The organism is Streptomyces sp. NPDC102258 (assembly GCF_055584685.1).
This window is the reverse complement of the sequence record NZ_JBVJLO010000010.1, coordinates 136,686-193,346: the sequence shown is the minus strand read 5'-3', so window position 1 is coordinate 193,346 and position 56,661 is coordinate 136,686. Positions and strand designations below refer to the sequence as shown.

Here is a 56,661-nt window from a genome sequence, read left to right as displayed (position 1 = left end):
AGGTTGTAGTACTCGCTGCCGCCGATACCGACGGTGTCCCCGCGCATCTGGACGAAGTACTGCTTGCCCAGCACCACCTTGACCCCGTTGCGGGTGGAGAAGCCGGGCTTCCCGGTGGTCACCGGAATGGTGTTGATCACTTCTCCGTTGCGCTCGAACGTGAGGTAGTGCGAGGAGGCGTCCGTGGTGACCTCCACCCGGTCCCCGATCTCCAGGGTGAGCGGCTTGGAGGCCGCGCCGTGGAGTTCGTCGGAGATCCGCACGCCCTCCAGGTTGCTCCGTACGGAGACGGTGGAGTGGGCCGGCCAGTAGTCCTTGGGCCGGAAGTGGAGGTTCTTGTCGTCCACCCAGTACCAGGCGCCCTCGACGTGGTCGGGGGTGTCGACGACCAGGGACCGTTCCACGATCGCCCGGGCGGCCTTGTCCTTGACCGGCTCGTTGAGTTCGGCCGTGATGGGCTGTCCGACGCCGTACTTGCCCTCGTCCGGGCCGAAATCGACCTTGAGGACCTTCTTGGCCGGGGTGGTGTCGAACGTCAGCGTGCGCTGCCCTGGAGCGCCCCGCTCGTCCTCCGTGCTCACGGTGACCGTGTAGCGCACGCCGGCGGCCAGGGGAGCGGTGCTGTGCCAGCGGTCCCCCTTGGCGGAGAGTTCGCCCGCCAGGCGCCGTCCGTGGGTGTCCACGGCCGTCACGTCGGTGATGCGCGCCGTCGTGCCCTTGACGGTGACTTCGAGCGGCTTGTCCGGGTCGGCGGGGCGGCCGCCGGTGGCCTCGTTGAAGGAGACGTGCTCACCCGCGTCGTACGGGCGGGCTGACAGCGGGTTCTTCTCGCCGGACCCGCATGCGGTGGCGCCGGCCCCGAGGGACGCGACCAGCAGGGAGCAGCTGAGTACCGTCCAAAGACGCGGTGAGTGCTTCATGGAGCCAACGCTATGAAGGTATGACAATTACGGCGCGCTGGTGACTGCAAACGAGGGGCCCGGACTCCTCCGAAAAGGTGTCCGGGCCCCTCAGGTCACACGGTCAGGCTGTCACGCGGGTGCGGCGAACGGCTACTGGTTCGCGTTCTCGCCGCGGTAGTACTCGTACACCCAGCCCCACAGGCCGATCAGGATCAGCGGCGCCGAGAAGTACATCAGCCACCAGCCGAAGATGACGCCCATGAAGGCGAAGGCGCCACCGATCGCCAGCGAGAGCGGCTGCCAGCTGTGCGGGGAGAAGAATCCCAGCTCGCCCGCCTCGTCGGCGACGTCGGCCTCCAGGTTGTCCTGGGCCATCTGGTCCACGCGCCGGGCCGTGAAGGCCAGGTAGTAGCCGATCATGGCGCTCAGGCCGAAGGCCAGCGCGAGCGCGGTGGTGCCGACCGGCTCCCTGGACCACACGCCGTACACGACGGTCATGATCAGGATGAAGGCGGCGAGCCAGAGGAACATCTTGCCCTGGATCTTCACTTGCCGGCCTCCTTGCCACCGGTGACGGCCTTGGTGCCGGCGCTGTGGTCCGCGAGGTGGTCGAGGGCGGCGATCTCCGGGTGGTGCAGGTCGAACGCCGGGGATTCGCTGCGGATGCGCGGCAGGGTGAGGAAGTTGTGCCGCGGCGGCGGGCAGGACGTCGCCCACTCCAGCGAGCGGCCGTAGCCCCACGGGTCGTCGACCTCGACCTTCTTGCCGTACTTCGCCGTCTTCCAGACGTTGTACATGAAGGGCAGCATCGACAGGCCCAGCAGGAACGAGCTGATCGTGGAGATCGTGTTCAGCGTCGTGAACCCGTCGGCCGCGAGGTAGTCCGCGTAACGGCGCGGCATGCCCTCGACACCCAGCCAGTGCTGCACCAGGAAGGTGCCGTGGAAGCCCACGAACAGCGTCCAGAAGGTGATCTTGCCGAGGCGCTCGTCCAGCATCTTGCCCGTGAACTTCGGCCACCAGAAGTGGAAGCCGGAGAACATCGCGAAGACCACGGTGCCGAAGATGACGTAGTGGAAGTGCGCGACGACGAAGTACGAGTCGGAGACGTGGAAGTCCATCGGGGGCGAGGCCAGGATGACGCCGGTCAGACCACCGAAGGTGAAGGTGATCAGGAAGCCGACGGCCCAGAGCATCGGGGTCTCGAAGGACAGCGAGCCCTTCCACATGGTGCCGATCCAGTTGAAGAACTTCACACCGGTCGGGACCGCGATCAGGAAGGTCATGAACGAGAAGAACGGCAGCAGCACACCACCGGTGACGTACATGTGGTGGGCCCACACGGTGACCGACAGGCCGGCGATCGAGATCGTCGCCGCGATCAGGCCGATGTAACCGAACATCGGCTTGCGCGAGAAGACCGGGATCACTTCGGAGATGATTCCGAAGAACGGCAACGCGATGATGTACACCTCTGGGTGTCCGAAGAACCAGAAGAGGTGTTGCCATAGCAAGGCGCCGCCGTTGGCCGCGTCGAAGACGTGCGCACCGAACTTCCTGTCGGCCTCCAGCGCGAAGAGCGCGGCGGCGAGCACCGGGAAGGCGAGCAGGACCAGGACACCGGTCAGCAGCACGTTCCAGGTGAAGATCGGCATGCGGAACATCGTCATGCCGGGAGCGCGCATGCAGATGATCGTGGTGATGAAGTTGACCGAGCCGAGGATCGTGCCGAAGCCGGAGAAGGCCAGACCCATGATCCACATGTCGGCGCCGATGCCCGGCGAGCGGACGGCGTCCGACAGCGGGGAGTAGGCGAACCAGCCGAAGTCGGCGGCACCCGAGGGGGTGACGAAGCCGGCCACCGCGATGGACGAGCCGAAGAGGTACAGCCAGTACGCGAACATGTTCAGCCGCGGGAACGCCACGTCGGGCGCGCCGATCTGCAGCGGCATGATCCAGTTGGCGAAACCGGCGAACAGCGGGGTCGCGAACATCAGCAGCATGATCGTGCCATGCATGGTGAACGCCTGGTTGAACTGTTCGTTCGACATGATCTGCGTGCCCGGACGGGCCAGCTCGGCGCGCATGAAGAGCGCCATGATGCCGCCGATGATGAAGAACACGAACGACGTGACCAGGTACATCGTGCCGATGGTCTTGTGGTCGGTCGTGGTCATCCACTTCACGACCACATTGCCCGGCTGCTTGCGCCGTACCGGCAGCTCGTTCTCATACGAGTCGGCGGCGGCACCCTGGGATTCGTTGAGGATGCTCACAGTTTGTTCAGCTCCGCATTCCGGGCCGGGTCAGTCTGCTTGATGCCGGCGGGGAGGAAGCCGGTCTGCCCCTTCTCCGCCAGTTCCTTCAGGTGCGCCCGGTACTTCTCCGGCGAGACGACCTTCACGTTGAAGAGCATCCGGGAGTGGTCGACACCACAGAGTTCGGCGCACTTGCCCTTGAAGGTGCCTTCCTGGGTCGGGGTGACCTCGAAGACATTGGTGTGACCGGGGATGACGTCCTGCTTGAACAGGAAGGGCACCACCCAGAAGGAGTGGATGACGTCGTTCGACGACAGGATGAAGCGGACCTTCTCGCCCTTGGGCAGGTAGAGGGTCGGCCCCGGGTTGTTGGTGTCCGGGTTCCGGTCGCCGGGAACGCCCTTCTCGTAGACGCCTTCGGCGCCCGCGGGGAATTCCTTGGTGAAGCGGTCCGGAATGGTCGCGATCTCCTTCGGGACCTCGCCGGCCTTCGGAGTCGCGGCATCGCCGTCGACGTTCTCGACGTAGTTGAAGCCCCAGCTCCACTGGAAGCCGACCACGTTGATCGTGTGGGCCGGCTTGGCGGAGAGGGAGAGCAGCTTCGACTCGTCGCGCGCGGTGAAGTAGAAGAGCACCGAGACGATGATGAGCGGGACCACGGTGTACAGCGCCTCGATGGGCATGTTGTACCGGGTCTGCGCGGGGACCTCGATCTTCGTCCGGCTACGCCGGTGGAAGATGACGCTCCACATGATCAGGCCCCACACCAGGATGCCCGTAAGGAGAGCGGCCGCCCAGGATCCCTGCCACAGGGAGAGGATGCGAGGCGCCTCCTCCGTGACCGGGGTGGGCATTCCGAGGCGGGGGAAGTCTTTCCAGGTGTACGAGCAACCAGTGGCGGTCGCCAGGACCACGCCCGCAGTCAGCGCCTGCAGCAGCTTCCGCCGCATCGGGCGCCGCGGCGAGCGGTCGGAGCCGTAGGGACTCACGTAGCGCCTTCCCGAGAGTCTCGGCCCGCGCGGCCGGCCGCGGCCGTGTTCGGGTCGGTCGCCGGCCCTGACGCAGGCAGGGGTTTGGATGTTTATGCGGACCAAACCCTACTGGACGCTATTTGGGGTCGCGCGGGGAGGGTGCCCAACGCGCCGCTACTGCCCCCGAAGGGATGGATCCGCCGTACGGGGGACGGTCCATCCGGCCCTGAACGGCCGCCTCCGGACGACATCTGACGGCCCCTGACCACGGCCGCGCGGGGCCTGCGGCTAGCGTGGCCGGATGCCCTACTTCGACACCGCGTCAGCGGCCCCGCTGCACCCCGTGGCGCGTCAGGCGCTCCAGGCCGCCCTCGACGAGGGCTGGGCGGACCCGGCCCGGCTCTACCGGGAGGGGCGGCGCGCACGGCTGCTGCTGGACGCGGCGCGGGAGGCGGCGGCGGAGGCGGTGGGGTGCCGGGCGGACGAGCTCTCGTTCACTCCTTCGGGGACGCACGCGGTTCACACCGGGGTCGCGGGGGCGCTGGCGGGGCGCCGGCGGGTCGGCGGGCAGCTGGTCGTATCGGCGGTCGAACACAGTTCTGTCCTGCACGCCGCCGACGCGCACGCGGCGTCCGGCGGCACGGTGACGCAGGTCCCGGTGAACCGGCTCGGCGCGGTCTCGGCCGACGGATACGCCGACGCGCTGGGCCCCGGGACCGCCCTGGCCTGCCTCCAGTCGGCCAACCACGAGGTGGGCACGGTCCAGCCGGTGGCGGAGGTGGCCGGGGTCTGCGCGGCGGCGGGGGTGCCGCTGCTGGTGGACGCGGCGCAGTCGCTGGGCTGGGGGCCGGTGCCGGAGGGCTGGTCGGTGCTGACCGCGAGCGCCCGCAAGTGGGGCGGGCCGCCGGGGATCGGGCTCCTCGCCGTCCGCAAGGGGGTCCGCTTCGCCCCGCAACACCCCGCCGACGAACGGGAGTCGGGCCGCTCCCCCGGCTTCGTGGACCTGCCCGCCGCCGTCGCGGCGGCGGCCTCCCTGCGGGCGGTACGGGCGGAGGCCGACGCGGAGGCGGCGCGGCTGCGGGTGCTGGTGGACCGGATCCGGCGGCGAGTGGCCCGGCTGGTGCCGGACGTGGAGGTGGTGGGCGACCCGGACCGGCGGCTGCCGCACCTGGTGACCTTCTCCTGCCTGTACGTCGACGGCGAGACCCTGCTCCACGAGCTGGACCGGGCGGGGTACTCGGTCTCCTCGGGCTCCTCCTGCACCAGCTCCACGCTGACCCCCAGTCATGTGCTGCGGGCGATGGGGGTGCTGTCGGAGGGGAACGTACGGGTGTCGCTGCCGCGGGGCACCTCCGCGGACGAGGTGAACGGCTTCCTGGAGGTGCTGCCGGTGGCGGTGGCCGGGGTCCGGGAGAAGCTCGGCGTTTCGGAGCCGCCGCCGGTGGCGCCGGTGGCGGAGTCCCTGGAGCTCGACACCCTGGGGCTGCGGTGCCCCCAGCCGGTGATCGAGCTGGCCCGCGCCATCGGCCGGGTGCCGGTCGGCGGCACCGTCACCGTCCTGTCGGACGACGAGGTGGCCCGCCTGGACATCCCGGCCTGGTGCGCCCTGCGTGGCCACGCCTACCTGGGCGAATCCCCCCGCCCCACCGGCACGGCCTACACCACCCGCCGCCTCCACTGACCCGGCCGGCCAGAACCCCCCTGGGGCTCAAACGCCGGCGGGGCTGGATATGTGACCGGGCGGCTCGCTCACGTTGCGCGCCGTTGCCGGGGGCCAGCCCCCGGACCCCCGCGCCTCAAACGCCGGCGAGGCTGATTTTTGCCGGTCGGCGCTGCAACGTCCTGGCGGGGCTGGCTTATGCCGGCGGAGACGGGTTGCGCCGAGGAGCCGGGTCGCGCCGCGGCGGCTGGATTGCCCACAGGGCAATCCAGCCCCGCTGGCGTTTGAGGCGCGGAGGCGAAGCGCCGTGTAGTAAGCCGCGCGGCACCCCCCAGCCCCGCCGGCCACTTCCAGCCCCGCCGGCGCTTGAGGCGCGGGCGCGAAGCGCCGTGTAGTGACCCGCGCGGCCACCTCCAGCCTCGCCGGCGTTTGAGGCGCGGGCGCGGAGCGGCGTGTGGTGAGCCGCGCCGGCACCCTCCAGCCCCGCCGGCGTTTGAGGCGCGGGCGCGGAGCGGCGTGTAGTGAGCCGCGCCGGCGACTGAGGGGGGAACGGTGGAAGGGCGGGTAGGGGACAGCCCCGCGCAGCGGCGACCACCCGCAGACGACCACCGGCCCCGGCCACGGGCAGCGGCCCCGCGCGCCCGAAAGACAGCCGGGCGGGTGGGGGGTTACGCGGCCGGCGGAGCGTTCAGGTGGGTGCGGACCTCCGCGGCGGCGGTGTCGCCGTACGCCTTGGTGAAGCGTTCCATGAAGTGTGCCCGCGCCAGGGTGTACTCCTGCGTGCCCAGGGTCTCGATGACGAGCGTGGCCAGCATGCAGCCCACCTGCGCGGCCCGCTCCAGCCCGACGCCCCACCCCAGCCCCGTCAGGAACCCGGCACGGAACGCGTCGCCGACCCCCGTCGGGTCGACCTTCGCCGTCTCCTCCGGGCAGCCCACCACGATCGGCTCCTGCCCGGCCCGCTCGATCCGCACGCCCCGCGCCCCCAGCGTGGTGACCCGGGTGCCGACCTTCGCGAGGATCTCCGCGTCGCTCCAGCCGGACTTCGACTCGATGAGGCCCTTCTCGTACTCGTTCGAGAAGAGGTACGTCGCCCCCTCCATCAGGGTCCGGATGTTCTCGCCGTCCATCCGCGCGATCTGCTGCGAGAAGTCGGCGGCGAAGGGGATCCCGCGCGTGCGGCACTCCTCCGTGTGGCGGAGCATCGCCTCGGGGTCGTCGGCGCCGATCAGGACGAGGTCCAGCCCGCCCACCCGGTCGGCGACGGCCTTCAGCTCGATCTGCCGGGCCTCGCTCATCGCGCCGGTGTAGAAGGAGCCGATCTGGTTGTGGTCGGCGTCCGTGGTGCACACGAAGCGCGCGGTGTGCAGCACCTCGGAGATCCGCACGGAGGCGGTGTCGACGCCGTGCCGCTCCAGCCAGGCGCGGTACTCGTCGAAGTCCGAGCCGGCCGCGCCGACCAGGATCGGGCGGCTGCCGAGCTGACCCATGCCGAAGCAGATGTTCGGGCCGACACCGCCCCGCCGGACGTCGAGGTTGTCGACGAGGAAGGAGAGGGAGACCGTGTGGAGCTGGTCGGCGACCAGCTGGTCGGCGAAGCGGCCCGGGAAGGTCATGAGGTGGTCGGTGGCGATGGAGCCGGTGACTGCGATGCGCACGGCGTGGACGCTCCTGCGGAGGACGGCAAGGGGACAGTCAAAACTACCCGGTCCGCGGCCGTCGGCCGACCCGGCGAAACTACCCCGTAGTAGGACTTCCTTCGCCCGCTCCAGCGTGCCTACGGTTCCCCATGACCTCTACCGATGGCTTCGGATACGCCGAGTACCCCGCCGGCCCCCGCCCCGGCCTCGCCCGGCTGCTCGGTGACTGCGCCCGGATGGCCCCGCACTGGCCGGCCCCCCGGGAACCCCGCCCGGCCCGCGTGACCGCCTCCCAGATCCACGGCATCAGCGTCCCGCCCGCCTCGGCCCGCCTGATCGCCGCCACGGCGGTGTACGGGGACTGACGGAGGACCGGAAAGGGAACCGGTTCCGCGACCGCCGCGTCACACCCGCATCACGTACGGCGGGACCACGCGAAGGAGCGAAGCGGTGACCAGCGAACAACCCGACACCGAAACAGCACGCGCCACACGGCGGCGGCCGTCCTGGGCCATCGGCTCGATCGCGGCCGCCGTCCTGCTGGCCGGCGGCGGGACGGCCTACTGGGCGTCGGCGGCCAGCGGCAATGCCCCGGGCGGCGGCGGCCGTACGAGTGACAGCGCGGCCGCCGCCCCGCGCGAGGCGGGGTCCCCCTCGGGGCCGGGCATCGCCCCCGGCGAGCCGGATCCCTCCGGCGGCCCGGTGACCTACCGGGCCGAGGGCCCCCTCCCCCAGGCCCCGGCGGGCGGCGCGCCCTCCTTCGCCGCGACCGGCGAGGTCACCTCGGAGGAGGTGGCGAAGCTCGCGCGGGCCCTCGGGATCTCCGGCGCGCCCCGGCTGACCGGCGAGGAGTGGCAGGCCGCAGACGGCGCCGACGGTTCGGGGCCCCGGCTCACGGTGACCCGTAAGGCGCCCGGCTCCTGGAGCTTCTCCCGCTTCCAGGGCAGCGCCCCGGGCGGCGGCGGCGCCGGGGACGACTGCGTGCGCGGCAAGGACACCTGCGGCCCGGCCACCCTGCCCCAGGGCGGCGCGGCGGTCGCCGGTTCGGGCGCCTCGGCCAAGCCCGTCACCGAGGAGGTGGCGAAGGCGGCCGCGGCCCCGGTGCTCGCGGCGGCCGGTCAGGGCGACGCCAAGGCGGACGCCCGCCTCACCCAGGGCGCGCTGCGGGTGGTGAGCGCCGACCCGGTGGTGGGCGGCCTGCCGACCACGGGCTGGTCCAGCAAGCTCAGCGTGGGCTCCGACGCCCAGGTGGTGGCGGGCAGCGGCGAGCTGAAGGCCCCGGTCCGGACGGCCGAGCAGCCGGTGGTGGGCGCCGACGAGGCGCTGGCCCGGCTGAACGCGGCGGCGAAGGGCGGCGACGGCACCGGCCCCGGCCCGAGCGGCTGCGCGACCTCGGTCCCGCTGACCCCGGACACCCCGGCCGGCGCCACGGACACGCCGCCCTGCAACCCGGAGCCGCGGCCGATGAAGCCGCCGCGGACCGAGACCGTACGGGGGGCCGTGCTCGGTCTCGCCCCGGGGACGGTCGACGGCGGGCGGGGCCTGGTCCCGGCCTGGCTGTTCGAGGTGGCCGGCAAGGACGGCGGGGCGGCCCGGACGGTGGCCGGTCCGGCGGGCGAGGACGACGGCGGCGGCGCCCCGGTGCCTCCGCAGGGCCGTACCGTGCCCGGGTTCTCGTACGCCCAGGCCGACCGGACCCTGACGGTGAACTTCTGGGGCAGCGTGTGCAGCACCTACGCCCTGGAGGCGCGCGAGGAGGGCGGCTCGGTCCTGGTGAAGATCACCGACACCCCGAAGCAGCCGGGCCAGGCCTGCATCATGCTGGCCCAGGAGACGTCCGTGACGGCGCGGCTCGGGCAGCCGCTGGGCGACCGCAAGGTGGTCGACGCGACGACGGGCAAGGAACTCCCCCGCCAGTAGGGGACCCGGCGACAAGGAGCGGGTACGCGCGAGGGCCCGGGTGCCGGACGGAAATCGTCCGGCACCCGGGCCCTCGGCCGTACGGGGTCAGCCCGGTTTAGCTGAACGAGTCGCCGCAGGCGCAGGAGCCGGTGGCGTTCGGGTTGTCGATGGTGAAGCCCTGCTTCTCGATGGTGTCGACGAAGTCGATCGAGGCGCCGTGCAGGTACGGCGAGCTCATGCGGTCGGTCACGACCTTGACGCCGTCGAAGTCCTTGACGACGTCGCCGTCGAGGGAGCGCTCGTCGAAGAAGAGCTGGTAGCGCAGGCCGGAGCAGCCACCGGGCTGGACGGCGACGCGGAGCGCCAGGTCATCGCGGCCTTCCTGCTCCAGGAGGGTCCTGACCTTCTCGGCGGCGGCGTCGGACAGGAGGATGCCGTCGCTCACGGTGGTCTTGTCGTCCTGTACGGACATCTGCATTCACTCCCGAAGTGGGCGGCTCCCCGGCGGAGGCTGGGGAAACGTCGGACTCTTGCCGTCGGTGGCAACCAGCGGGCCCGCGGATTCATTCCGGGCCCGGCGCCTTGTTTCAGATATTCATGCTCGCACACCCGGGCGGAGCGGTGGACCCCGTGCGGAGGACCGGTGGAGTGGCGCGTCCGGGGCCGGGCGAATGCGTCACATCGACACTATCGGCATCGTCAAAGTGACGTGAAGCGGCTATGATAGATAGCGTCAAATAGACGAGAAGTCGCCCGATGTCTCTCCCGAAGTCCCTTGTCGCAGAACAGAAAGGGTGCGTGTCGTGACCACCGCCCAGCCTTTGGACGTCCAGCCGACGCCCCTCGCCCTGCTGCTGCTCGGCCGTGAGGCCGACCCCAAGAGCGAGCGCGGGGTGGAGTGCCCCGGCGGCCTGCCCTCGCCGTCCGACCCGGACCTGGTGGCCCGCGCCCGCGCGGCCAAGGAGAAGCTCGGGGACAAGGTCTTCATCCTCGGCCACCACTACCAGCGCGACGAGGTCATCGAGTTCGCCGATGTCACCGGCGACTCCTTCAAGCTGGCCAAGGACGCCGCCGCCAGGCCGGAGGCGGAGTACATCGTCTTCTGCGGCGTGCACTTCATGGCCGAGTCGGCGGACATCCTGACCTCGGACGACCAGAAGGTCGTCCTGCCCGACCTCGCGGCCGGCTGCTCGATGGCCGACATGGCCACCGCCGAGCAGGTCGCGGAGTGCTGGGACGTGCTGACCGAGGCCGGCGTCGCCGGTGCGACGGTCCCCGTCTCGTACATGAACTCCTCCGCCGACATCAAGGCCTTCACCGGCAAGCACGGCGGCACGATCTGTACGTCGTCCAACGCGAAGAAGGCCCTGGAGTGGGCGTTCGAGCAGGGCGAGAAGGTGCTGTTCCTCCCCGACCAGCACCTGGGCCGCAACACCGCCGTCCGCGACATGGGCATGTCCCTGGACGACTGCGTGCTCTACAACCCGCACAAGCCGAACGGCGGCCTGACCGCCGAGCAGCTGCGGAACGCGAAGATGATCCTGTGGCGCGGCCACTGCTCGGTGCACGGCCGCTTCTCGGTCGAGTCGGTCGAGGACGTACGGGCCCGGATCCCCGGCGTGAACGTCCTGGTCCACCCCGAGTGCCGGCACGAGGTCGTCGCGGCCGCGGACTACGTCGGCTCGACGGAGTACATCATCAAGGCGCTGGAGGCGGCCCCGGCCGGCTCCAAGTGGGCGATCGGCACCGAGCTGAACCTGGTCCGGCGCCTGGCGAACCGTTTCGCCGCCGAGGACAAGGAAGTCGTCTTCCTCGACAAGACGGTCTGCTTCTGCTCGACCATGAACCGCATCGACCTCCCCCACCTGGTCTGGACCCTGGAGTCGCTGGCCGAGGGCAACCTGGTCAACCAGATCCAGGTCGACCGCGAGACGGAGAGCTTCGCGAAGCTCGCCCTGGAGCGGATGCTGGCCCTCCCGTAGGACGTACGCACGTAAAGGGGCGCCCGGCAAGCCGCCGGGCGCCCCTTCGCGTGTCCGCGTCCGCGATCAGACCGTGACCGGGGTGTCCTCGTCCGCCGACGGGGCCGGGGCCGGGGCCAGGCGGGCGTGCTTCTTCGCGCGGCGGCGTTCCTTGCGGAGTTCGACCATCGTGTAGAGGGTCGGCACCAGCAGCAGGGTCAGGAGCGTGGAGCTGACCAGGCCGCCGATCACGACCACCGCGAGCGGCTGGGAGATGAAGCCGCCCTCGCCGGTGACGCCGAGCGCCATCGGGAGCAGGGCGAAGATCGTCGCCAGGGCCGTCATCAGGATCGGGCGGAGCCGGTGGCGGCCGCCCTCGACGACCGCCTCGACGACGCCGAGGCCCTGCGCCCGGTACTGGTTGACCAGGTCGATCAGGACGATCGCGTTGGTCACCACGATGCCGATGAGCATCAGCATGCCGATCATCGCCGGGACGCCCATCGGGGTGCCGGTGACGAGCAGCAGGCCCAGCGCGCCGGTGGCCGCGAAGGGGATGGAGACCAGCAGGATCAGCGGCTGGACGAGCGAGCGGAACGTCGCGACCAGCAGCATGAACACGATCGCGATGGCGGCGAGCATGGCCAGGCCCAGCGAGCCGAAGGCGTCGCTCTGGTCCTGCGAGACGCCGCCGATCGCGGCGGTGGCGCCGGCGGGCAGGTGCAGGGCCTTGATCTTGCTCTGGAGCGTGGTGCTGACCGCTCCGGTGTTGTCGCCGACCGGCTTGGCGGTGATGGTCGCGGCGCGGGCGCCGTCGATCCGGGTCATCGCGACCGGCCCCGGGACCACCTTGACCTCGGCGATGTCGCCGAGCTTCAGCGGGCCGACCGGGAGGGCCTGGAGTTCGGCCAGGGTGGCGGCCGGGTGGGAGGAGCGGACGACGACGTCCCGCTCGGTGTCGTCCAGTACGGCCTTGGCCACCGGGTTGCCCCGGACGGACTGGGCGACGAGCGCGCCCAGCGCGGCCTGGTTCAGGCCCGCCTCGGCGGTCTTGGGGGTGGCGGTGACCGAGATGCGCGGCACCGACTGGGCCAGGTCGCTCTGGACGTCGGTGACGTCCTTGATGGTGGCCACCTCGGCGCGCACCTGCTCGGCGGCCTTCGCGAGCGCGTCCGCGTCGCCCGCCTTGACGACCACGCTCAGGTTCTGGCTGCCGAAGCCGCCGCCCGCCGAGAGGGAGGTGGTGCCGATGCCGTCCAGCGTGGCCAGGGTGTCCTGGATGCGCCGCTTGACGGCCTCGGAGTCCTTGGCGTCGTCCAGGGTGACCTGGAAGGAGGCCTGGTTGGTGCCCGTACCGCCGCCGAAGGCCGCGAGGAAGCCGGACGAGCCGACGGTGACCTGGTAGTCCTTGACGCCCTCGACGGTTTCCAGGGCCTTCTCCACCTTGCGGCTCGCCTCGTCGGAGGCGGCCAGCGAGGTGCCGGCGGGCAGTTCCTGCTTGAGGGTCAGGACGTCCTGGTCGCCCTGGTCGAAGAAGTTCGTCTTGAGCAGCGGGGTCATGGCGAAGGTGGCGACCAGGACCACGGCCGCGAGGGCCACGCTGGTCAGGCGGCGGCGAGTGGCGAAGCCGAGGACCCGTACGTAGACCTTCTGCAGGCGGCTGCGGGCCTCCTTCTCCTCCGCTTCGCGGCGGGCCCTCTCCGGGTCCTCCGAGGTGCCCTTGGGGGCGCGCAGGAACCAGAACGACAGGACCGGGACGACCGTCAGCGACACCAGCAGCGAGGCCAGCAGGGCCGCGGTCACGGTGAGCGAGAAGGAGCCGAACAGTTCGCCGATCATGCCGCCGACCAGGCCGATCGGCAGGAAGACGGCCACGGTGGTCAGCGTCGAGGAGGTGACGGCGCCCGCGACCTCGCGTACGGCGGCGATGATCGCGGCCTCGCGCTCCTCGCCGTAGCCGAGGTGGCGCTTGATGTTCTCCAGGACCACGATCGAGTCGTCGACGACGCGGCCGATGGCGATGGTGAGCGCGCCCAGCGTCAGCATGTTCAGCGACAGGTCGCGGGTCCACAGCACGATCAGCGCGAGGACCACGGACAGCGGGATGGAGACCGCGGTGACCAGCGTCGAGCGGATCGAGGCCAGGAAGACCAGGATCACGATCACCGCGAAGGCGAGGCCGAGCAGGCCCTCGGTGGTGAGGCCGGAGATGGACTTGGCGACGGCCGGGCCCTGGTCGCTGACCACGGTCAGCGCGGCGCCGGAGCCGAGGGTGGAGCGCAGCCCGGGGAGCTTGTCCTTGACGGCGTCGGAGATGGCGACGGCGCTGCCGTCCTTGTCCATGGTGAGGACGAGCGCGAGGCTGGGCTTGCCGTTGGTGCGGGTGAGGGAGTCGGCCTTGGACGGCTCCTGCGTGACCGCGGCCACGTCACCGAGGCGGACGGCGGGCTTGCCGGGGCCCGGGGACAGCCGGAGGTCCTCCACCTGGGCCAGGGAGGTGTAGCCCGAGCCGACGCGGACGGTGCGGTTCTTGCCCTCCTCGTCGAAGGAGCCGGCCGGGACGGCCGCGCCGCCCGCCTTGAGGCCCTCGCCGAGCCTGGCGGCGTCGAGGCCGGCCGCGGCGAGCTTCGCGTCGTCGGGGGTGACGGTGACCTGGAGGTCGCGGACGCCGTTCACGCTGACCTGGCCGACGCCCGGGATGTCCTCCAGGACGGGGACGACGGACTTGTTCAGCTGGTCGGCGAGGGCCTGCTGGTCCTTGTCGGAGGTGACGGCGAGGACGACGGTGGGGATGTCGTCGGTGGAGCCGGCGACCACCTGCGGGTCGACCTCGGAGGGCAGCCGCACGCGGGCCCGGTTGACGGCCTGCTGGACGTCGGCGACGAGCTGCTTGGTGCCGCTGTCGCCGTAGTCGAAGGTGGCCCGGATGAGGGCGTTGCCCTCGCTGGCGGTGGACGTGATGCCGGTGATGCCGTCGACGCCCTTGAGGGTGGCTTCGATCGGCTCGATGACCTGCTTCTCCACCACGTCGGGCGAGGCGCCCTGGTACGGCGCGAGCACGGACACCATGGGCAGTTCGATGGAGGGCAGCAGTTGCTGCTTGAGCTGCGGGATGGCTATGGCGCCGAAGAGCAGCGCGACGATCGACACGAGGCCGATCAGCGCTCTCTGGGCCAGGCTGAAGCGGGACAGCCACGACATGGGTGAGGGATTCTCTCTGCAGTACGTAGGCGAGGGCTCCTCAGCCTCTCGTACCGCACGGCGCGATCGCGTCGCTCCCAGGTGCCGTCCTTATGTCCGGCATACCGCGTCCGCAGTACTCCGTGGGACGCGTGGGGGCACTCGCCGCGGCGCCCGGGCCGCGGCGGGTCAGTCGGCGCGCGGGCGGACCAGGCCCGATTCGTACGCGATGACCACCAATTGCGCCCGGTCACGGGCGCCGAGCTTGGCCATGGCCCGGTTGACGTGGGTCTTGACGGTGAGCGGGCTGACCTCCAGCCGGGTGGCGATGCCGTCGTTGGACAGGCCCGCGGCGACCAGGACGAGGACCTCGCGCTCGCGGACGGTCAGCGCGGCCAGGCGCTCGGCGTGGGCCGAGCCGGCGGCGGGGGTCTCGGCGTGGCCGCCCTGGGCGAGGAAGCTGGCGATCAGGCCCTTGGTCGCGGCCGGGGAGAGCAGCGCCTCGCCGGCCGCCGCGACGCGGATGGCGTTCAGCAGCTCGTCGGGCTCGGCGCCCTTGCCGAGGAAGCCGGAGGCTCCGGCGCGCAGGGCCTGGACCACGTACTCGTCCACCTCGAAGGTGGTCAGCATGACGACGCGGACCGCGGCCAGTTCGGGGTCGGCGCTGATCAGACGGGTGGCGGCGAGTCCGTCGGTGCCGGGCATCCGGATGTCCATGAGGACGACGTCGGCGCCCCGTTCGCGCGCGAGGGCGTAGGCCTGGGCGCCGTCGCAGGCCTCCCCGACGACCCGCATGTCGGGCTCGGAGTCGACCAGCACCTTGAACGCGCTGCGCAGCAGCGCCTGGTCGTCGGCGAGCAGCACCCTGATGGGCCGGCCCTCCCGCGTCGTCTGGGTCCCCGTCTCGTCCACCCCCCGAGGGTACGCGGGGCGCCGGCGCCGGTTCAGCCGAGGGCGAGGACCAGCAGGGCCGCGGTCGCCGCCACCTCGCACAGGGCGCCGAAGACGTCCCCGGTGACCCCCTCGAAGCGGCGTACGCAGCGGCGCAGCAGGAGTTCGGCGGCCAGCAGCCCCGCCACGACGGCCGCCGCGCACTGGAGCACGGCAACGGGACCGGCCGGGAGGGCGGCCAGGGCCGCGGCCACGACGACGGCGGCGGCCACGGCGGCCGCCGCGCGGCGCGGGACCACGCCCGCGACCGCCGCGCCCAGGCCTCCGGGGCGGGCGGCGGGCACCCCGGCGCGGGAGGCCAGGGTCATCGCGAGGCGGGCGGTGACGGCGGCGAGCACGGCGGCGAGCGCGCCGGGCGCCCAGCCGCCGGCGTAGACGTCGGCGAGGGCGGCCACCTGCACCAGGAACACGACGAGCAGGGAGATGACTCCGAACGGCCCGATGTCGGACTGCTTCATGATCCGCAGGGCGTCCTCGGCGGGCTTGGCGCTGCCCAGTCCGTCGGCGGTGTCGGCGAGCCCGTCGAGGTGGAGCCCTCGGGTCAGCGCGGCGGGGACGGCGACGGTGACGGCCGCGGCGAGCAGCGGGCCGCCGCCCAGCACCAGCAGGAGGCCGCCGGCGACGGCGGCGAGCAGGCCGAGGACCAGGCCGACGAGCGGGGCGCAGACCATTCCGCTGCGGGCGGCCGGCCGGTCCCAGCGGGTGATCCGGGCGGGCAGCACGCTGAGCGTGCCGAACGCGAAGCGCAGGCCGTCGGCGAGGGAGGCGCGCTCGGAGGGCGGCACCGGTGGTGGATCATCGAACGAATCTGTCATCGGCGCGAACGCTACCCGCTGCGACGGGCCGGTAAATTGCTCAATACGCGCCAAAACGGGAGCAGGTGTCGTGGGTCACTGGTGGTACCGGAACATCGTCGAGCCGGGCAAGCTCCCGCTGCTGCTCGCCCTGCTGTCCTTCGTGCTGTCGTTCCTGGTCACCCGGGTGATCACGCGGCTGATCCGGGCCGGGCGGGGCCCCTTCAAGAACATCACCCCGGGCGGGCTGCACGTCCACCACGTGGTGCCGGGGGTGGTCCTGGTGATCATCGGCGGGTTCGGGGCGGTCGGCAGCGGACAGCACAGTTTCGGCTCGGCCCTCTCCGCCGTGCTCTTCGGGCTGGGCGCGGGGCTGGTGCTGGACGAGTTCGCGCTGCTCCTGCACCTCGACGACGTCTACTGGAGCGAGCAGGGCCGCAAGAGCGTGGAGATCGTGGTGCTGACGGCCGCGGTGGTCGCGCTGGTGCTGGGCGGGTTCCTGCCCTTCGGGGTCAACGAACTGACCGTCGACGAGCGGCACAGCCGGGGCCTGGTGGTCATCAACACCGCCACCAACTTCTTCCTGGCGCTGGTCGCCCTGTGGAAGGGGAAGCCGCGCACGGCGGTGTTCGGGACGGTGATCCCCTTCGTGGCGCTGATCGGCGCGGTGCGGCTGGCGCGGCCGGGGTCGCCGTACGCGAAGAGGTTCTACGCGAACCGCCCGCGCGCCCGGGCCAGGGCGGGGCTGCGGGCCTTCCACCACGACCGGCGCTGGGCGCGGCCCCGCCGCAAGTTCGAGGAGTTCATCGGCGGCGCCCCGGACCCGGAGCGCGCCGCCGGCCGCCATGACGGCGGGGCCGGGGCCGGGGGCGGGCCCGGCTGACGGGCGCCGGCCCGGCGGGCCGAGGTCGGGATCAGGCTTGGCCGAACGGGCGCGCCGGCCCGGCCGGACCGCGCCGGACGGGCGCCGGTCCGGTCAGCCCGGGATCAGGCCGTCGTCGCTGAGCATCTCCCTGACCTCGGCCAGCGAGGCTTCGGGGGCGGGCAGGATCAGCTCGGACGGCTCCAGCGCGTCGTCGGGCAACGGCCGGCCGAGGCGGCGCACGGCGTCGAGCAGCGACCCCAGCGTGCGCCGGAAGCCCTCCTCGTCGCCCGCTTCCATCTCCGCGAGCAGGTCGTCGTCCAGCCTGTTGAGCTCGGCGAGGTGGCCGTCGGCCAGCTCGACCTGCCCCTCCCCCATGATGCGGACAATCATGACGGGCCCCTGTCCTACTGCTTGTCGAACCGGTGCGGGGTCTGCGACGGCTGGGCGGTGCCGGGTGCGCCGGGGGCGCCGCCCTCGATGGCCTGCTGCTGCGGGCCGCCCGCCAGCTCGGCCTTCATCCGCTGGAGCTCCAGCTCCACGTCGGTGCCGCCGGAGAGGCGGTCCAGCTCGGCCTGGATGTCGTCCTTGGAGCCGAGGCCGCTCTGGTCGTCCAGGGCGCCGGAGGCCAGCAGCTCGTCGATCGCGCCGGCGCGGGCCTGGAGCTGGGCGGTCTTGTCCTCGGCCCGCTGGATGGCCAGGCCGACGTCGCTCATCTCCTCGGAGATGCCGGAGAAGGACTCCGCGATCCGGGTCTGGGCCTGGGCGGCGGTGTAGGTGGCCTTGATGGTCTCCTTCTTCGTACGGAAGGCGTCCACCTTGGCCTGGAGGCGCTGGGCGGCCAGCGTGAGCTTCTCCTCCTCGCCCTGGAGGGTCTGGTGCTGCACCTCCAGGTCGCTGACCTGCTGCTGGAGCGAGGCGCGGCGGGAGAGGGCCTCACGGGCCAGGTCCTCGCGGCCCAGGGCGAGGGCCTTGCGGCCCTGGTCCTCCAGTTTGACGGACTGGCCCTGGAGCTGGTTCAGCTGCAGTTCCAGGCGCTTGCGGGAGGTCGCCACGTCGGCGACGCCGCGGCGCACCTTCTGCAGCAGCTCCAACTGCTTCTGGTACGAGTAGTCGAGGGTCTCGCGCGGGTCCTCGGCCCGGTCCAGGGCCTTGTTCGCCTTCGCGCGGAAGATCATCCCCATACGCTTCATGACACCGCTCATGGGCTTCGCGCGCCCCCTTCTAGACGGACTGTGCTCCAGGTCACCGACAGGACCCACAGTACGGGCCCTGTCTCCATTACCGCACTGTTCGCGTACGGATGCGCTCCTCCTCCAGGACGAGTGTCCCCGCGCCGTATCAGGCGCGAGGAGGAGGTGATCCCCGAGACCGGGGGGTTCCCCCCGCACCGGTAAGACGCCCGCCGTTGCCGGATCGTTCCCCGGCGCGGTGGGGTGGGTGCGCCCGACCACGTAGGCTTGGGTTTTGTGTTTGGTAGCCGCTCCTCCAAGGAAGAGAAGGCCGCCGCCACCGACAAGGTGAGCGCCGACCTCTCGCAGCCCCGTGACCCGCAGGCCCCGAAGGGCCGCCCGACGCCGAAGCGTGCTGTGGCCCAGTCGCAGCGCAAGGCCGTGGTGGCCTCGACCGGCAACCGCAAGGAGGACGCCAAGCGAGCCCGTGAACGCCGTCGCGAAGAGATGGCCCGGCAGCGCGAGGCGCTGGCCAACGGCGACCAGCGTTATCTGCCCGCCCGGGACAAGGGTCCCGTCCGCAAGTTCGTCCGTGACTTCGTGGACTCCCGTTTCTCCGTCGCCGAGATGTTCCTGCCGCTCGCGGTGATCATCCTGGTGCTGAGCATGGTGCGGGTCTCCTCGATCCAGAACATCGCGCTGATGCTGTGGCTCGGCGTGATCGTCCTGATCATCCTCGACTCCATCGGCCTGGCCTTCCGCCTGCGCAAGGCGCTGAACGAGCGCTTCGCCGACGAGCCGCGCCGCGGCGCGGTCGCGTACGGCCTGATGCGCACGCTCCAGATGCGCCGGCTCCGCCTGCCGAAGCCGCAGGTCAAGCGCGGGGAACGGCCCTGAACGAGGGCTTCGGGCAGGGCGCGCGGCTCTGGCTGGAGGGCCTCGGCGGACTGCGCAACGCCGTCCGGCAGGAACTCGTGGGCCGGCAGGTCGAGGAACAGATCGCGCACCGCTTCCCGGTCGGGCAGCGGCTGCGCGTCCTCGATGTCGGCATGGGCCAGGGCACGCAGGCGCTGCGCCTGGCCCGCGCCGGGCACATGGTCACCGGCCTGGAACAGGACCCGGCGATGCTGGACGCGGCCCGCGAGGCGCTGGCCGCCGAACCGGCCGGGATCCGCGACCGGGTCCGGCTGCTGGAGGGCGACGGCCGCGAGACGGGCGTGCACTTCGGGCCGGGCAGCTTCGACGTGGTGCTGTGCCACGGCGTGCTGATGTACGTCCCCGAGGCGGACGCCATGCTCGCCGGGCTGGCCCGGGTGCTGGCGCCCGGCGGCCTGCTGTCCCTGCTGGTGCGCAACGGTGACGCGCTCGCGCTGCGCCCGGGGCTGGCCGGGGACTGGGACGGGGCGCTGGCCGCCTTCGACTCCGTCGACTACACGAACCGGCTCGGCATGGACGTACGGGCCGACCGGCTGGCCGACCTGACCGCCACCCTCTCCGGGATCGGCGCCCCGCTCGCCGCCTGGTACGGGGTACGGATCTTCACCGACGGCACCGAGGCCGGTACGGAGCTCCCGCCGGAGGCGGAGCTCGACGCCCTGCTCGCCGCCGAGGAGCGCGCCGGCCGCACCGACCCCTACCGCGCGGTGGCGGCGCTGCTGCACCTGTGCGGGGTCCGGGGCTAGCCCGACCCTTCGGGCCGCAGGCCCTTGAGCACCACGTCCAGGGCGAGTTCCGTGAGGGCGGGCAGCGGGGAGTCCTCCAGGAGCGAGGCGACCGCGAGGGTCGCGAGGCCGTGGACGGTGGAGAAGGCGACCTGCGCCAGCAGGACGGGATCACCCGCGCGCACGGCGCCGGCCCGCTGCCCGTGCGCCATCAGCCCGGCGACGATCCGCAGGCTCTCGTGGCCGAGCTCGCGCAGCTCCGGGCTGGAGCCGTCGGCGTGCTTCGCCGTGAACATGAGGTCCAGCAGCGCGGTGTGGCCGAGCGCGAAGCCCACGTACGCCTGTCCCAGGGCGGCCAGCCGTGTCTCGACCGGTCCGCCGCCCTCGTCGGCCGCCGCCCGCAGGCGGGCGTTGAGCGTGCTGAAGCCGCTGACGGCCAGGGCGTCCAGCAGGGCCCGCCGGTCGCGGAAGTGCCGCGCGGGCGCCGCGTGGCTGACGCCGAGGTCGCGGGCCAGGCCGCGCAGGGTCAGGCCGTCCGCCCCCGCTTCGGCGAGGACCGCTTCCGCCCGCTCCAGCAGGGCGGCCCGCAGATTGCCGTGGTGGTAGGACTCGTCGGCGGCCAAGGCCGTCCCCTCTCCCTATGTTGTCGTTGACAACAATGATGTCGCTGCCTACATTGAGTATGACCCCCAGCCCCACGGATACGGAGCAGCGCCATGTCGATCACGTACCGGGGCACGGTGGCCCTGATCACCGGAGCGAGCGCCGGCCTCGGCGTCGAATTCGCCCGCCAGTGGGCCGCGCGCGGAGCCGACCTGGTCCTGGTCGCCCGGCGCCTCGACCGGCTGGAGGACCTGGCGGCGGACCTGGAGAAGCGGTACGGGATCACCGCCACCCCGATCGCGGCCGACCTCTCCCTGCCCGGGGCGGGCGCGGCGCTGCGCGCCGAGCTGGAGGCCCGCGGGATACGGATCCAGACGCTCGTCAACAACGCGGGCTTCGGCAGCCACGGCCCCTTCCTGGAGCAGGACCCGGCGCAGATCGACCGGATGATCCAGCTCAACGTCACGGCGGTGGCCGGCCTGACCCGCGCCTTCCTGCCCGACCTGGTGGCCGACGGCCGGGGCGCCCTGGTCACCCTCGCCAGCGCGGCGGCCTACCAGCCCACCCCCGCCATGGCGGTGTACGGCGCGACCAAGGCCTTCGTCCTGAGCCTGACCGAGGCCATCGCCTACGAGACCCGGCGCTCCCCGCTGCGCGTCCTCGCCGTCTCCCCCGGGGCGACCCGCACCGAGTTCTTCGACGTCGTGGGCAGCCGGGCCGCCGCCGTGGGCCGGATGGCCACACCCGAGCAGGTCGTCACCACCGCCCGGCGGGCCCTGGAGCGCTCCTCGACCCCGCCGAGCGTGATCACCGGCCTCGGCAACCGGCTGTCGGCCCTCGCCTCCGGGCTGGCCCCGCGCCGCCTCACCCTGGCCGTCGCGGGCCGCGCCCTCAAGGCCTGACCGGCCCGGGGCCGGCCGGTCGGGTGCCCCGGCCGGCCGGGGCGGGCTACGCCTCCTGGGCCGCGCGCAGGCTCATCACGTAGATCTGCGTGCCGTCCTCGAAGAGGGTGACCTTCTCCGCGCCGCCGTCGAGGAGTTCCTTCCAGACCTCGCCGATCCAGGATTCCGCGTCGCCCTGGGTCGTGAACTCCTCCGGTTCCACCGCCGGGCTCGTCTCCGTGCCGTCGGCCGTCTCGAACCGCCACGTCCACACCATGTCCGCCTCCGTTGCTCGCACGCGTTCTCACACTTCTCGGCATGAGTGTGCCCGCAGAGTAACCGGGCGCGCACCAGTACCGGCGACGCGGGAGGATCTCCGTGTGGAACTCACTCTGCTCGGTACCGGTACCCCTGAAGGACTGCCCCGCCCCGGCTGTCCCTGCGCCGCCTGCGCGGTCTCCGTGGGCCCCCTGGCCCGCGCGGCGACCGCCGTGCTCGTGGACGGCGCGCTGCTGCTGGACCTGACCCCCGGGGCGGTGCTGGCCGGGGCCCGCGCGGGGCATTCGCTGGCCGGCGTACGGCAGGTGCTGCTGACGCACCCGCACGACGGGCCGCCCGTCGAACTGCCCCCCGGGCTGCCGGCGGCGGGCCGGGTGCCGGACGGGCGGGAGCTGGCGGTGATCAGCGGGCACCGGGTGCGGGCGGTGCCGATGGACGCGCCGGGCACCGGGTACGAGGTCACCGGCCCGGACGGGAGCCGGCTGCTGTACCTGCCGCCGGGCGGGGCGCCGGCCGGGACCGACGGGACGACTGCCCGGCGCGCGTACGACGTGGTCCTCGCGGACGTGCTCGGCCGCCCGGAGGCGCTGGCCCGGCTGCGGGCGAGCGGCGCCGTCGGCCCGGCCACCGACGTCATCGCCGTACACCTGGACCACGACACCCCGCCCGGCCCCGAGCTGGCGCGCCGGTGCGCGGCCGTCGGCGCCCGCGTCGTGCGGGACGGCACCACGGTGGTGGCGGGCGAGTACCACGCGGGCCCGGACGTGCCCCGGCGCACCCTGGTGCTGGGCGGCGCCCGGTCCGGCAAGTCCGTCGAGGCCGAGCGGCGGCTCGCGCCCTTCCCCGAGGTGGTCTACGTGGCCACCGGCGGCACCCGCGAGGACGACGCGGACTGGGCGCAGCGCGTCGGCCTGCACCGCGAGCGGCGCCCGGCCGGCTGGCGGACGGTGGAGACCTGCGAACTGGTGCCGCTGCTGGCGGAGTCCGGGCCGCCGCTGCTGATCGACTGCCTGGCGCTGTGGCTCACCGACGCGATGGACCGCACGGACGCCTGGGACGACGCGCTGTGGGCGGCCGGGGGCCAGAAGAAGCTGCGCTCCCGGGTCGCGGACCTGGTGGCCGCGGTCCGCGCCACCCGCCGCCCGGTGGTGCTCGTCAGCAACGAGGTGGGCGCCGGCGTGGTCCCCGCGACCCCGTCCGGGCGGCGCTTCCGCGACGAGCTGGGCCGCCTCAACAACGCGGTGGCGGGCGAGTGCGAACACGTCCTGCTGGTGGTGGCGGGGCAGGCCCTCGTCCTCAAGGGACAGCCGGGGTGACGGACCGCCAGGGGTTCGGCCGGACTCGCCCTGAGGGAGGACCTGACCGGCTGTAGTCTCTGGCAGATGACCACGCTGAATCTCGACGACTTCTCCGATCTGATCGAACGCCCCGACGGGGGCGTCCGGCGTGACGCCGAGGATCGCCGTGAGCGGCTGGCCGTGCCGCCCGGCGCGCTGGGCCGGCTCGACGACCTCGCCGAATGGCTGGCCGCCGCGCAGGGGCAGGTCCCGGTGAAGCCTATCGAGCGGCCGCGCGTCGTGCTGTTCGCGGCCGACCACGGGATCGCCGCCCAGGGCGTCTCCGCGCGGCCCGCCGGCAGCGCCCACGAGCTGGTCCGCTCCGTCCTGGAGGGCACCAGCCCGGTGTCCGTCCTGGCCGGACGGCTCGGCGCGGGCGTGCGCGTGGTCGACACCGGCCTGGACTGCGATCCGGGGCTGCTCCCCGAGGACGTGACGCGGCACCGGGTACGCCGGGGCAGCGGACGGATCGACCTGGAGGACGCGTTGACGGCCGAGGAGGCCGAGGACGCGCTGCGCCTGGGCATCGCGATCGCCGACGAGGAGGCCGACTCCGGTACGGACCTGGTCGTGCTCGGCGACCTGAGCGTGGGCGGCACCACCGTGGCGGCCGTCCTGGTCGCCGCGCTCTGCGGGACGGACGCGTCCGTGGTCACCGGGCGCGGCGGGCTGCCGATCGACGACCTGGCCTGGATGCGCAAGTGCGCCGCCATCCGCGACGCGCTGCGACGCGCCCGGCCGGTACTCGGCGACCAGATGGCGCTGCTGGCCGCGGTCGGCGGCACGGACGTCGCCGCGATCACCGGTTTCCTGCTCCAGTGCGCGGTGCGCCGTACGCCGGTCATCCTCGACGGGGTCGTCTCGGCGGCCTGCGGACTGGTGGCCCAGCGGGCCGCGTTCCGCGCCCCGGACTGGTGGCTGGCCGGACAGACCAGCGGGGAGCCGGGCCAGGCCAAGGCACTGGACCGGATGGCACTCAACCCCGTGCTCGACCACGGCGTCACAGTGGGGGAGGGCACCGGGGCCCTGCTGGCACTCCCCCTGGTCCAGGCGGCCGCCGCACTCGCGGCGGAACTGCCGGTGAGTACCCCGCCCGGCGGAAGCCGGGAGGAGGAGGCTGGGGAACAGCCGACGGACTGAGACACCGGGCACTACGGGCCTGACCAGTCCGCAGTGCACGCGCTGCCTGTGGACGGTGACGCCCCATATCATCGCTTTTCATGGGAGAGGTCCGCTTGACCAGCGTAGACACCGACCGGAGCCTCGATCAGGCCTCCGGCAAAGGTTCCAACAGCAAGAAGGAGTCCGGCGGCGAGCCCGCCGCGAAGGGCGGGAACCGCAGGGGGAGCGCCTCGTCGAGACGCGGCGCCGCCTTCGCGGTCTGGTACCTGCGGGCCGTCACCTTCGTCAACTTCCTCAGCGCGGTGTGGCTTTCGCTCGGGCAGGACCTGCGCCGGCACAACACCGCCGACTTCTACACCCCGTACCTGCTGACGGCCGGGTTCGCCTCCGGGCTGTTCTCGCTGCTGCTGGCCGTCACCATGGGCCGCCGCAAGCGGGCCGCGTGGATCCTGAACCTGGTCGTCAGCGGCATGCTGCTGATGGCCTTCGCGGTCGCCGCGTTCGCCCCGTGCACCAGCGGCGACATCGACCTGTGCTACCCGGAATTCCGCGACCACGCCCAGAACTGGGTCTCGCTGGCCCTGACGGGCGCCTTCGTCGGCGCGCTGCTGGTGGGCCGCCACGAGTTCTACGCCAAGGGCGACCGCTCGAACCCGAAGCTGGCCACCGTCGTGGCCGCCGTCGGCCTGCTGCTGACCTCGCTGATCGCCGCCCTCCTGGTGGGCGCCGCCAACACGGACGCGGACCGCGCCGACGCGACGTTCCTGGCCCGCTGGCGGTACGGCGTCATGCGGCTGATCACGCTCGCGCCCGACGAGAAGGCGTACCACGCGATCACCACGCCCGCCTGGGTGGACGTCTTCATCAACGTGATGTCGATGCTGCTGCTGCTCGCGGTGCTGTTCGCGGCCTTCCGCTCGCGCCGCGCCGTCGACCCGCTCACCCCCGAGGACGAGGAGCGGCTGCGGGCCCTGCTCGCCAAGCAGGGCGACCGCGACTCGCTCGGCTACTTCGCGCTGCGCCGCGAGAAGTCCGTGATCTGGTCCCCCACGGGCAAGGCCGCCGTCACCTACCGCGTCGTCGGCGGGGTCTCGCTCGCCTCCGGCGACCCCATCGGCGACCCCGAGGCCTGGCCCGGCGCCATCGAGCCGTGGCTGGCCGAGGCCCGCGAGCACGGCTGGGTGCCGGCCGTGATGGGCGCCAGCGAGGAGGCGGGGCAGATCTACGCCCGGCACGGCCTGGACGCGCTGGAGCTCGGCGACGAGGCCATCGTCGAGACGGACGAGTTCACGCTGGAGGGCCGCGCCATGCGGACCGTCCGGCAGGCCTACAACCGGGTCAAGCGGGCCGGGTACACGGTCCGCATCCGCCGCCACCGCGACATCCCGGCCGAGGAGATGGACGTCCTCCTCAAGCGGGCCGACGACTGGCGCGACGGCGCCACCGAGCGCGGCTTCTCCATGGCGCTGGGCCGGCTGGGCGACCCCGACGACGGCCAGTGCGTGATGCTGGAGTGCACCGACGGCAACGGCGACCTGCGGGCCGTGCTGTCCTTCGTACCGTGGGGCCCCAAGGGCCTCTCGCTCGACCTGATGCGCCGGGACCGGGACTCCGAGAACGGCCTGATGGAGTTCATGGTCATCGAACTCCTGGAGCGTTCGAAGGAGATCGGTGTCACACAGGTCTCGCTGAACTTCGCGATGTTCCGTTCCGTCTTCGAGCGAGGGTCCAAGCTCGGCGCGGGTCCGGTGCTGCGCATGTGGCGCTCGCTGCTGAGCTTCTTCTCCCGCTGGTGGCAGATCGAGTCCCTCTACCGGGCCAACGCCAAATACCGGCCGATCTGGGAACCGCGGTTCATGCTCTTCGAGAAGAGTTCCGACCTGCTGCGCATCGGCATCGCGGCGGGCCGGGCCGAGGGCTTCCTGGAGGCGCCCGGCCTGCCGAAGTGGATGCACCGCAGACATCTGGAGACGATTCGTTGACGTCGTGGACGACGGCCCCACTACGGCGCTTCGCCCGCCGTGAGTGGGGCCCCCTGTTCTGGACCATCCGGGACGCGCTCGTCCATGACAGGTGGCGGGCCCTCCCGATGACCCTCGGGGCGGTCTGCCTGACGTCCGTCTTCCAGATCGTGCAGAACACGTCCTGGGGCTTCCAGCCCGTCCAGAACCTGGGGTCCGTCAAGGCCGTCGACCCCCTGTGGCTCGCGCTGCTGCGCACGCCGCTCTCACTCTTCGTGCCCGCCCTCGACCTGCCGGTGTGGGGGGCGCTCGCGCAGATCCTGCTGGTCTTCGGGATCGCGGAGATCTGCATCGGCTGGTGGCGCACCCTGCTCATCGGCTACGTCGCCACCCTCGCCGGCACCACCTACGCCCGCATCGGCCTCTCGCTGGGACCCGACCACCCCTTCGGCCTGCCGGTGACCGACCGGATCGTCAACGACACCGGGCCCTCGGCGGCCGTGGTGGGCCTGGCGATCTACGTCTGCTGGCGCTACCGGGCCTACCTGACCGGGGGGCTGGTGATCCTGGTGATGATCGGCGAGGTGCTGTTCAAGGACAACCTCGCGGGCAAGGAACACCTGGCGGCCATCGCCGCCGTGATGGCCGTCTGCACGATCCGCGCCCGCTGGGGCCCGGCCCCCTCGCCGAGCGCTCCCTCGCCACCGGGGCGCTGACGCCGGGCCCGCGGATCCGAGCGTGCCCGGGAGTCCCGGGCGGGCCGCGGAAGGCCGGGGAGCCCGTACCGTATCCGGGTGACGACAGACCTCGGGCCCTTCGCCCGCACCCGGCGGGGCATGCGGGCGCATCCGCTCGCCACCGACGCCGTGCTCGCGCTCGGGGCGTTCGTCTCCATGGTCCTCGGCTCCTTCGCCGATCCGCACGGACCGCACGGGCCCACCTTCGGGACCCGCGCCCCCGAACCGCTCTCGCTGGTGCTGATGCTGCTCGCCGCGGCCGCGCTGGTGCTGCGGCGGCGCAGGCCGCGGGCCGTGCTGGCGGTCACCTGCGGGCTGTCGATGCTGGAGCTGACCACCGGGGCGCCGCGGGCGCCCGTCGTGATGTGCGCGGTGATCGCCCTGTACACGGTGGCCGCGCGCACCGACCGGCCCACGACCTGGCGGATCGGGCTGCTCACGATGGCCGGACTGACCGGGGTGGCCATGCTCGCCGGACCGCTGCCCTGGTACGCGCAGGAGAACCTCGGCATCTTCGCCTGGACCGGGATGGCCGCGGCCGCTGGAGACGCGGTGCGCAGCCGGCGGGCCTTCATCCACGCCATGCGGGAGCGCGCCGAGCGGGCCGAGCGGACCCGCGAGGAGGAGGCCCGGCGGCGGGTCGCCGAGGAGCGGCTGCGCATCGCCCGGGACCTGCACGACGTGGTGGCCCACCACATCGCCCTGGTCAACGTCCAGGCGGGGGTGGCCGCGCACGTCATGGACAAGCGGCCCGACCAGGCCAAGGAGGCCCTCGCGCACGTCCGCGACGCCAGCCGTTCCGCGCTGAACGAACTGCGCGCCACCGTCGGGCTGCTGCGGCAGTCCGGCGATCCGGAGGCGCCGACGGAGCCCGCGCCGGGGCTGGCCCTGCTGGAGGAGCTGCTGGACACCTTCCGGCACGCCGGGCTGCCGGTACGGGTGCTGCTGGAGCTGGGGCCGGGGGCCGGACCGCTGCCGTCCGCCGTGGACCTGGCGGCGTACCGGGTGATCCAGGAGGCGCTGACCAATGTCCGCAAGCACGCCGGGCCGGGTGCGAAGGCCGAGGTCAGCGTGGTGCGGGTGGGGGCCTCGCTGGAGGTGACGGTGCTGGACGACGGGGGCGACTCGGCCGACTCCGCCCCCGGGCAGGCCGACCCGGGGGGCGGGCACGGGCTGCTCGGGATGCGGGAGCGGGCGGGCGCGCTGGGCGGCTCGTGCTTCACCGGCCCGCGCTACGGGGGCGGCTACCGGGTCCACGCGATCCTCCCCGTCGCCTGACCGGACCTGACCGGCCTGACCGGCCTGACCGGCCTGACCGGGCTAGCAGGCCTTGCGCCAGGGGCCCAGTTCGAGCTTCTTCTCCATTGAGCTGAGCCCCAGCTTCTTCGAGGCCGCGCAGAAGCGGTCCGTGGGCAGTTCGTACTCGACGTGGAAGACCGCCTTGCCGGCCTGGACGAAGGGGGTGAGCTGGTCGCACTCGTGGTACTGGGCGCACTGCTCGTTGACCGCGAAGTCGTAGTCGCCGACCAGCTCCGGGATCTGGTCGAGGTCGTTCTTGAGGCCGACGGCCAGCCCCCGGTCGTGGGCGAGCTTCGCGATCATCCGGTTGAACTTCAGCTGGTCCCCGGCGGTGACCGGGAAACCCGAGTCGTTGTGATAGGCGTCCATGTTGTCGGGTTCGACGGCGTCGAAGCCCTTGTCGCGGCACATGTCGAAGCGCTTGCCCATCAGCCGTTCGAGGTCGGTCAGGCGGCGGACGTCGAGCCAGCGCTCGCCCTTCCAGCCGTTGCCCTTGCCGAGCATGTCCTGCGGGAAGTCGGCGGAGTCGGGGCGGAAGTCCTCCCAGGCGCCGGTGGAGACGTAACAGATGGTGCGGCGGCCGGCCCGTTTGAGGGCGGTGACCTGCTCCTGGGTGGTGTTGAACCCGTCGACGTCGTACACGGGCACGTCGAAGGACGTGTCGAGCTTCCCGCTGAGCTGCCACTGCCAGGCCGTGCCGGGCTGCGGCCGCCAGCGCTCCCCGGGCGGCGGCGCCGGGGAGACCGCGCCGGTGGGTCCCGGCCCGGGCGGCTCCTCGTCGTCGCCGGAATCCGACGAGCAGCCGGTGAGCAGCAGCAGGACGCAGGCGGCGACGGCCGCCGCCGCGGTGGTGGTTCTCTTCATCCGGCCGCCTCCAGGGCGTACGGGAGGGTCCCCCACGGGTGCGCGCCCGTTCCGGGGACCGCGCAGTACACCCCGGCCCGTCGCTCCGCGGCGAGTTCGGCGGCGGGCGCGCCGGGCGGGACCGCGTACACGAGGTGGCAGAACGTCCGGGCGGGGTGATTGGCGGTCCAGGCGGGCGGGGTGGCCGCCGCGTCCCGGTAGGCGTCCCAGGGGCCCTCGAAGGTGACGAGCAGGTCGGCGAGCCCGGCGTACCCGGGGTGCGGGTGGACGCCGTGGTTCAGGACGAGGGTACGGGCTCCGGCGGCCCGGGCGGCCACCGCCAGCCGGCCGTAGTGGGGCAGCAGTTCGGGATCGGCGGCGGCCTGGTCGAGGAAGGCGCCGTCGGTGTCGTACCAGTCGCGGTGGCGCAGCAGGTCCTGGACCACCTCCGCGTGCGGGCGGCGCCCGTAGTCCGTGTCGGCGTACCCGAGGACGGTCACGCCGGCCTCCCGCAGCCGCGCGGCGACGGCGGCGAACCGTTCGTCGGGGGCCGGGCCCGGCCCGCTGTCGGGGTTGAGCACGACGGAGTGCAGCCGGCCGGCGCAGCGGATGAGCCGCTCCCACTCCTCGGGCCGGTCGGCGGGGTGCTCGTACAGGGGCACCAGCAGCATGGGGTCCTTCTCCTCGTACGGGGACACGCGTTCGGGGCTCACCGGTGGGCCGTCGCCCGGCCGAGAAGCAGGCAGACCAGCACGGCGAGCACCGTCGCGGCGCCGCCCGCCACCACCAGCTGCACCAGCCGGGGCGCGCCGGCCCCGGTGAGCAGGGCCAGGCTCTGGGCGACGGCGGCGCCCGCGCAGACGATCGCGGCCGGCCGGACCGCGCCGAAGGACTGCAGGAGCAGCCCCGTCCACATCACCGCGCCCAGGAGCAGCAGGGTGGCGACACGGACCCCGCTCAGGGCCGGGGCGTGCGGCCACAGCAGGGTTCCGGAGACGCCGAGGGCGAGCAGCACCACCAGGTAGCGGGCGAGGCAGCCGGCCAGGGTGGTGAGCATCCGGCGCCAGAACGCGGCGGGCGAGCGGGCCGCCCGCAGCCCGGCGAGGCTGCCGCTGCGGAAGCGGTGCAGCAGCCATTCGGCGGGGCCCATGCTGAGGGTGAGGGCCACAGCGCTGGGGGCGGCGACCGCCTCGGCGGGGCCGCCGGAGAGCACCTCCCCGAGCGCGGCGTACAGCACCAGCAGGCCGGTGCCGAGGCCGAAGACGCCGTAGGGCACCGATTCCCCGATGCGGGGGCCGCGCCGGGCCCGGTCCTCCTCGGCGCCGCGCAGCATCCGCCAGCGCACCGGGCCGCCCCCGCCGCCCCGGTGCCGGATCCGGATCCGGGCCCGGGCCCGGCGCACGACGGCCCGTACGCCCTCGGCGAGCGGGAGTTCACCGAGTGCGAGCGCGCAGGCCGCCAGCAGCGACAGCACGAGCAGGGCCACCCGCGCCGGTACGGGCAGGTCCACGACGAGGGAGAGCGCGGCGCCGGCGGCCATCGGGCCGAGGGCGGCGAGCAGCACCCGCTCCCGGCCGAGCACCAGCAGCACGGTGGCGGCGCCCACGTACAGGGCCTGGCCGGCGGCGAAGGCGTACGAGAACGGCGGCCCGCCGGGGACGGCGAACGCGGCGGCGGTGCCCAGCAGCGCCCCGGCGGGGGCTCCGGCGAGCAGGGTCCGGCGGGCGGCGGCCCGGTCGCCGAGGCCGAGCCAGGAGTAGGCGCGGTGGGACAGGGTCTGGTCCCAGACCCAGCCGATGAGGGCCCCGGCGAGCAGGGTCAGGGTGCCGGCGGGCAGGCCGAGCCGGTCCGGGGGACCTTCGAGGAGCGGGGCGCCGAGGACGTAGGCGAGGCCGGGCAGGGCGAAGACCAGGCCGCGCAGCAGGCAGGCGGTGAGGGAGACCTTCCAGGGGTCCGGCAGCCGGTCCGGTTCGGGGAAGGCGCGGGGCACCCGGGCGTAGAGCTCCTCGGCGAGGGCGAAGGAGTCGTGGCGGCCGTAGGTGAGGCGGATGTGCTCGTCGTTCATGCCGTCGGATTCGAGGACGGCGGCGATCTCGTCGGGGTGGACGGCCGCGGCGACGAGCGCGTCGAGGCGCTCGGCGAGGGCGTCCATGGGGTCGGCGGCGGGGTCCGCCCCCGCCGCCGTGCGGCGGGGGCGGGGGACCGCGGGGAGGGTGCCGGAGGCGGCGGACGCGGCGGAGGCGGCGGCGCCGGGGCCGGCTCCGCGGCGGCCGGCGCGCGCGTGACCGGTGGCGGCGGCGTGGCCGACGTGCACCCAGCCGCCTTCCGGTCCGGGGGGCCTGAGCCAGAGGGATCCGCTCACCACAGGCTCCCGTCCGCGGCGAGTTCGCGGTACCAGGGGTCCGCGAGCCGCTGGGTCCAGTCGTCGCCCTCGCGCACGGGCAGGACGGGCTGGCCGGCGAGTTCCCGGTAGATGTGCCGGAAGCCGTCGACGGACTGGTGCAGGGTGAACTTCTCGACCACCCGCTTGCGGGACAGCCGGCCCAGCTCGGCGCGGCGGGCGTCGTCGCGCAGCAGGGCGAGGGTGGCGCGGGCCATGGTCTCGGGTTCGCGGGGCGGGACGACGAGCCCGGTGTCACCGACGGCCTCGCGCACGCCTCCGACGTCGGTGGACACGGTGGTGCGGCCGCAGGACATGGCCTCGATGATGCTGAACGGGAAACCCTCGCTGATCGAGGACAACATCACGACGCTGCCCGCCGCGTAGGCGTCGGCGACCCGCTCGATGCGGCCCTCGTAGGCTATCCCGTCGCTCACGCCGAGTTCGGCGGCGAGCTTCTCCAGCCGCAGCCGGTACTCCTCGCAGCCCGCCGGGACCGGCCCGAACAGGCGCAGGCGCAGCGCGGGCAGCTCCTGGCGCATGAACGCGTAGGCCCGGATCAGGGTTTCGAGGTCCTTGATCGGGTCGATCCGGCCGCACCAGCTGAGGGTGGGCACCTGCGGCTCGGGCCCGGCCTCGGGGAAGGCGTGCGGGTCGACGCCGTTGTAGACGGTGCGGATCCGGGCGGCGTCGGCGCCGCCGCGCTCCTCCCAGCGCCGGTTGTACTGGTTGACGGGGGTGATCAGGTCGGCCTGCCGGTAGCCCTCGGAGTTGAGCTCCCGGTAGAAGCCCAGCATCAGGGCCTTGACGGGCCAGCGCTGGGCGGCGGTGCGGTAGCCGAGGTAGCGCTCGCGCAGGTAGATGCCGTGCTCGGTGAGGAGGAAGGGCACCTGGTCGAGGCGTTTGGCGGCGAGGGCCGGCAGGGTGGCGAGGCCGCTGCTCACGGCGTGGGCGACGCTGTCGGGCGGGATCCGTACCGACAGCGGGCGCAGGGCGTGTTCCAGCAGGTCGGTGGCGGTGAGCGCGTCGTGGATGGTGGGCCGGGCCGCGGCGGTGACCAGGCCGGGGCGGGTCCATACGGTCATCAGCAGGCGCAGTACCGATTCGGAGCGCAGGGCCGGGGCGAGCCGGCCGGCCCGGGCCAGTGCGGCGAACTCGCCGAGGGCCTCGGAGAACCCGCCGTGCGCGGGGTCGATCAGTGACAGCAGGAAGGTTTCGTACAGCGCCTCGAAGGCGCGGCGGCCCTTGCCCCACAGGGCGGTCCGGCGGGTGCGCGACGGCGTCGGGCCCCAGAGCGGGACCACCGTGTGCCGGTAGACGTTGCGCGGGAGTTCCCAGGTGACCGGCTCGCGTCCCGAGCCGGTCAGGGCTATGACGTTGAAGTCGACTTCGGGCATGCCGCGGACGAGTTGGTCGCACCAGGTGCTGACACCTCCGTGGACATGTGGATAGGTGCCTTCGGTGAGCATGGTGACATGACGCCCATGGCTCATGCGGTGTGTCCCCCCAGGACGGAAAAGGGGCCGGCGCCCGTGGGTTCGCGGAGCGCCGGCGCTGGGTGCAACGTGTGGCGGCCTACTGGCGGTTCGGCCGTACCGCGGTCAGGCGAGCTTCAGGGTGACCGCGGACTGGAGCAGGTCGGGAGACGTCCAGGCGGAACGGGTTCCGGCGTAGGCGGTGCCGAAGTCCGCGGTGCCGAGGAGGAGCTGCTTCTTGGTGCCGTTGGGCGCGGTGACCGGGGCGACCACGCCGGAGGGGGCCTTGACGGTGACGTCCTTGCCGATGCGGTAGGCGGTGACCTGGTTGCCGGCGACGGCCTTGTCCCAGGCGGCCCGGCGGCTGAGCTCGACCCCGCTGTCCTTCATGCTCTGGTTGACGATCGGCGCGCTCGGCGCGTAGAGCGAGCGGTAGGTGTCGAGGACCTGGTTGAGCACCGGGTAGAGGGTGCGGTCCTCGGCGAGGTTGGACTGGTGGACGTAGTGCGGACGCGGGTCGTTGGCCAGGACGTGGCGCAGGGCGGTCCGCGCCTCGGCCGGGACGACGTAGTCCAGGTAGCCGTTGGTGGCGTCGAGCGGGGCGGGCAGGCAGGTGGAGGTGCCCGGACTGTCCTCGCACAGGCCGCTGCCGCCGTCGGCGCGGCTGGTGTAGATCCAGTTGTACTCGTCGGCCATCTCGGCGTTGGTGCCCGTGTTGTAGTACACGTTCATCGGGTACCGGGGGACGGTCAGTGCGGCGCCGACGGCCCGCTGGCCGGACTCGCGGGAGCTGTCGCTGCCGGCCCACTTGATGCCGTTGTCGGCGAAGGCGCCGGCCAGGTTGGGGTTGTCGGCGGGCTGCTGCGGGAGCGTCTTGAGGCCGGAGTGCTCACCGGTGACGATCTCGGTCCGGTCGGTGGTGATGCCGTGGGCGGCGGCCCAGTTGTTGTTGTCGCGGATCTGGGCCGAGATGTCGGCCCGGCTCATGTAGTTGACGGCGCCCTGGGCGTTCTTGGTGCAGGACCAGGGGACGGTGGTGGTGTCCTGGGTGCAGCCCAGGAACAGGTGGGTGTACGTGTGGTTCATCCACCGGTACTTGGCCCGGTCGGCGAGCAGCTGGGCGGTGAGGGCGTCGGTGCCGCCGTTCTCGGCCTTCCACTCCTCCCCGGCGCCCGCGTTGAAGAGCAGGTCGAGCTTGAAGTTCTTGCTCGTCTGCCACTGCGCCGCGTACTGGGCGTCGGCGGCGGTCATGCGGATGTCGCTCTCCTTGCCCTCGCCGCCCGCGCAGGCGTAGTCGCCGGGCGTGCAGTTGAGGGTCTTGTCCCAGCGGGCGTCCGGGGCGAAGACGTCGTCGACGTGGACCGCGAAGTAGTTGCGCTCCTGGCCGAGGTGGACGCCCTGGGTGAGCCACTCGACGATGCCCCGGGCCAGCAGCCGGAACTGCTGCTGGTACTGGTTGTAGCCGAAGGTGACGACCAGTTCGCTGCGGCCGTCGTGGGTGTACTCGCCGAGGAGCGAGGCCCGTCCGGAGCCGCCCGGGACGGGGGCGTCGAGGAAGCTGGTGTAGCCGGCCCGCGGCTTGCCCGCGTACCCGTAGCTCTCCGGGATCAGCGACGAGTTGTCCTCGAAGGCGACCTGACCCCCCAGGTAGCCGAAGGGCCCCGTCTTCCCGGCGGCGGTGACGGCGGCCTGCGTGCCGTCGAGGGTGCCGCCGAAGCCGCCGTTGTCCGTGTACTCCAGGCCGACCTCGGGGTGCGCCCAGGTGTAGGCGTCGACCTGGCGGATCCCGTACGCCGTCTCGTACGCGGCGAGCGCGGCGGGCTCGGCCGAGCCGGCGGGGAACGGGTTCTCGTTGGGCAGGACCACCCCCTGGAACTTCGCTCGCGGACGGCCGGAGACCGTGTCGGCGAGGAACGCGGCGTCGATCACAGGACGGCTGGAGCTGCCCAGGTCGACGCGGGTGTACGGGACTCCGGTGTCGCGGAGCTCCGCGATGAGCGCCCCGACCGAGCTGCCGCCGTCGTCGACGACGAGCACCCGCAGGTCGATGCGCGGTGTCGCGGCCGTCTCCGCTGCCTGGGCTTGCGCAGCGGGTACGGCGACGGACATCAGGGCGGCTGCCGCCAGCGCGGCGGCGACCCTGTTCATCCGGTTCTTGTTGACCATGTCGGCCTTCCCCCCGCAGGCATCCCTCGGAACGGCCCTTGGCGGACGGCCGGGCCGGGGAGGCTCTGTGGAAATCATGCAAAGGGACCCCGCGTCCCCTTGCGAGAGTGGGTCGAGTCTCTCGGACCTCGTCAGGTCTACGAGGCAAACCTGGAGCAGAGTCCACAGATGGGTGAACCTGGCGGCCCATCGCTCGAACAACTTGACAAACCTTCGAGTGACGTACGGACGAGTGCGTGCGCGTAGGCTCATTTCCGGCGGCCGCCGGGCCCACTTACGATCGCTGCGGAGCGGCCGGAGATCCCGACGTGTCCGCAGCGACCACTTCACACAAACGGAAGCGAGACTTCACCACCGTGACTGCTCTGACTCTCAGCACTGCCGGCGCGGCGACGCTGCGCGCCGACGCCCTCGTGGTCGGCGTGGCCAAGGGCCCCAAGGGGCTCCTCGTGGCCGCCGGCGCCGAGGCCGTGGACAAGGCGTTCGACGGAAAGCTCGCCGCCGTGCTCGACGCGCTCGGTGCCTCGGGCGCCGAAGGCGAGACCACCAAGCTGCCCGCCCCGGCCGGCCTGAAGGTCCCGGTCGTGCTGGCGGTCGGCCTGGGCTCCGCCCCCGAGCAGGACGAGTCCTTCGACGAGGAGGCCCTGCGCCGCGCCGCCGGCGCCGCCGCCCGCGCGCTGCACGGCGCGAAGAAGGCCGGCTTCGCCCTCCCCCTCGACGACGCCTCCGCCGTCACCGCCGTGGCCGAGGGCGCGCTCCTCGGTGCGTACGCCTTCACCGCGTACCAGGGCGGCGAGAAGAAGGCCGCCAAGGGCGCCGGCCCCAAGCTGCCGCTGGCCGAGGTGACCCTGCTGGGCGCCAAGCCGCGCGACAAGGAGCACAAGGCCGCGGCCGACCGTGCCCAGGTCGTGGCGACCGAGGTCAACATCGCCCGTGACCTGGTCAACACCCCGCCGAACGACCTCACCCCCGAGGCCTTCGCCGCCGTCGCCTCCGCGACCGCGAAGGAGAACGGCGTCAAGGTCCAGGTCCTGGACGAGAAGGCCCTGATCAAGGGCGGCTACGGCGGCATCATGGGCGTCGGCAAGGGCTCCGAGAACCCGCCGCGCCTGGTGAAGCTCTCCTACACCCACGCCAAGGCGGAGAAGTCCCTCGCCTTCGTCGGCAAGGGCATCACCTACGACTCGGGCGGCATCTCCCTGAAGCCGGCCGGCCACAACGAGACGATGAAGTGCGACATGGCCGGCGCCGCCGCCGTGTTCGCCGCCGTCGTCGCGGCCGCCAAGCTCGGCCTGGAGGTCAACGTCACCGGCTGGCTCGCGCTCGCCGAGAACATGCCCTCCGGCTCCGCCACCAAGCCCGGCGACGTGCTGCGCATGTACAGCGGCAAGACCGTCGAGGTCCTCAACACGGACGCCGAGGGCCGGCTGGTCCTGGGCGACGCCCTGACCAAGGCCTCCGAGGACAACCCGGACGCGATCGTCGACGTCGCCACCCTGACCGGCGCCATGGTGCTGGCGCTGGGCGACCGCACCTTCGGGATCATGGCGAACGACGACGCCTTCCGCACCTCGATCCACGAGATCGCCGAGGAGGTCGGCGAGTCCTCCTGGCCGATGCCGCTCCCCGAGGACCTGCGCAAGACCATGGACTCCCCCACCGCGGACATCGCCAACATGGGCGTCCGGATGGGCGGCGGCCTGGTGGCCGGCCTCTTCCTCCAGGAGTTCGTCGGCGAGGGCATCACCTGGGCCCACCTGGACATCGCGGGCCCCGCCTTCCACGAGGGCGCCCCGTACGGCTACACCCCCAAGGGCGGCACCGGCTCGGCCGTGCGCACCCTGGTGCGGCTCGCCGAGCGCACCGCGACGGGCGACCTGGGCTGAGCCACCGCCCGGCGTACCACCTGGTGAGACGCTCCTCGTGAGACGCGACGCGCCCCGGGACCCGGTCAGGGTCCCGGGGTGCGTTCGCTCTGGACGAAACCTGGAGGATCGGTAGGTTCCGACGCCGCGGTAACCCGGACTTCGGGCGGAACCACCGGCCACAGCCGGGGCCCGGCGTCCCGCGTTCCCCCGACAAATGCGAAGATGGGTTCTCGGCAGGACAGGGCCCCCACCACAGGGCCGAAGAAACAAGCGGCCGATTACCAGCCGCCGCCCGGTCACAGAGGCCGGTGCCCGGCGCACATGCATGGAGGACGTGACGTGGCGAACGACGCCAGCACCGTTTTCGACCTAGTGATCCTCGGCGGTGGCAGTGGCGGTTACGCCGCGGCGCTCCGCGCATCCCAGCTGGGTCTCGACGTTGCGCTGATCGAGAAGAACAAGCTCGGCGGCACCTGCCTGCACAACGGCTGCATCCCCACGAAGGCTCTGCTCCACGCCGGTGAAATCGCGGACCAGGCCCGCGAAGCCGGACAGTTCGGTGTCAAGGCCTCTTTCGAGGGCATCGACATCGCCGGTGTGCACAAGTACAAGGACGAGGTCGTCTCCGGCCTCTACAAGGGCCTGCAGGGGCTGGTCGCCTCCCGCAAGGTGACCTACATCGAGGGTGAGGGCCGCCTGTCCTCCCCGACGTCCGTCGACGTCGACGGACGGCGCGTCCAGGGCCGCCACGTCCTGCTGGCGACCGGCTCCGTGCCGAAGTCGCTGCCGGGCCTGGACATCGACGGCAACCGCATCATCTCCTCGGACCACGCGCTGGTCCTGGACCGCGTTCCCCAGTCCGCGATCATCCTGGGCGGCGGCGTCATCGGCGTCGAGTTCGCCTCGGCGTGGAAGTCCTTCGGCACCGACGTCACCGTCATCGAGGGCCTCAAGCACCTCGTCCCGGTCGAGGACGAGAACAGCTCGAAGATCCTGGAGCGCGCGTTCCGCAAGCGCGGCATCAAGTTCAACCTCGGCACCTTCTTCGAGAAGGCGGAGTACACCGAGACCGGCGTCCGCGTCACGCTCGCGGACGGCAAGACCTTCGAGGCCGAGGTGCTGCTGGTCGCCATCGGCCGCGGCCCGGTCTCCCAGGGTCTGGGCTACGAGGAGCAGGGCGTCGCGATGGACCGCGGCTACGTGCTGGTCGACGAGTACATGCAGACCAACGTGCCGACCGTCTCGGCCGTCGGTGACCTCGTCCCGACCCTCCAGCTCGCGCACGTCGGCTTCGCCGAGGGCATCCTGGTAGCGGAGCGGCTGGCCGGCCTGAAGGCCGTTCCGATCGACTACGACGGCGTGCCGCGCGTCACGTACTGCCACCCCGAGGTCGCCTCCGTCGGCATCACCGAGGCGAAGGCCAAGGAGCTGTACGGCGCGGACAAGGTCGTGGCCCTGAAGTACAACCTGGCGGGCAACGGCAAGAGCAAGATCCTGAAGACCGCGGGCGAGATCAAGCTCGTCCAGGTCAAGGACGGTGCGGTGGTCGGCGTCCACATGGTCGGTGACCGCATGGGCGAGCAGGTCGGCGAAGCCCAGCTGATCTACAACTGGGAGGCCCTGCCCGCCGAGGTCGCGCAGCTCATCCACGCGCACCCGACCCAGAACGAGGCCCTCGGCGAGGCCCACCTGGCCCTGGCCGGCAAGCCGCTTCACGCACACGACTAATCCACAGTCACGGGCGCGACGACCACTTCCGCACTTTCGTTAGGAGCAACAGAAACCATGTCGGTTTCCGTAACCCTTCCGGCGCTCGGTGAGAGCGTCACCGAGGGCACTGTCACCCGCTGGCTGAAGGCCGAGGGCGAGCGCGTCGAGGCCGACGAGCCGTTGCTCGAAGTCTCGACCGACAAGGTCGACACCGAGATCCCCTCTCCCGTCGCCGGCATCCTGGCCTCCATCAAGGTCGCCGAGGACGAGACCGTCGAGGTCGGCGCCGAGCTGGCCGTCATCGACGACGGCTCGGGCGCAGCGGCTCCGGCCGCCGAGACCCCGGCCGCCGAGACCCCCGCCGCCCCGGCGCCGGAGGCCCCGCAGGCCGCCCCCTCGACCGAGGTCGAGACCCCGGCTCCGGCCCCGACGGCCGAGGCGGCCGCCGGCGGCGGTTCCGCCGAGGGCACCGATGTCGTACTGCCCGCGCTGGGCGAGTCCGTCACCGAGGGCACCGTCACCCGCTGGCTGAAGCAGGTCGGCGAGTCCGTCGAGGCCGACGAGCCGCTGCTCGAGGTCTCCACGGACAAGGTCGACACCGAGATCCCGGCGCCGGTCTCCGGCACCCTGCTGGAGATCCTGGTCGGCGAGGACGAGACCGCCGAGGTCGGCGCGCGGCTGGCCGTCATCGGCGTCGCGGGCGCGGCTCCGGCCGCCGCTCCGGCCCCGGCCGCTGCCGCCCCGGCCGCTGCCGCCCCGGCTCCGGCTGCCCCGGCTCCGGCCGCTCCGGCTCCGGCTGCCCCGGCTCCGGCCGCTGCCGCTCCGGCTCCGGCGGCTCCCGCTGCCCCGGCCGCCGCTCCGGCTCCGGTCCAGGCCGCCCCGGCCGCCGCCGCTCCGGCTCCGGCCGCCCCGGCCGCTCCGGCTCCGGTCGCCCCCGCCGCTCCCGTCGCCCCGGCCTCCGCCGGTGACGAGGGCGCGTACGTGACCCCGCTGGTGCGCAAGCTCGCCTCGGAGTCCGGCGTCAACCTGTCCACGGTCTCGGGCACCGGTGTCGGTGGCCGTATCCGTAAGCAGGACGTCCTGGCCGCCGCCGAGGCCGCCAAGGCGACCGCCGCCGCCCCGGCTCCGGCCGCCGCCGCTCCCGCCGCGAAGGCCCCGGCCGCCGCGGTCTCCGAGCTGCGCGGTCAGACCGTGAAGATGACCCGTATGCGCAAGGTCATCGGCGACAACATGATGAAGGCCCTGCACTCGCAGGCGCAGCTCAGCTCCGTGGTCGAGGTGGACATCACCAAGATCATGAAGCTGCGCGAGAAGGCCAAGGCCGGCTTCCTCGCCCGCGAGGGCGTCAAGCTGTCCCCGATGCCGTTCTTCGTCAAGGCCGCGGCCCAGGCGCTGAAGGCCCACGCGGTCGTCAACGCCCGGATCAACGAGGACGAGGGCACCATCACCTACTTCGACTCGGAGAACATCGGCATCGCCGTGGACTCCGAGAAGGGCCTGATGACCCCGGTCATCAAGGGTGCCGGTGACCTCAACCTGGCGGGCATCTCCAAGGCGACCGCCGACCTGGCCGCCAAGGTCCGCGGCAACAAGATCACGCCGGACGAGCTGTCGGGCGCGACCTTCACCATCAGCAACACCGGCTCGCGCGGTGCGCTGTTCGACACGGTCATCGTGCCCCCGAACCAGGTCGCCATCCTGGGCATCGGCGCGACGGTCAAGCGCCCGGTGGTCATCGAGACCGCCGAGGGCACGAACATCGGCATCCGCGACATGACGTACCTGACCCTGTCCTACGACCACCGTCTGGTGGACGGCGCGGACGCGGCCCGGTACCTGGGCGCCGTCAAGGCGATCCTGGAAGCCGGCGAGTTCGAGGTCGAACTCGGCCTGTAAGGCCCCGCGCGCAGCCCCGGCTGCCGCGCTCGGCGCCCCCGACCGGATCCGTCCGGCCGGGGGCGCCGTCGTTGTAACGAGCCTCACCCTGCGTCCCTCGCCGCGAACGCATCGCAGCAGGCCACGGCGGCCGTATTGTCTAGGCATCAGGCCGCGTGTGCCCCCACAGGAGTTGAAACGCCGATGATCACCCCACCCGTCGTGCACTCGCTGCGCGAGCAGATCCGCGAGCACATCGTGGAGGGGATCGTCAGCGGCCGCTGGAAGCCCGGCGAGCGGATCGTGGAGCGCCGCATCGCGGTCGAGCTGGAGGTCAGCCAGACGCCGGTGCGCGAGGCCCTGCGGGAGCTGGAGACGCTGCGGCTGATCGAGTCGGCGCCGAACAAGGGCGTCCGCGTACGGAACCTCACCGCGGCCGACCTGGAGGAGATCTACCCGGTCCGCGCGGGCCTGGAGCAGATCGCGGCCGAGCTGGCCGCCCCGCGCCTGGCGGCCGACTGCGCGGCCCTGGAGCCGCACGTGGCGGCCCTGTGGGAGGCGGACCGCAGCGAGGACGGCACGGCGCAGGTGCGGCACACCGTGGGCTTCCACCGCGAGCTGGTGCGGGCGGCCGGGAACAGCGTGCTGCTGCACACCTGGGAGAGCCTGGGCATCGAGGTCTTCACGGCCCTGTCGATCCGCTGGCTCGGTACGGTGCAGAAGTCGTACGCGGAGGAGCACGAGGCCCTCGTGGCCGCCTTCCGTGCCCAGGATCCGGACATCGGGGTGCTGGTCAAGCGGCATGTCCTGGGGTGCGCTCCACGCGCCTGAGCAGGGTAAACGCGTCGGCACCGGGTGCCTGGATTCATGGCACCCGGTGCCGACTTTTGTCGTAGTGACATTTATTCGTCACTTTTATTTGATCGATCATCGATCAGCGCTTTACAGTCAACGCGGACCCCACCCGGGTCCATCGACCCTGTCCTGCCCGTCAGGGTGTTTCTTCACCACCTCCTCTCCTTTGTCCGGAAGGCGGCGCACACCGATGTCCGACCCCGTAGGAAAGCTTCCGAGCGAGCTCGACCAGCTCCCGGACCGCGACACCGAGGAGACCGCCGAATGGGCGGCCTCCCTCGACGCCGTCGCCCAGGCCGCCGGTACGCGCCGCGCCGAATACCTGCTCCGCCGCACCCTCCAGCACGCCGAGGCCGCCGGTCTCGCCCTGCCGAAGCTGCTGGAGACGGACTACGTCAACACCATCCCCACCGCCGCGGAGCCCGAGTTCCCCGGTGACGAGGAGATGGAAGCCAGGATCACCGCGTGGAACCGCTGGAACGCGGCCGCCATGGTGACCCGCGGCTCCAAGTACGGCGTCGGCGGCCACATCGCCACCTTCGCCTCCGCCGCGTGGCTGTACGAGACCGGCTTCCAGCACTTCTTCCGCGGGAAGGAGGCCGACGGATCGGGCGACCAGCTCTACATCCAGGGCCACGCCTCCCCCGGCATCTACGCCCGCGCCTTCCTCGACGGCCGGATCTCCGAGCAGCAGCTCGACAACTTCCGCCAGGAGTCCGGCGGCAACGGCCTGCCGTCCTACCCGCACCCGCGGCGCCTGCCGTGGCTGTGGGAGTTCCCGACGGTCTCCATGGGCCTCGGCCCGCTGTCCGCGATCTACCAGGCGCGCTTCAACCGCTACCTGCAGAACCGCAGCATCAAGGACACCGCGAACTCGCACGTCTGGGCCTTCCTCGGCGACGGCGAGATGGACGAGCCCGAGTCGACCGCCGCCCTGGCCCTGGCCTCGCGCGAGCAGCTCGACAACCTGACCTTCGTCATCAACTGCAACCTGCAGCGCCTCGACGGTCCGGTCCGCGCCAACTTCCGCGTGGTCCAGGAGCTGGAGGCCCAGTTCCGCGGCGCCGGCTGGAACGTCATCAAGTCGCTGTGGGGCTCCGCCTGGGACGAGCTGTTCCAGCTCGACACCACGGGCGCCCTGGTACGCCGCCTGCGCGAGGTACCCGACGCGCAGTTCCAGACGTACGCTACCCGCGACGTGGCCTACATCCGCCAGCACTTCTTCGGCGCCAACGCCGAGCTCGTGCAGCTCGCGGCCGTGCTGTCCGACGCGAAGATCGCCGAGTGCTTCCACAGCTCCCGCGGCGGCCACGAGCCCCGCAAGGTGTACGCCGCGTACAAGGCCGCCCTGGAGCACAAGGGCGCGCCGACGGTCATCCTCGCGCAGACCGTCAAGGGCTACACGCTGGGCGCCGGGTTCGAGTCGAAGAACGCGAACCACCAGATGAAGAAGCTGACGATCGACGAGTTCAAGGGCATGCGCGACCTGCTCGGACTGCCGATCCCGGACAGCGCCTTCGCCGACGGCGTCGTCCCGTACGGCCACCCGGGCGCCGACAGCCCCGAGGTGCGGTACCTGAACGAGCGCCGCGCGGCGCTCGGCGGCCCGGCCCCGGCCCGCAAGGTCAAGCACGTGGCGCTGCCCGCCCCGGCGGACCGTTCCTTCGCCCCGCTGCTCAAGGGCTCCGGCAAGCAGGAGATGGCCACCACCATGGCCTTCGTCCGGCTCGTCAAGGACCTGATGCGGGACAAGGAGACCGGCAGGCGCTGGGTGCCGATCGTCCCCGACGAGGCCCGCACCTTCGGCATGGAGTCCCTCTTCCCGTCGGCCGGCATCTACTCGCCGCTGGGGCAGACGTACGAGCCGGTCGACCGCGACCAGCTCATGTACTACAAGGAAGCCAAGGACGGCCAGATCCTCAACGAGGGGATCACCGAGGCCGGCGCCATGGCCGACTTCATCGCCGCCTGCACGTCGTACGCGACGCACGGCGAGCCGATGATCCCCTTCTACATCTTCTACTCGATGTTCGGCTGGCAGCGCACCGCCGACCAGATGTGGCAGCTCGCCGACCAGCTCGGCAAGGGCTTCATCGTCGGCGCCACCGCGGGGCGCACCACGCTGACCGGTGAGGGCCTCCAGCACGCGGACGGCCACTCGCACCTGATCGCGTCCACGAACCCGGCGTCGCTCAACTACGACCCGGCCTTCGCGTACGAGATCGCGGTGATCGTCAAGGACGGTCTGCGCCGGATGTACGGCGAGAAGCCGGAAGACGTCTTCTACTACCTGACGGTCTACAACGAGCCGAAGGTCCAGCCGGCCATGCCGGAGGGCGTCGAAGAGGGCATCCTCAAGGGCCTGTACCGCTTCAACACGGCCTCTTCGCTGGAGTCCGCCCCGGCCGCCGACGCGCCGAAGATCCAGCTGATGGCCTCCGGTACGGCGATCCACTGGGTCCTGGAGGCGCAGAAGCTGCTCGCCGCCGACTGGAACGTGGCCGCCGACGTCTGGTCCGCCACCTCCTGGGGCGAGCTGCGCCGCGACGCGCTGGAGTGCGACGAGGCGCTGCTGCGCGGCGAGCAGCGCACTCCGTACGTCACCCGCGCCCTGGAGGGCGTGACGAGCCCGGTGCTCGCCGTCTCCGACTGGATGCGTCAGGTCCCGGACCAGATCAGCCAGTGGGTGGAGCAGGACTGGACCTCGCTGGGCACGGACGGCTTCGGCCTCTCCGACACCCGCGAGGGCGCCCGCCGTCACTTCGGGGTCGACGCCCCGTCGATCGTGGTGGCCGCGCTGGCCCAGCTCGCCCGCCGCGGCGAGGTCCCGGCATCCTCCGTCAAGGAGGCCCGCGAGCGCTACGGCCTGTAAGGGCCCGCGCGCCCGGTGTTCGTACGTACGCAGCACCGTCGCACCGTCGAAGGCCGGTGTCCGCCCCCGTTCGGGGTGGACAGCGGCCTTTGGCCGTATGAGCGGTGGCGGCGCGGGGGCCGACCCGTGATGCTGGAGCGGTGATGGACGAGACGGAGTTCTGGGAGATCGTCGACCGTACCCGCGAGGCCGCCGAGGGCGACCCCGAGGACCACGCCGAGCTGCTCGTGGAGCGGCTGGCACAGCTCGACCCGGACTCCGTGCTGGACTTCGCGCGGCACTTCGAGTCGCGCTACAACCGGGCGTACACCTGGGACCTGTGGGGGGCGGCCTGGGTGCTGCTCGACGGGGCGAGCGACGACGCGTTCGACTACTTCCGCTGCTGGCTGATCGGCCAGGGCCGGGAGGTCTTCGAGGGCGCCGTCCACGACCCGGACCAGCTGGCGGAGCTGCTGGCGGACTTCGACGAGGAGATCGACGGGGACGGCGAGGAGCTCGGGTACGCGGCCGACGAGGCGTACGAGCAGCTGACCGGCTCGGTGGCGCCGGACCTGGGCGTCCCGCTCCAGCCGGCCGAACCGGAGGGCGCTCCGCTGGACTTCGAGGACGAAGCCGTGCTGGCGGAGCGCTTCCCCCGGCTGTGGGACCGCTTCCGGGCCTGAGGCCCGGGCTCCGTCAGTAGTGGGTGCCGCCGTCGATGCGGATCTCGGTGCCGGTGATGAAGGCACCGTCCTCGGAGCCGAGCATGGCGACGACGCCGGCGACGCTCTCGGGGCCGGCGAAGCCCTGGCCGAGGGCGGGGGCGAGCTTGGTGAAGAGGGACCAGTCGGTGTCCTCGGGCAGGCCGGGGCCGGTGCCGGTGGTCATGCCGGACTCGATGGAGCCGGGGGCGACGGAGACGAAGCGCAGGCCCTGCTTGCTGTATTCGGCGGCGAGCGCGTGGGTCATGGACTGGATGCCGCCCTTGCTGGCCGCATAGGCGGACATGTAGGGGTGAGCGAAGCTCGCCGAGGTGGAGCTGAAGTTCACGACGACCGGCTGGTCGCCCGCGAGCAGGGCGGGGAGCGATTCGCGGATCATCAGGAAGGTGCCGGTCAGGTTGACCGCGATGACCTTGTTCCAGAAGTCGAGCGTGGTCTGGTGGGTGTGCGCGGAGCGCAGGATGCCCGCCGCGTTGACCAGGAGGTCCATCCCGCCGAGGGCGTCGACGGCGGCGGCGACGCCCGCCTTGACCGCGGCCTCGTCGGATATGTCCAGGGTTGCGGTGGTCAGTCGGCCGGCGTGCCCGGCGGCGGCGGCCTGCTCGGCGGTGGCCTTCAGGCCGGCTTCGTTGACGTCCACGGTGTGGACGCGGCCGCCCTCGGTGAGAATGCGGTGGACGGTGGCCTGGCCGATGCCGGACCCGCCGCCGGTGATGAGGACGCGACGTCCTTCGTAACGGTTCATGCGGCGAGCCTATCGAGTGGATGGCACATTTTGCCAGCATGGCATTCTGTGCCGTCCGTCTCGCCGCCGGACGGTAGGCTGCACCCGTGAGATCTCCCCGTCCGTACTCCCCCCAGAGCGGCCCCGGAACCCCGTCGCTGACCGAGCGCCGCAAGGCCGCCACCCAGCTCGACATCGCCCGCGCCGCCTGCGAACTCTTCGCCCTGCACGGCCCCGACGGCACCACCGCCGAGGACATCGCCCGCCGCGCCGGGGTGGCCCTGCGCACGTTCTACCGCTACTTCCGCAACAAGCAGGAGGCCGTGGCCCCGCTGCTCGCGGGCGGCGGTGACGCCTGGCGCGCGCTGCTCGCCGAGGAGGACCCCGCCACCCCGCTCGCGCAGTCCCTGGAGCGCGCGGTCACCCGCTCCCTCGGCGACTCCCCCTCCGTGGAGGAGGGCCTGGAGGTGACCCGGGGCCTGCTGCGCGCGGCGGCCGGGGACGAGGCCCTGCGGGCCGTCTGGTACCGGGTGAACCAGGAGTCGGAGGAGCGCCTGGTCCCGGTGGTGGCCCGGCTGGCCGGACCGGAGGCGGACCCGATGTCGGTACGCCTGCTCGCGGCGGCCGCCACCGACGCGATCCGCGTCGCCCTGGAGGTCTGGTCCGCGGGCGACGCCCCGGTGAGCGGCCCCGGCTGCCCCGCCGACCTCGCGGTGCGCTGCCTGCGCGAGCTCACCGCGGCGATGCCCCTGCTGCGCTGAGGCCAGCGCGGCAGGGGCATCGGTCCGGGCCCGGCGGGGTCAGCGCCAGCCGCCCCGGTCACCGTCGTGGTGCCAGCCGGAGTCGTGGCCCCGGCCCCAGTCGTCGTGGTTCCAGTTGCCGTGTCCGTTCCCGTTGCCGCAGTCGTCGTCCCAGTTGCCGCCGCGGTAGTCGTCGGCCCAGCGGGAGTGGGAGTAGTCCGACCGGTGGTCCCAGCCCCCACCGTGGTCGTGCGCGGACGCACTGGCGAGCGGCAGCAGACCGAGGGTCACTCCCGCGGCCCCGGCGACGACGACTCCGATGATCCTCCGGCGCATTTCATGCACCTCCCGAACATGTCTCGCTTACCCGGCTTATCCGGCGTTTGGGTCCCCTCCACCGTCACCCCACCCACAGACCCTGTCAAAGGCAGAAGGCCCCCCGCCACTCTCCGAGAGAGCGGCGGGGGGCCTTCCATCAGGCACGATCAGCGATTTCTAGATGTCGAAGTACATCTCGAACTCGTGCGGGTGCGGGCGCAGGGCGATCGGGGCGATCTCCTGCGTGCGCTTGTAGTCGATCCAGGTCTCGATGAGGTCGGGGGTGAAGACACCGCCGGCCAGGAGGTACTCGTGGTCCGCCTCCAGGGCCTTGAGGACGTCCTCAAGGCTGGTCGGGACCTGCGGGACGCTCGCGTGCTCGTCGGGGGAGAGCTCGTAGAGGTCCTTGTCGATCGGCTCCATCGGCTCGATCTTGTTCTTGATGCCGTCGAGGCCCGCGAGCAGCAGCGCCGAGAAGGCGAGGTACGGGTTCGAGGACGGGTCCGGCGCGCGGAACTCGACGCGCTTGGCCTTCGGGTTCGAGCCCGTGATCGGGATGCGCATGGCGGCGGAGCGGTTGCGCTGCGAGTACACCATGTTGACCGGCGCCTCGAAGCCCGGCACCAGGCGGTGGTAGGAGTTCACCGTCGGGTTGGTGAAGGCGAGCAGCGACGGGGCGTGCTTGAGGATGCCGCCGATGTAGTAGCGGGCGGTGTCCGAGAGGCCCGCGTAACCGGCCTCGTCGTAGAACAGCGGCTCGCCGCCGGCCCACAGGGACTGGTGGACGTGCATGCCCGAGCCGTTGTCGCCGAAGATCGGCTTCGGCATGAAGGTCGCCGTCTTGCCGTTCTTCCAGGCGACGTTCTTCACGATGTACTTGAAGAGCATCAGGTCGTCGGCCGCGGCGAGCAGCGTGTTGAACTTGTAGTTGATCTCCGCCTGGCCGCCGGTGCCGACCTCGTGGTGCTGGCGCTCGACCTGGAGGCCCTGGGCGTCCAGCTCCAGGGAGATCTCGGCGCGCAGGTCCGCGAAGTGGTCGACCGGGGCGACCGGGAAGTAACCGCCCTTGTAGCGGACCTTGTAACCGCGGTTGTTGTCCTCGGAGCCGGTGTTCCAGGCGCCGGCCTCGGAGTCGATGTGGTAGAAGCCCTCGTTCGCGCTGGTCGCGAAGCGCACGCTGTCGAACACGTAGAACTCGGCCTCGGGGCCGAAGAACGCGGTGTCGGCGATGCCGGTGGAGGCGAGGTAGGCCTCGGCCTTCTTCGCGATGTTGCGCGGGTCGCGGCTGTAGGCCTCGCCCGTGATCGGGTCGTGGATGAAGAAGTTGATGTTGAGCGTCTTGTCCTTGCGGAACGGGTCCAGGCGCGCGGTGGTGATGTCGGCGCGCAGCGCCATGTCGGACTCGTGGATCGCCTGGAAGCCGCGGATCGAGGATCCGTCGAAGGCGAGCTCCTCCGCCGGGTCGAACGCTCGCGCCGGGATGGTGAAGTGCTGCATCACACCAGGCAGGTCACAGAAGCGGACGTCGACGAACTTGACGTCGTTCTCCTCGATGTACTGCTTCACTTCGTCGGCGTTCTTGAACATCCAACTCCTCCTACTCCCGACCCCGGGGCAGGGCGGGCTTTATAGCTCCTGGCGCGTCAGTGCGGTGCCGCACGCTGACCCGACCATAAGCAGACGGGATTTCCCAAGCATGACCCATTTGTTTCGCACAAGTTAACCAGGGTCCCGTCCAAGGCCCGTCGAGGCCCACCGGTACCGTGGTGGAGTGGACAACAGGCAAGCAATCGGATCCTGGCTCTCCGGCCCCCGCGCGGCCGCCGAGGACATGGGCGTCGACTTCGGCCATCCGGGCCGGCGGCTCGGGCTGCCGCCCTCGGGGCCCGGCTCGGTGGCCCGGTTCGGGCGCCGGCTCGGGGCCGTCGCGATCGACTGGATCGGCTGCCAGCTGATCGCATACGGCCTGATCACGCACGGGAACACGACCGCCACCGCGAACTGGACGCTGGCCCTCTTCGTGGTCCTGTCGGTCCTGACCGTGGGCACCGTGGGATTTACCCCCGGCAAGCGGATCCTCGGCCTCCGGGTGATCGGGCAGAGCGGCGGCCGCCTCGGCTTCGGCCGCGTGGTGCTCCGTACGGTGCTGCTGGCCCTGGTCATCCCGGCGCTGGTCTGGGACCGGGACGGGCGCGGACTGCACGACCGGCTGGCCGGCGCGGTCCAGGTGAGGATCTGAGTACAGGTACCGATCTGATCCGCCGACGCCGACGCGGACACGACGCAGGGGCGCCCCCGGCCGGATGGCTTCGGGGGTGCCCCTGTGTGCTGGCTGTATACGAAAAGCAGACGAGCGGGTCAGCGCATCTTTCCGCCGCGCGGCATCCGCATGCCCTTGGGCATCGGACCCTTCGGGACGGGCATGTTGCTCATGAGGTCGCCCATGGCCCGGAGCTTGTCGTTGACCTGGGTGATCTGCGGGCCGGTCAGCACGCGCGGCAGCTTCAGCAGCGTCGTACGGACCTTCTTGAGCGGCACCTCGCCCTCGCCGGTGCCGACGATGAAGTCGTGGACCGGGACGTCGGGCATGATCCGGGCCAGCTTCTTCTTCTCGGCCGCGAGCAGCGTCTTGACCCGGTTCGGGTTGCCCTCCGCGATCAGGACCACGCCCGCCTTGCCGACCGCCCGGTGGACGATGTCCTGGCTGCGGTTCATCGCGACGGCCGGGGTGGTCGTCCAGCCCCGTCCCACGTTGTCCAGTACGGCCGCGGCAGCGCCCGGCTGGCCCTCCATCTGCCCGAAGGCAGCCCGCTCGGCCCGTCGCCCGAAGACGATCGCCATCGCGAGGAACGCCACCAGGAAGCCCAGGATGCCCAGGTAGACCGGGTGGCCGATCAGGAAGCCGATCGCAAGAAAGACACCGAAGGTGACGATTCCCACGCCCGCGACGATCAGACCGACCTTCGGGTCGGCCTTGCGCGTCATCTTGTACGTCAGGGCGATCTGCTTCAGTCGCCCGGGGTTCGCAGCAGTCTCTGCGTTTGACTTCCTCGCCATAAACCGAAGTTTACGTGGCCTGCGGGGTCCGGGTCGCCGCGGCCTCCAGTACGTGTTCGGTTTCGACCCGGTCCTTGGCCCGGCGCCGGTCCTCCAGGACGGCCGTCCAGGCGTTGCGTCGGGCGCCGCTCATGAGCAGCGACTCGATGCCGCGGAAGGCTTCGGCGAACGACGGGATGGCGATGGCGCGGACTGGCGCGGCCTGCATGATGGCGGACCCTCTCTCGGGGCTCTCGTCGGCGGGATGTGCGGTGCGTGGCTCCAGCGTCACTCACTGGTGTTACCAGGGCGTGACCGGTCGGTCAAATGTGATTGACGTGTTGCACACGCGGACGCGGCCCGCCCGGCTCGGTCGAAAAGAGCCCGGGGGCCGCGTCAGCGCGGTGTTACCGGTTGTTACAGGGGTGTGCGGGACCTCACACGGCCGCGCGCTTCTCCATCGCCTGGCCGTACAGGCGGCCCGCCCGGTAGGAGGACCGGACCAGCGGGCCGGACATCACGCCGGAGAAGCCGATCTCCTCGGCCTCCTTCGCCAGCTCGACGAACTCGGCGGGCTTCACCCAGCGCTCGACGGGGTGGTGCCGCGGCGAGGGGCGCAGGTACTGGGTGATGGTGATGAGCTCGCAGCCGGCCTCGTGGAGCTCCTTGAGGGCCTCGCTGACCTCTTCGCGCTCCTCGCCCATGCCGAGGATCAGGTTCGACTTGGTCACCAGGCCGTAGGCGCGGGCCTGCCGGATCACGTCGAGCGAGCGCTCGTAGCGGAAGCCGGGGCGGATCCGCTTGAAGATGCGGGGGACGGTCTCGACGTTGTGCGCGAAGACCTCGGGGCGGGAGGCGAAGACCTCCTCCAGCAGCTCCGGGACCGCGTTGAAGTCGGGGGCCAGCAGCTCGACCTTGGTGTGGCCGCCCTCGCGGCCGGCCGTCTGCTGGTGGATCTGGCGCACGGTCTCGGCGTACAGCCAGGCGCCGCCGTCGGGCAGGTCGTCGCGGGCGACGCCGGTGATGGTGGCGTAGTTCAGGTCCATCGTGACGACGGACTCGCCGACGCGGCGGGGCTCGTCGCGGTCCAGGGCCTCGGGCTTGCCCGTGTCGATCTGGCAGAAGTCGCAGCGCCGGGTGCACTGGTCGCCACCGATGAGGAAGGTGGCCTCGCGGTCCTCCCAGCATTCGTAGATGTTGGGACAACCGGCTTCCTGGCACACCGTGTGCAGTCCTTCGCCCTTCACCAGGGCCTGCATCTTGGTGTACTCGGGACCCATCTTCGCCCGGGTCTTGATCCACTCGGGCTTGCGCTCGATGGGCGTCTGGGCGTTACGGACCTCCAGGCGCAGCATCTTGCGTCCGTCGGGTGCGACTGCGGACACGACCGGCTCCCTGTGACTTCGATTCTTCGGCGCCCACCAGGGTACGCCCGTAAATTCGTACGCTCTTACGTCGGCCAACCCGAGGGCCGCCGGACGCATTCCCGGCCGTCGTCAGCCGGCGGCCGGCTCGATCTCGCGCGGCTTCGGGTCGGCCTGCTCCAGGACGTCCTTGAGGTGGCGTTCGACGACCGGCAGCACCTCGGCGATGGTGACCTCGCGGCCCAGCTCGTACGAGAGCGAGGTCACACCGGCGTCCCGGATCCCGCAGGGGATGATCCGGTCGAACCAGGTGCTGTCGGGGTTCACGTTAAACGAGAAGCCGTGCATGGTGACGCCCTTGGCGACGCGGATGCCGATGGCGGCGAGCTTGCGGTCCTCGCGGCGCTGGCCGGCGTTGGAGGGGGCGTACTCCGGACCGGCCAGGCGGGCGTCGAACTCGTCGTCGCCGACGCGGGGGTCGAAGTCGAGGGAGAGGCCGCCCGGCGCGGGGCGCTCCTCCACCGGGTCGCCCAGCACCCAGACGCCCGAGCGGCCCTCGACGCGGGTGGTCTCCAGGCCGAACTCGGCCGCCGTGCGGATCAGCGCGTCCTCCAGCCGGCGCACGTGGGCCACCACGTCGACGGGCCGGGGCAGCTTCATGATCGGGTAGCCGACCAGCTGGCCGGGGCCGTGCCAGGTGATCTTGCCGCCGCGGTCCACGTCGATCACCGGGGTGCCGTCCAGCGGCCGCTCGCTCGGGTCGGTGCGCCGGCCGGCGGTGTACACCGGCAGGTGCTCGACGAGCAGACAGGTGTCCTCGGTCTCGTCCGCGAAGCGCGCGGCGTGGACGCGCCGCTGCTCTTCCCAGGCCTCGGTGTACTCGACGGATTCCGGCCCGAAGCCCAGATGGACAAACCGAAGCTCAGTCACCGCAGCGCCTCCTCGTTGAACCTGCTGTGTGCACCTATCGCACCAGGCCAAGGGTACGGCGGCCCGCGCGGGCGCCTTCAGGCCCCCGGTGTACCGGCCTCGGGGGGCGGGCCCGGCAGCTGCCGGGGGCGCCTGCGGCCCTTGGGCGGGAGGTCCGGGTCCTCGTCGGCCCGCGGCAGCCGGCGGTGGCCCTCGGAGTGGTCGTTGACCCAGCCGCACACCCCGCACGCGTACCGCCCGTCCAGCCCCGCGATGTAGGTGCCGCACCGGCGGCACTCCGCCTCGGTCAGTTCGGGGGCCGGGAGCGGGGCGGTGGACTCCGGGTACGTGTCGGGGGCATGTGCCTGGTGGGGCCGGCGGGTCATGGGGCGCAGCGTACGCGGAGGGAGGGGGCCGGGCCGTAAAGGGACCTACCCATTCGGCACACGATCGGATGAAGGTGGGACAGAGAGGGCAGTCCAGGCGGAGTTGGCCGCTACATTCACGCCGTTCACAGGGCCGGGACTCCGGCCGTCACGTCAGGAGACCGTGGAGCCGATGACGGAACGACCTGCCCAGCGCGTCCCCAACCGGCAGCTCGCGGCGCTGATCGCGGAAGCCGGGTTCTCCAACGCCGGGCTCGCCCGCCGCGTCGACCAGCTGGGTCTGGAACACGGTCTGGACCTCCGCTACGACAAGACCTCCGTGACCCGCTGGCTGCGCGGCCAGCAGCCCCGCGGCACCACGCCCGCGCTGATCGCCGAGGTCTTCACCCGGCGGCTGGGGCGGCGGCTGTCGGCGCAGGAACTCGGCCTGGACGCGTGCGCGCCCGTCTACGCGGGACTGGAGTTCGCGGCCACCCCCGAGGAGGCCGTGGACATCGCGAGCGGGCTGTGGCGCAAGGACTCCGGCTCCCACGCCGAACTCCGCAAGATCGCCTTCACCCCCGCCGGGCTGGTGGTGCCCAGCCGCGACTGGCTCATCGGGCGCGCCGACGAGCGGGTGGGGCGCGGGGCGGACCCCGCGCACCGGGTACCGCTCCAGGGCCGGGCGACGGTGCCCCGCCAGCGGCAGGTCGACCGGGGGCCCGGCCAGCGCGTCACCAGCGGGGACATCGCCGCGCTGCGCTCGGTCGGCGAGCTGTTCCGGACCCTGGACCACGCCTACGGCGGCGGCCACGCCCGGCAGGCCCTGGTGCGCTACCTGGAGCACGAGGCCGAGCCGATGCTGCGGGGCACCTACGGCGAGAGCACCGGGCGCCGGCTGTTCGCGGCCACCGCCGACCTGACCCGGCTCGCGGGCTGGACCTCGTACGACATCGCCGCGCACGGGCTGGCCCAGCGCTACTTCGTGCAGGCGCTGCGGCTGGCGCAGGCCGCCGGGGACCGGCCGTACGGGTCCTACGTGCTGGTGACGATGAGCCGCCAGGCCGTCTACCTCGGGCACGGCCGGGAGGCGGTCCAGCTGGCCCGGGTCGCCCAGCAGGGGGTCGGCTCGGGGCCGCCGCCGGTGGTGCAGGCGCTGATGCACGCGGCGGAGGCGCGCGGGCACGCCGTCCTCGGCGAGGTGCGGGCGGCGACGGCCTCCCTGGTGCGGGCGGAGCGCTCGCTGGGCGCGGCCCGGCCGGGGGACGACGTACCGCACTGGGCGCGGGCCTTCGACGAGGCGCAGCTCGCGGACGAGTTCGGGCACTGCCACCGGGACCTCCAGCAGTACCGGGCCTCGGCGCAGCACGCGGAGCGCTCGCTCCAGCTGCGCGCCCCGGGGTTCGCGCGCTCGCGGCTGTTCTGCCGGGTGGTGCTGGCCACGGCACGGCTGGGCCTGGGCGAGCTGGACCAGGCGTGCGCGCTCGGGGCGGAGGCGGCGCAGCAGGCCGCGGAGATGCGCTCGGTGCGCGCGGTGGAGTACGTACGGGACTTCGAGCGGCGGCTGGAGCCGTACCGGGACGCCTCGGCGGTGCGGACGTACCGGGACCGGGTGGCGGCGCTGTCCTGACGGTCGGGTGCCCGGGCCGGGGCCGGTGCACGGCCCCGGCCCGGGACGGGGGTCAGGCCGCCGCCGCCCGTACGGTCGCCTGCCGGGGGGCCGGGAGCGGGATGCCGAAGTCGCGCAGCAGGGCGGTGGCGGCGCGGCGGGCGGAGTGCAGGGCGCCGTCGACGGTGTTGGAGTCGCGGTGGTCCCCGCACACGTAGAGCCCGGCCACGACCCGGACCGGGCGACTCAGGTCGTGCGGCGGGGGCATGGCCGGGACGGCCTCCGGGGTGTGGTGGACGGCGAGCGGCTCCCAGTCCCGGGTGGAGGTGTCGTAGAGCCGGGCCAGCCGGGAGGCGACCGTCCGGGCGGGCGGCGGCGGGCCGTGCACGGTGGTGGTGACCAGGGAACGGCCGGCCGGGGCCCGGGTGGGGTCGACCGCGCTCATCACGGTGGTGTGCGCGAGGGGCCACCTGGGGTCGGCGTCCAGGAGCAGCGAGCCGTCCCAGGGCAGCGGGGCGGCGGTGGCGTGGTGGATGACGGTGACCTCGTGGAAGGCGGGCACCCGCAGGCCGGGCAGCAGCTCGGCCGCGGCGCGGGCGCCGGTGGCGAGGAGGACGGAGCGGCAGGCGAAGTCGCCGTGCTCCTCGGTGGTGACGAGGTTGGTCGCCACCGACCGCACGCGGACCCCGGTGCGTACGGTGCCGGGCGGCAGGGCGGCGGCGAGCAGGTCCGGCAGGGTGGCCGCGCCGCCCTCGGGCACGGCGAGCCGGCCGCGGGCGAACCCGCGCAGGGCCAGGTCGGCGACGCGGCTGGAGGTGGTGAGCTCCGGATCGCGCAGGAGGGTGGCGAGCAGCGGCCGCAGGACGCCGTTCACGGTGCGCGGCGGCAGGCCGCGCGAGCGCAGGGCGGCCAGGGCGGTGCGTTCGGGCCGGGCGAGGAGCCGCTCCACGGGCAGGGCGGCGAGCCGGCCGAGGGCGGCGCTGAGGCGGGCCTGGTCGAGGGAGCCGCCGGCCAGGGCCCGGGCGGGGGTCAGGGCCCCGGCCCGCTGCCGGCGGCCGTCGGCGCCGTGCACCAGCACCCCGGGGGCGAAGGGGCGCAGCACCAGCGCCTCCAGGCCGGGGGTGCGGGCCGGTTCGGTGTAGGTGGTACTGAGGAGCTGGCCGATCCGGTCGAGCCGGAAACCGTCGGCCGAGTCGGTGGCCATCCGGCCTCCGGGGTCGTCGGCGCCCTCCAGGACGCTGACCGTGACCCCCGCCGCGATCAGGTGGTGTGCGGCCGCGAGTCCTGAGACTCCGGCTCCTACGATGACGACGTCCGCATGGTGTGCGCTGCTGAGCACGTGCCCCTCCCCGAGGTCGGCGCGGCTGTGTGGGGTCCTCCTTCCCCCAACGGGCTTCAGGAGAACCAGAGTCCGGCGCAGTATTCCGTACAAGTCCGGTCGCACGACGGTCGCATCCGGGTCACGACCGGTCGCACGTGATCGGCCGGTGCGCCTACGCCAGCGCTGCCCGGAGGGACTCCTCGATGCCGGGGTGGCGGAAGACGAAGCCGGATTCCAGCAGGCGGGCGGGCACGACGCGCTGGCTGCCCAGCACGTCCCCGGCGAACTCCCCGAGGGCCAGGCGCAGGGCGGGCGCGGGGACGGTGCACACCGTCGGGCGGCGCAGGACGCGGCCCATGGCGGCGGTGACCTCGCGGTTGGTCAGGGGGTGGGGGGCGGTGAGGTTCACGGGGCCGGTGAGGGTGGGGGTGTCGATGAGGTGCCGGAGGGCGGCGACCTCGTCGTGCAGGGAGATGTACGACCAGTACTGGCGGCCGTTGCCGAGCCGGCCGCCGAGGCCCGCCCGGAAGAGGGGGAACAGCCGGCCCCAGGCGCCGCCGCCGGCCGCGACCACCAGCCCGGTGCGGGCGTGCACGGTCCGGATCCCGGCCGCCCGGGCGGGGTCGGCGGCCGCCTCCCACTCGACGCAGACGGAGGGCAGGAAGCCGTGGCCCGGCGGGGCGGACTCGTCGACGGGGCGGTCGGCGGTGTCCCCGTAGTAGCCGATGGCGGAGCCGCAGACCAGGACCTCGGGCGGTGCGTCGAGGGCGGCCACGGCGCGGGCGACGGCGGCCGTACCGAGGACCCGGCTGTCGCGGATCTCCCGCTTGTACGCGGCGGTCCAGCGGTGGTCTCCGACGCCGGCGCCGGCCAGGTGGACGACGGCCGCGCAGCCCTTGAGGGCGGCGGGGTCGACGTGGCCGCCGGCCGGGTCCCAGCGGGCCTCGTCCGGCGCGGTGGGGTCGCGGCGGACGAGGCGGACGGTGTCGTGGCCGTCGGCGCGCAGCGAGCGTACGAGGGCCTGGCCGATGAGTCCGGAAGCTCCGGTGAGGGCGATCCGCATCCCCCCAGTCTGCCGCCGCCCCCCTCGGCGACCCGGCAGCCGGGGCCGTGTCCCGGGTCTGCCGCCGCCCCCACCGGCGACGCGGCAGCCGGGGCCCCCGCCCTGTGCCCGGCCGCACGCCCCGCGGGCCGTACACCCGCGTCAGGGCCGCTGCGCGGGGCTGTCCCCTACCCGCCCTTCCACCGTTCCCGCCTCAATCGCCGGCGCGGCTCACCACACGCCGCTCCGCGCCCGCGCCTCAATCGCCGGCGGGGCTGGAGGTGGCCGACGGGGCTGGAGAGTGCCAGCGCGGCTCACCACACGCCGCTCCGCGCCCGCGCCTCGAACGCCGGCG

The 56,661-nt window shown here is 72.5% G+C and carries 50 protein-coding genes (1 of these 50 cut by a window edge); 22 read left to right on the top strand and 28 right to left on the bottom strand.

Annotation, left to right across the window (positions count from 1 at the left end):
• From ACZ6ZT_RS19030 to ctaC, 4 genes are all read right to left on the bottom strand, one after another.
• Positions 1-920, bottom strand: the 5' portion of a protein-coding gene (locus ACZ6ZT_RS19030; RefSeq protein WP_469720491.1) for a L,D-transpeptidase. Its footprint begins 328 nt before the window's first position; 920 of the gene's 1,248 nt are visible here — the first part of the coding sequence; the start codon lies at positions 918-920; its stop codon lies off the left edge, out of view.
• 132 nt (positions 921-1,052) lie between these two features.
• Positions 1,053-1,451: a cytochrome c oxidase subunit 4 gene (locus ACZ6ZT_RS19025; RefSeq protein WP_469720489.1), complete on the bottom strand. Its 399-nt coding sequence runs from the start codon at positions 1,449-1,451 to the stop codon at positions 1,053-1,055.
• Positions 1,448-3,178: an aa3-type cytochrome oxidase subunit I gene (gene ctaD / locus ACZ6ZT_RS19020; RefSeq protein ID WP_469720487.1), complete on the bottom strand. Its 1,731-nt coding sequence runs from the start codon at positions 3,176-3,178 to the stop codon at positions 1,448-1,450. The genes ACZ6ZT_RS19025 and ctaD overlap by 4 nt, the downstream gene beginning before the upstream one ends.
• Positions 3,175-4,149 (bottom strand): aa3-type cytochrome oxidase subunit II, encoded by a 975-nt coding sequence (gene ctaC / locus ACZ6ZT_RS19015; protein WP_469720485.1) that lies wholly within the window; start codon positions 4,147-4,149, stop codon positions 3,175-3,177. Before ctaC ends, ctaD begins: the two co-directional genes overlap by 4 nt.
• A gap of 283 nt (positions 4,150-4,432) precedes the next feature.
• Between ctaC and ACZ6ZT_RS19010 the strand changes: the two genes are divergently transcribed.
• Complete coding sequence (locus ACZ6ZT_RS19010; RefSeq protein ID WP_469720483.1) at positions 4,433-5,812, top strand: aminotransferase class V-fold PLP-dependent enzyme; 1,380 nt, start codon at positions 4,433-4,435, stop codon at positions 5,810-5,812.
• Positions 5,813-6,459: 647 nt separating this feature from the next.
• Here ACZ6ZT_RS19010 and ACZ6ZT_RS19005 read toward each other — a convergent pair.
• The gene (locus tag ACZ6ZT_RS19005; protein ID WP_469720482.1) at positions 6,460-7,449 is read right to left on the bottom strand and encodes a carbohydrate kinase family protein; all 990 of its coding nucleotides are present in this window, start codon (positions 7,447-7,449) and stop codon (positions 6,460-6,462) included.
• 131 nt (positions 7,450-7,580) lie between these two features.
• Here ACZ6ZT_RS19005 and ACZ6ZT_RS19000 point away from each other — a divergent pair, with 131 nt between their 5' ends.
• Both ACZ6ZT_RS19000 and ACZ6ZT_RS18995 read left to right on the top strand, forming a co-directional pair.
• Positions 7,581-7,796: a hypothetical protein gene (locus ACZ6ZT_RS19000; protein WP_469720480.1), complete on the top strand. Its 216-nt coding sequence runs from the start codon at positions 7,581-7,583 to the stop codon at positions 7,794-7,796.
• Between the two features lie 85 nt (positions 7,797-7,881).
• The gene (locus ACZ6ZT_RS18995; RefSeq protein ID WP_469720478.1) at positions 7,882-9,351 is read left to right on the top strand and encodes a hypothetical protein; all 1,470 of its coding nucleotides are present in this window, start codon (positions 7,882-7,884) and stop codon (positions 9,349-9,351) included.
• 97 nt (positions 9,352-9,448) lie between these two features.
• Here the strand turns inward: ACZ6ZT_RS18995 and erpA are convergent, their stop codons facing one another.
• Complete coding sequence (gene erpA, locus ACZ6ZT_RS18990; RefSeq protein WP_030010511.1) at positions 9,449-9,805, bottom strand: iron-sulfur cluster insertion protein ErpA; 357 nt, start codon at positions 9,803-9,805, stop codon at positions 9,449-9,451.
• Between the two features lie 322 nt (positions 9,806-10,127).
• On the opposite strand from erpA, the gene nadA reads away from it, so the two are divergent.
• Positions 10,128-11,315, top strand: coding sequence for a quinolinate synthase NadA (gene nadA, locus ACZ6ZT_RS18985; RefSeq protein ID WP_469720476.1), 1,188 nt, complete (start codon positions 10,128-10,130; stop codon positions 11,313-11,315).
• Between the two features lie 66 nt (positions 11,316-11,381).
• Here the strand turns inward: nadA and ACZ6ZT_RS18980 are convergent, their stop codons facing one another.
• From ACZ6ZT_RS18980 to ACZ6ZT_RS18970, 3 genes are all read right to left on the bottom strand, one after another.
• Positions 11,382-14,495, bottom strand: coding sequence for an efflux RND transporter permease subunit (locus ACZ6ZT_RS18980; protein ID WP_469720475.1), 3,114 nt, complete (start codon positions 14,493-14,495; stop codon positions 11,382-11,384).
• Between the two features lie 168 nt (positions 14,496-14,663).
• Entirely contained in the window at positions 14,664-15,386 is a 723-nt protein-coding gene (locus tag ACZ6ZT_RS18975) for a response regulator (RefSeq protein WP_469720473.1), read from the bottom strand.
• 32 nt (positions 15,387-15,418) lie between these two features.
• Positions 15,419-16,240 (bottom strand): adenosylcobinamide-GDP ribazoletransferase, encoded by an 822-nt coding sequence (locus ACZ6ZT_RS18970; RefSeq protein ID WP_469720471.1) that lies wholly within the window; start codon positions 16,238-16,240, stop codon positions 15,419-15,421.
• Positions 16,241-16,310: 70 nt separating this feature from the next.
• Between ACZ6ZT_RS18970 and ACZ6ZT_RS18965 the strand changes: the two genes are divergently transcribed.
• Positions 16,311-17,102: a hypothetical protein gene (locus ACZ6ZT_RS18965; RefSeq protein WP_469720469.1), complete on the top strand. Its 792-nt coding sequence runs from the start codon at positions 16,311-16,313 to the stop codon at positions 17,100-17,102.
• A gap of 93 nt (positions 17,103-17,195) precedes the next feature.
• On the opposite strand, the gene pspAA is transcribed toward ACZ6ZT_RS18965, so the two are convergent.
• Both pspAA and ACZ6ZT_RS18955 read right to left on the bottom strand, forming a co-directional pair.
• Positions 17,196-17,474 carry a PspA-associated protein PspAA gene (gene pspAA / locus ACZ6ZT_RS18960; protein ID WP_469720467.1) on the bottom strand — a complete coding sequence of 93 codons (279 nt, stop codon included), beginning with the start codon at positions 17,472-17,474 and terminating at the stop codon, positions 17,196-17,198.
• Between the two features lie 14 nt (positions 17,475-17,488).
• A complete protein-coding gene (locus tag ACZ6ZT_RS18955; RefSeq protein WP_469720465.1) occupies positions 17,489-18,286 on the bottom strand; it encodes a PspA/IM30 family protein in 798 nt (265 codons plus the stop codon).
• 255 nt (positions 18,287-18,541) lie between these two features.
• Here ACZ6ZT_RS18955 and ACZ6ZT_RS18950 point away from each other — a divergent pair, with 255 nt between their 5' ends.
• A complete protein-coding gene (locus tag ACZ6ZT_RS18950; RefSeq protein WP_469720463.1) occupies positions 18,542-19,150 on the top strand; it encodes a DUF3043 domain-containing protein in 609 nt (202 codons plus the stop codon).
• Positions 19,151-19,227: 77 nt separating this feature from the next.
• Complete coding sequence (locus tag ACZ6ZT_RS18945; RefSeq protein ID WP_469720461.1) at positions 19,228-19,935, top strand: class I SAM-dependent methyltransferase; 708 nt, start codon at positions 19,228-19,230, stop codon at positions 19,933-19,935.
• Here the strand turns inward: ACZ6ZT_RS18945 and ACZ6ZT_RS18940 are convergent.
• The gene (locus ACZ6ZT_RS18940) at positions 19,932-20,537 is read right to left on the bottom strand and encodes a TetR/AcrR family transcriptional regulator (RefSeq protein ID WP_469720459.1); all 606 of its coding nucleotides are present in this window, start codon (positions 20,535-20,537) and stop codon (positions 19,932-19,934) included. The two genes, ACZ6ZT_RS18945 and ACZ6ZT_RS18940, sit on opposite strands and share 4 nt — an antisense overlap.
• A 93-nt stretch (positions 20,538-20,630) precedes the next feature.
• Here ACZ6ZT_RS18940 and ACZ6ZT_RS18935 point away from each other — a divergent pair, with 93 nt between their 5' ends.
• On the top strand, positions 20,631-21,419 hold the full coding sequence (locus ACZ6ZT_RS18935; RefSeq protein ID WP_469720457.1) for an SDR family NAD(P)-dependent oxidoreductase: 789 nt from the start codon (positions 20,631-20,633) through the stop codon (positions 21,417-21,419).
• 46 nt (positions 21,420-21,465) lie between these two features.
• Here ACZ6ZT_RS18935 and ACZ6ZT_RS18930 read toward each other — a convergent pair whose 3' ends face one another.
• On the bottom strand, positions 21,466-21,675 hold the full coding sequence (locus ACZ6ZT_RS18930; RefSeq protein WP_469720670.1) for a hypothetical protein: 210 nt from the start codon (positions 21,673-21,675) through the stop codon (positions 21,466-21,468).
• A gap of 103 nt (positions 21,676-21,778) precedes the next feature.
• Here ACZ6ZT_RS18930 and ACZ6ZT_RS18925 point away from each other — a divergent pair, with 103 nt between their 5' ends.
• The 5 genes from ACZ6ZT_RS18925 to ACZ6ZT_RS18905 all read left to right on the top strand — a co-directional run bounded on the left by ACZ6ZT_RS18925 (position 21,779) and on the right by ACZ6ZT_RS18905 (position 28,112).
• Positions 21,779-22,993 carry a bifunctional adenosylcobinamide kinase/adenosylcobinamide-phosphate guanylyltransferase gene (locus ACZ6ZT_RS18925; RefSeq protein WP_469720455.1) on the top strand — a complete coding sequence of 405 codons (1,215 nt, stop codon included), beginning with the start codon at positions 21,779-21,781 and terminating at the stop codon, positions 22,991-22,993.
• A gap of 66 nt (positions 22,994-23,059) precedes the next feature.
• Positions 23,060-24,154 (top strand): nicotinate-nucleotide--dimethylbenzimidazole phosphoribosyltransferase, encoded by a 1,095-nt coding sequence (gene cobT / locus ACZ6ZT_RS18920; RefSeq protein WP_469720453.1) that lies wholly within the window; start codon positions 23,060-23,062, stop codon positions 24,152-24,154.
• An 80-nt stretch (positions 24,155-24,234) separates the two neighbouring features.
• A complete protein-coding gene (locus ACZ6ZT_RS18915; RefSeq protein ID WP_469720451.1) occupies positions 24,235-26,118 on the top strand; it encodes a phosphatidylglycerol lysyltransferase domain-containing protein in 1,884 nt (627 codons plus the stop codon).
• Positions 26,115-26,813, top strand: coding sequence for a hypothetical protein (locus ACZ6ZT_RS18910; protein ID WP_469720449.1), 699 nt, complete (start codon positions 26,115-26,117; stop codon positions 26,811-26,813). Before ACZ6ZT_RS18915 ends, ACZ6ZT_RS18910 begins: the two co-directional genes overlap by 4 nt.
• A gap of 120 nt (positions 26,814-26,933) precedes the next feature.
• Positions 26,934-28,112 (top strand): sensor histidine kinase, encoded by a 1,179-nt coding sequence (locus ACZ6ZT_RS18905; protein WP_469720668.1) that lies wholly within the window; start codon positions 26,934-26,936, stop codon positions 28,110-28,112.
• Positions 28,113-28,154: 42 nt separating this feature from the next.
• Here the strand turns inward: ACZ6ZT_RS18905 and ACZ6ZT_RS18900 are convergent, their stop codons facing one another.
• The 5 genes from ACZ6ZT_RS18900 to ACZ6ZT_RS18880 form a co-directional block, all read right to left on the bottom strand.
• Positions 28,155-28,997: an endo alpha-1,4 polygalactosaminidase gene (locus ACZ6ZT_RS18900; protein WP_469720446.1), complete on the bottom strand. Its 843-nt coding sequence runs from the start codon at positions 28,995-28,997 to the stop codon at positions 28,155-28,157.
• Positions 28,994-29,647 carry a spherulation-specific family 4 protein gene (locus ACZ6ZT_RS18895; protein WP_469720667.1) on the bottom strand — a complete coding sequence of 218 codons (654 nt, stop codon included), beginning with the start codon at positions 29,645-29,647 and terminating at the stop codon, positions 28,994-28,996. Before ACZ6ZT_RS18895 ends, ACZ6ZT_RS18900 begins: the two co-directional genes overlap by 4 nt.
• A gap of 38 nt (positions 29,648-29,685) precedes the next feature.
• Positions 29,686-31,338 carry a hypothetical protein gene (locus ACZ6ZT_RS18890; protein ID WP_469720442.1) on the bottom strand — a complete coding sequence of 551 codons (1,653 nt, stop codon included), beginning with the start codon at positions 31,336-31,338 and terminating at the stop codon, positions 29,686-29,688.
• Positions 31,335-32,849: a GT4 family glycosyltransferase PelF gene (gene pelF, locus ACZ6ZT_RS18885; protein WP_469720438.1), complete on the bottom strand. Its 1,515-nt coding sequence runs from the start codon at positions 32,847-32,849 to the stop codon at positions 31,335-31,337. Before pelF ends, ACZ6ZT_RS18890 begins: the two co-directional genes overlap by 4 nt.
• A 108-nt stretch (positions 32,850-32,957) precedes the next feature.
• A complete protein-coding gene (locus ACZ6ZT_RS18880) occupies positions 32,958-34,997 on the bottom strand; it encodes a hypothetical protein (RefSeq protein ID WP_469720436.1) in 2,040 nt (679 codons plus the stop codon).
• Between the two features lie 356 nt (positions 34,998-35,353).
• On the opposite strand from ACZ6ZT_RS18880, the gene ACZ6ZT_RS18875 reads away from it, so the two are divergent.
• The 6 genes from ACZ6ZT_RS18875 to ACZ6ZT_RS18850 all read left to right on the top strand — a co-directional run bounded on the left by ACZ6ZT_RS18875 (position 35,354) and on the right by ACZ6ZT_RS18850 (position 44,839).
• Complete coding sequence (locus tag ACZ6ZT_RS18875) at positions 35,354-36,883, top strand: leucyl aminopeptidase (RefSeq protein ID WP_469720434.1); 1,530 nt, start codon at positions 35,354-35,356, stop codon at positions 36,881-36,883.
• A 321-nt stretch (positions 36,884-37,204) separates the two neighbouring features.
• Positions 37,205-38,593, top strand: a complete 1,389-nt coding sequence (gene lpdA, locus ACZ6ZT_RS18870) for a dihydrolipoyl dehydrogenase (protein ID WP_469720432.1) — start codon at positions 37,205-37,207, stop codon at positions 38,591-38,593.
• A 57-nt stretch (positions 38,594-38,650) separates the two neighbouring features.
• Positions 38,651-40,471, top strand: a complete 1,821-nt coding sequence (gene sucB / locus ACZ6ZT_RS18865; RefSeq protein WP_469720430.1) for a 2-oxoglutarate dehydrogenase, E2 component, dihydrolipoamide succinyltransferase — start codon at positions 38,651-38,653, stop codon at positions 40,469-40,471.
• 186 nt (positions 40,472-40,657) lie between these two features.
• Complete coding sequence (locus ACZ6ZT_RS18860; protein WP_469720666.1) at positions 40,658-41,281, top strand: GntR family transcriptional regulator; 624 nt, start codon at positions 40,658-40,660, stop codon at positions 41,279-41,281.
• Between the two features lie 214 nt (positions 41,282-41,495).
• Positions 41,496-44,177: a pyruvate dehydrogenase (acetyl-transferring), homodimeric type gene (aceE, locus tag ACZ6ZT_RS18855; protein WP_469720428.1), complete on the top strand. Its 2,682-nt coding sequence runs from the start codon at positions 41,496-41,498 to the stop codon at positions 44,175-44,177.
• Between the two features lie 143 nt (positions 44,178-44,320).
• On the top strand, positions 44,321-44,839 hold the full coding sequence (locus ACZ6ZT_RS18850) for a DUF4240 domain-containing protein (RefSeq protein ID WP_469720426.1): 519 nt from the start codon (positions 44,321-44,323) through the stop codon (positions 44,837-44,839).
• A 13-nt stretch (positions 44,840-44,852) separates the two neighbouring features.
• Here ACZ6ZT_RS18850 and ACZ6ZT_RS18845 read toward each other — a convergent pair whose 3' ends face one another.
• Positions 44,853-45,623 (bottom strand): SDR family NAD(P)-dependent oxidoreductase, encoded by a 771-nt coding sequence (locus ACZ6ZT_RS18845; protein WP_469720423.1) that lies wholly within the window; start codon positions 45,621-45,623, stop codon positions 44,853-44,855.
• A gap of 86 nt (positions 45,624-45,709) precedes the next feature.
• On the opposite strand from ACZ6ZT_RS18845, the gene ACZ6ZT_RS18840 reads away from it, so the two are divergent.
• The gene (locus ACZ6ZT_RS18840) at positions 45,710-46,363 is read left to right on the top strand and encodes a TetR/AcrR family transcriptional regulator (RefSeq protein ID WP_469720420.1); all 654 of its coding nucleotides are present in this window, start codon (positions 45,710-45,712) and stop codon (positions 46,361-46,363) included.
• A 39-nt stretch (positions 46,364-46,402) separates the two neighbouring features.
• Here ACZ6ZT_RS18840 and ACZ6ZT_RS18835 read toward each other — a convergent pair whose 3' ends face one another.
• Positions 46,403-46,678, bottom strand: a complete 276-nt coding sequence (locus ACZ6ZT_RS18835) for a hypothetical protein (protein WP_469720416.1) — start codon at positions 46,676-46,678, stop codon at positions 46,403-46,405.
• Between the two features lie 159 nt (positions 46,679-46,837).
• Complete coding sequence (gene glnA / locus ACZ6ZT_RS18830; protein WP_469720413.1) at positions 46,838-48,247, bottom strand: type I glutamate--ammonia ligase; 1,410 nt, start codon at positions 48,245-48,247, stop codon at positions 46,838-46,840.
• A gap of 184 nt (positions 48,248-48,431) precedes the next feature.
• On the opposite strand from glnA, the gene ACZ6ZT_RS18825 reads away from it, so the two are divergent.
• Positions 48,432-48,899 (top strand): RDD family protein, encoded by a 468-nt coding sequence (locus ACZ6ZT_RS18825; RefSeq protein ID WP_469720410.1) that lies wholly within the window; start codon positions 48,432-48,434, stop codon positions 48,897-48,899.
• Positions 48,900-49,018: 119 nt separating this feature from the next.
• Here the strand turns inward: ACZ6ZT_RS18825 and ACZ6ZT_RS18820 are convergent, their stop codons facing one another.
• The 5 genes from ACZ6ZT_RS18820 to ACZ6ZT_RS18800 all read right to left on the bottom strand — a co-directional run bounded on the left by ACZ6ZT_RS18820 (position 49,019) and on the right by ACZ6ZT_RS18800 (position 52,355).
• Positions 49,019-49,717 carry a DUF4191 domain-containing protein gene (locus ACZ6ZT_RS18820; RefSeq protein ID WP_469720408.1) on the bottom strand — a complete coding sequence of 233 codons (699 nt, stop codon included), beginning with the start codon at positions 49,715-49,717 and terminating at the stop codon, positions 49,019-49,021.
• 10 nt (positions 49,718-49,727) lie between these two features.
• Positions 49,728-49,925, bottom strand: a complete 198-nt coding sequence (locus ACZ6ZT_RS18815; RefSeq protein WP_266581271.1) for an SCO2195 family GlnR-regulated protein — start codon at positions 49,923-49,925, stop codon at positions 49,728-49,730.
• Positions 49,926-50,133: 208 nt separating this feature from the next.
• Positions 50,134-51,081 carry a lipoyl synthase gene (gene lipA, locus ACZ6ZT_RS18810; RefSeq protein WP_469720405.1) on the bottom strand — a complete coding sequence of 316 codons (948 nt, stop codon included), beginning with the start codon at positions 51,079-51,081 and terminating at the stop codon, positions 50,134-50,136.
• Positions 51,082-51,192: 111 nt separating this feature from the next.
• Entirely contained in the window at positions 51,193-51,990 is a 798-nt protein-coding gene (gene lipB / locus ACZ6ZT_RS18805; protein ID WP_469720403.1) for a lipoyl(octanoyl) transferase LipB, read from the bottom strand.
• A gap of 77 nt (positions 51,991-52,067) precedes the next feature.
• Positions 52,068-52,355 (bottom strand): hypothetical protein, encoded by a 288-nt coding sequence (locus ACZ6ZT_RS18800; protein ID WP_469720401.1) that lies wholly within the window; start codon positions 52,353-52,355, stop codon positions 52,068-52,070.
• Between the two features lie 172 nt (positions 52,356-52,527).
• On the opposite strand from ACZ6ZT_RS18800, the gene ACZ6ZT_RS18795 reads away from it, so the two are divergent.
• Positions 52,528-53,964 carry a regulator gene (locus tag ACZ6ZT_RS18795; protein ID WP_469720399.1) on the top strand — a complete coding sequence of 479 codons (1,437 nt, stop codon included), beginning with the start codon at positions 52,528-52,530 and terminating at the stop codon, positions 53,962-53,964.
• A gap of 52 nt (positions 53,965-54,016) precedes the next feature.
• Here the strand turns inward: ACZ6ZT_RS18795 and ACZ6ZT_RS18790 are convergent, their stop codons facing one another.
• On the bottom strand, positions 54,017-55,282 hold the full coding sequence (locus ACZ6ZT_RS18790) for an FAD-dependent oxidoreductase (RefSeq protein WP_469720396.1): 1,266 nt from the start codon (positions 55,280-55,282) through the stop codon (positions 54,017-54,019).
• Positions 55,283-55,436: 154 nt separating this feature from the next.
• Positions 55,437-56,327: a TIGR01777 family oxidoreductase gene (locus ACZ6ZT_RS18785; protein ID WP_469720391.1), complete on the bottom strand. Its 891-nt coding sequence runs from the start codon at positions 56,325-56,327 to the stop codon at positions 55,437-55,439.
• Between the last annotated feature and the right edge of the window lie 334 nt (positions 56,328-56,661).

Coding starts and splice junctions, on each gene's coding strand:
- ACZ6ZT_RS18835 (WP_469720416.1), bottom strand. CDS start 46,678: ATGCGCCGGAGGATCATCGGAGTCGTCGTCGCCGGGGCCGCGGGAGTG.
- ACZ6ZT_RS18970 (WP_469720471.1), bottom strand. CDS start 16,240: ATGACAGATTCGTTCGATGATCCACCACCGGTGCCGCCCTCCGAGCGC.
- cobT (WP_469720453.1), top strand. CDS start 23,060: ATGACCACGCTGAATCTCGACGACTTCTCCGATCTGATCGAACGCCCC.
- ACZ6ZT_RS18905 (WP_469720668.1), top strand. CDS start 26,934: ATGCGGGCGCATCCGCTCGCCACCGACGCCGTGCTCGCGCTCGGGGCG.
- sucB (WP_469720430.1), top strand. CDS start 38,651: ATGTCGGTTTCCGTAACCCTTCCGGCGCTCGGTGAGAGCGTCACCGAG.
- ACZ6ZT_RS18880 (WP_469720436.1), bottom strand. CDS start 34,997: ATGGTCAACAAGAACCGGATGAACAGGGTCGCCGCCGCGCTGGCGGCA.
- ACZ6ZT_RS19000 (WP_469720480.1), top strand. CDS start 7,581: ATGACCTCTACCGATGGCTTCGGATACGCCGAGTACCCCGCCGGCCCC.
- ACZ6ZT_RS18850 (WP_469720426.1), top strand. CDS start 44,321: ATGGACGAGACGGAGTTCTGGGAGATCGTCGACCGTACCCGCGAGGCC.
- ACZ6ZT_RS18895 (WP_469720667.1), bottom strand. CDS start 29,647: ATGCTGCTGGTGCCCCTGTACGAGCACCCCGCCGACCGGCCCGAGGAG.
- ACZ6ZT_RS18915 (WP_469720451.1), top strand. CDS start 24,235: ATGGGAGAGGTCCGCTTGACCAGCGTAGACACCGACCGGAGCCTCGAT.
- erpA (WP_030010511.1), bottom strand. CDS start 9,805: ATGTCCGTACAGGACGACAAGACCACCGTGAGCGACGGCATCCTCCTG.
- glnA (WP_469720413.1), bottom strand. CDS start 48,247: ATGTTCAAGAACGCCGACGAAGTGAAGCAGTACATCGAGGAGAACGAC.
- ACZ6ZT_RS18795 (WP_469720399.1), top strand. CDS start 52,528: ATGACGGAACGACCTGCCCAGCGCGTCCCCAACCGGCAGCTCGCGGCG.
- ACZ6ZT_RS18815 (WP_266581271.1), bottom strand. CDS start 49,925: ATGCAGGCCGCGCCAGTCCGCGCCATCGCCATCCCGTCGTTCGCCGAA.
- ACZ6ZT_RS18930 (WP_469720670.1), bottom strand. CDS start 21,675: ATGGTGTGGACGTGGCGGTTCGAGACGGCCGACGGCACGGAGACGAGC.
- ACZ6ZT_RS19010 (WP_469720483.1), top strand. CDS start 4,433: ATGCCCTACTTCGACACCGCGTCAGCGGCCCCGCTGCACCCCGTGGCG.
- ACZ6ZT_RS18955 (WP_469720465.1), bottom strand. CDS start 18,286: ATGAGCGGTGTCATGAAGCGTATGGGGATGATCTTCCGCGCGAAGGCG.
- pelF (WP_469720438.1), bottom strand. CDS start 32,849: ATGAGCCATGGGCGTCATGTCACCATGCTCACCGAAGGCACCTATCCA.
- ACZ6ZT_RS18935 (WP_469720457.1), top strand. CDS start 20,631: ATGTCGATCACGTACCGGGGCACGGTGGCCCTGATCACCGGAGCGAGC.
- ACZ6ZT_RS18800 (WP_469720401.1), bottom strand. CDS start 52,355: ATGACCCGCCGGCCCCACCAGGCACATGCCCCCGACACGTACCCGGAG.
- aceE (WP_469720428.1), top strand. CDS start 41,496: ATGTCCGACCCCGTAGGAAAGCTTCCGAGCGAGCTCGACCAGCTCCCG.
- ACZ6ZT_RS18900 (WP_469720446.1), bottom strand. CDS start 28,997: ATGAAGAGAACCACCACCGCGGCGGCGGCCGTCGCCGCCTGCGTCCTG.
- ACZ6ZT_RS18820 (WP_469720408.1), bottom strand. CDS start 49,717: ATGGCGAGGAAGTCAAACGCAGAGACTGCTGCGAACCCCGGGCGACTG.
- ACZ6ZT_RS18845 (WP_469720423.1), bottom strand. CDS start 45,623: ATGAACCGTTACGAAGGACGTCGCGTCCTCATCACCGGCGGCGGGTCC.
- ACZ6ZT_RS18785 (WP_469720391.1), bottom strand. CDS start 56,327: ATGCGGATCGCCCTCACCGGAGCTTCCGGACTCATCGGCCAGGCCCTC.
- ACZ6ZT_RS18980 (WP_469720475.1), bottom strand. CDS start 14,495: ATGTCGTGGCTGTCCCGCTTCAGCCTGGCCCAGAGAGCGCTGATCGGC.
- pspAA (WP_469720467.1), bottom strand. CDS start 17,474: ATGATTGTCCGCATCATGGGGGAGGGGCAGGTCGAGCTGGCCGACGGC.